The following is a 51,589-nucleotide window of genomic DNA, read 5'->3' as shown; positions in this document are numbered from 1 at the left end:
GGAGTGGCGGCTCCGGGCCGGGCGCCGGCCCCTGTCCCGTCTGGACCGTCCCCGATACATTCGACCGGTGGACGCCGGTGAGATGTGGCTCTACCGCGAAAAGATCGATCCGGCCGTGCTCACCGCCGTGACGATCGGCCCCGACACGCCGCCCGCCGCGATCCGGCATCTCGCCGCGCTGGTCCGCGACGGCCGCCTGGCCCTGAGCCACCTGACCGTCGGCGACGAGCGGGCCAGCCAGAGCCGGGAGTGGCGCTACCTGCCCAACCTCGTGCGCCATCTGGACGACATCCTCGCCGGCTCGCCGGGCCTGGTGGAGCTGACCGTCGCGAAGTGTCCCCTCGGCCAGGTCCCGCCGGCGGTGTCCGGTCTGCGGCGGCTCCAGCGGCTCACGCTCAGCTGGGCGCACCTCGACCGCGTGCCCCCGTGGGTCTTCGAGCTGCCGGCGCTGACCCGGCTCGGCCTCGGGCACAACAACCTCACCGACCTGCCGTCGACGGTCCCGGCCGCGGCCCGCCTCACCGAGCTCGATCTCGGCTTCAACCGGTTCGTCGAGGTGCCCGCCGGCGTCTGGCAGCTCGGCCGCCTCGAGACGCTGAGCCTCCAGGGCTGCCCGTTGCAGCACATCCCGGCCGACATCCTCCGGCTGACGTCGCTCAACTGGCTCGTCCTGGGCCGGCGGGGACGGGCCGCCATCACGGTGCCGCCGCCCGAGGTGGTCGCCCGCGGCCTCGCGGCGATCAAGAGCTACTGGGCCCAGGAGCAGGCGTCCGGCCTCGACTTCCTGGCCGAGGCCAAGCTGCTCATCGTCGGCGAGCCGGGCGCCGGCAAGACCACGCTGGCCAAGAAGATCCTCGACGCCCGCTACCAGCTCGACCCCGACGAGGGATCGACCCAGGGCATCGGCGTCTTCGCCTGGCAGTTCCCCTCCGGCATCCGCGCGGCGGGCCACCTGCTCGAGCGCGACTTCCGGGTCAACATCTGGGACTTCGGCGGCCAGGAGATCTACCACGCCACCCACCAGTTCTTCCTCACCAAGCGCTCGGTCTACGTGCTGCTGTCCGACGAGCGCAAGGAGGACACCGACTTCCGCTACTGGCTCGACGTCATCGACCTGCTCAGCGGCGGCAGTCCGCTGATCATCGTGCAGAACCGCAAGCAGGGCCGGGGCCGCCCGCTCGACCTCGGCACCCTGCGCCAGGACTACCCCAACCTGGTCGCCACGCTCGCCGTCGACCTGTCCACCAACGCGGGGCTCGACGAGCTGCTCGACCGGGTGCGCCGCGAGCTCGAGCTGCTGCCGCACATCGGCACGGCGCTGCCGAGGACGTGGCAGGACGTCCGGCTCGCCCTGGAGGCCGACGAGCGCAGCTACATCCCGGCCGAGGAGTTCTTCGCGATCTGCGCCGCGCACGGCTTCACCCGCGAGGAGGACATGCGGCAGCTCGGCGGCTACCTGCACGATCTCGGCGTCTGCCTGTACTTCCAGGACGATCCGCTGCTCGGCAAGACCGTCATCCTCAAGCCCGAGTGGGGCACCACCGCCGTCTACCGGGTGCTCGACGACCGCGAGATCATCGACAGCCTGGGCGTCTTCGACCCGGCCGACCTGCGCCGCATCTGGCACGAGCCCGCCTACCAGAGGATGCGCGCCGAGCTGCTGCGGCTGATGGAGCGCTTCTCGCTCTGCTTCACCGTGCCCGGCACCACGACGTACGTCGCGCCGCAGCTGCTCTCCGGCGTGCGTCCCTCGTACCGCTGGGACGAGCCCGGCGATCTGACGCTGCGCTACGACTACGACGTCATGCCCAAGGGCATCGTCCGGCGGCTCATCGTGGCGCTGCACGACCTGATCGAGGGCGCCTCGGTGTGGCGCAACGGCGTGGTGCTGCGGTACGACACCGGCCGCGCCGAGGTGATCGAGGACTACCACCGCCGCCGGCTGCGGATCCGGCTCGCCGGGCGCGACCCGCGGGTGATGCTGGCGGTCATCGACCGGGCGCTCACCACGATCCACCGCTCCTTCCCCGACATCCGCTTCGAGCGGCTGCGGCAGTGCGACTGCGCGGTCTGCGCCGACTCGGCCGAGCCGACCATGTTCCCCGTACGAGAGCTGGAGGACTTCGCCGCCACCGGCGACCTCATCCAGTGCCGGGCGAGCCGCCGGCTGATGGACGCGGCGGTGCTCCTCAGCGACCTGTGGAAACCCGCCGACCCGGAGGCCGAGACGGGCCGGGCGGCGGGCCCGGCCGAGGTGTACGTGTCGCACGAGCGGTCGGAGGCCGCGGAGGAGCTGGTCGGCACGATCGAGAAGCGGCTCGACGCGCGCGGGCTGCTCGTCCGGCGCGACCGCGACGAGCTGCGCTACCGCGACGCCATCCAGCGGTTCATGCGCTGGCTCGGCCCCAGCAAGATCGTCGTGGTGGTGCTCGACGACGCGTACCTGCGCAGCCGCTCCTGCATGTTCGAGCTGACCGAGATCGCCGAGCGGCCGGACTTCGCCCGGTACGTCTTCCCGGTCGTGCTGCCCGGCGCCGACATCTTCGAGCCGGTCGGCCGGCTGCGCTACGCCCGGTACTGGGCGGACAAGCGCGACGAGCTGCTGCGCGAGACCGAGGGCCTGGGCCCGGAGCTGCGGCGCGCGGTCCGCGACGACCTCGACCTGTACGAGAGGATCCGCGACACGGTCGCCGGCATCACCGACCTGCTCGCCGGCATGCGGACCGTGACGCCCGGCGCGGACCACGAGCAGCTCTACCGCGCGATCGACGCGGCGCTCACCCCGCGAGGCGTCAGCGATCTGTAGACAATCCCGTCCCGCCGCACGCGTCGCACATCGTCGCCGGCGCGTGCCGGTCCTCGAAGCCGCTGCCGTCGAAGTCGAGCGTCCGCTGCGGACCGCCGCCGACCCAGCCCGTGCCGTGGCACCGCACGCAGCGCCGCCGGGTCGCCGGCCCGGTCGCCTCCCCGGCGCGCTTGAGCAGCAGCCGGGCGACGACCGCGGCGGCGATCAGCAGGACCAGAAGGAGCAGGAGCCACTTCATGGGTACATAGTGCTCCTGTCTGGTTGACTGCTCTGACCGACCCACATCCGCGGAAGGTGCGATGACGAACGACGATCCGCTGCCCCGGCTGGCCACCGAGGGTGAACGTCTCGGGTGGATCTTCACCGACCGGAACCTGTACCGGCGCCGCTTCACCGAGCCTCCGCCGCAGCCCCAGCCCGTCCCGCCCGAGCTGCGCGATCGCCTGGCACGCGCCGAGCGGGCCACGACCAAGCGGATCCTGGTCTCGATCGGCGTGGGCGTCGCGCTGGCCGTCCTGATCGGCTGCTGCGGCGGCGTGGCGGCCCGCGGCGACGACGAGAGCACCGCCCGCACCGTGGTGTTCCTCTTCGCCGGTCTCGCCTTCGTCGCCGGCATCGCGGGCGCCGTGATCGCCGCGCTCCTGCCCGGCTGGGCGCGCAAGGCCGTCGAGAACGCCCAACGGCAGGCCCAGGACGAGTACGCCCGGGAGCACGCCGCCTGGGACAGCCGCCGCCAATGGCACGACCAGCAGCAACAGCAGGCGGTCGACGCCCGTCCGGAGTGGTCGGCGGCGAGCCCGTCGCCCGGCACCCGCCGCGTCGACATCATCGGCGGCACGATGTACGGCTGGGAGGCCGTGCTCAGCGTCTTCGGCGGCTCGCTGCTCGCCACGCGCGGCCGGATGGTGCTGGCCGACTTCACCGGCGAGGCGCTCAGCGGCGAGCTGATCCGGCTCGCCGAGACCACCGGCCGCTCGGTGCGCGAGCTGCTGCTGCCCGAGCAGCTCGCCGAGTTCGACCTGGTCGCCGGCCTGCAACCGGCGGAGTTGGTGGACGGCCTGGTCGAGGCCATGTACGGCGACGCGCCCGAGGGCAACCGGGCCGAGCGCTCGCAGGACGCCCTGCTGCTGACCGAGGTGAGCACGATCCTGGCGCCGCGGTTGACCATGGCCCGGCTGCTGGCCGCGCTGCGCGTGCTCGCCGGCCGGCCCGCCTCCGCCCAGCTGACGCCCGCCGAGCGGGAGCAACTGCTCATCCTCCAGCCGGACGCGGCCCGGCTGCGCCGGATCGAGGCCTTCCTGCACCCGCTCGAGGAGATGGGCTCCGCGCCGTCCACGGCGGAGGTCGCCGACCTCACCTGCCTGGTGGCCGGCGGCGCCGGCGGCCAGGCGCAAAACGAGCTGCTCAAGGACCTGACGGTGCAGTGGCTGGGCCGGCAGGTGCGGCGCGAGGAGCCGCCGATCGGCTCGCTCGTGCTGCTCGGCGCCGACGAGATCCACCATCGGGCGCTCGAACGGCTCAGCACCCTCTGCGAGCGGCGCGGCATCCGCCTGGTGCTCTTCTTCGCCCACCTGCGGGCCGACTCGCTGCGCACGATCGGCGGCGGCGAGGTCGCCCTGATGCGGCTCGGCAACCACCACGAGGCACAGCAGGCGGCGGACTTCGTCGGTCGCGGGCACAAGTTCGTGCTGAGCCGGCTCACCCGCTCGCTCGGCGGCGACGAGACCCACACGCTGGCCGACACGTACGGCGAGACCGAGACCAAGGGTGGCGAGCGGGGCTCCCGGATGAGCGGGCGCCACCTGCGCCGCTTCTCCAGCACCAACTGGAGCAAGAGCCGTAACTGGAGCCAGACCGAGTCGACCGCCCGGGGCACGAACTGGAGCGACGCCGCCACCGCCGACCGCGTCTACGAGTACGTGGTCGAGCCGCGGGTGCTCCAGGACCTGCCCGAATACGCGATGGTGCTGGTCAGGAACGAGGGGCAGGGCTCGGTGGTGCAGGCCGTCGAGGTGGACCCGGCGATCGTCACGCTGCCCCGCGTCTCGATGAAGCCGATCGCCGCCGAGCCGTTGCCCGACCCGGCCGAGGCGGTCATCCCGGCCCTGCGGCCCCTGGAGGCGCCGCCGGCGGTCGGCTGGGGCGCGATCAGCGATCCGCCGCGGCAGCAGGAACCGGGCCGGTCGAGTCACGAACGATGAGCTCGGTGGCGAGCTCGACGTGCAGCGCGTCGAGCCGGTGCCGGTCGAGCAGCCGCACCAGCAGGCCGACCGCGATGCGGCCCATCTCGGCCAGCGGCTGCCGCACGGTTGTGAGCATCGGGCTGGTGGCCTGGGCGAGGTCGATGTCGTCGAAACCGGCGATCGACAGGTCCTCCGGCACGCGCAGGCCCCGGTCGGCCGCGGCGTGCAGCGCGCCCGAGGCGGCCTTGTCGTTGAAGCCGAGCAGCGCGGTGGGCCGCTCGGGCAGGTCGAGCAGGTGCTGCGCGGCCTCGTAGCCGAACCGGACGGTCGGCTCGCCGGGCAGCACCAGCGCGGGGTCGGGCAGCACCCCGGCGTCGGCCAGCGCCGAGACGTGCCCCGCGCGGCGGGCGCTGCTGGCCAGCCAGTTGTCCGGCCCGGCGAGCAGGCCGATCCGCCGGTGGCCGAGGCCGGCGAGGTGCTCGGTGAGGGCGCGGGCGCCGGCGAAGTGGGCCGCTGAGACGGCGGCGATGTCGCGGGGGACGGTCTCGCGCGGGTCGACGACGACGAACGGGAAGCCGGCGGCCTGGAGGGCGACCAGTTCCTCGCCCGGCTCCGGCGGCAGCACCACGATCGCGCCGCCGATGCCGGGCCGCCCGGCGAGCGACGGCAGCACCTCGCTGTGCTGGGCGGCTTCGCCGGCGTTGAGCACCAGCTGCCGCCCGTGCAGGTCGAGCGTCTCGGCGATGGACGAGACGATGAGTCCGAAGTAGTCGGTGAGCAGGTAGGGGCAGCGCACGTAGACGGCGCCCGCGCGGGCCGGCCGTCGCCGCGGTCCCCGGCCGCCCAGCTGCTCGACGGCGCGATGCACCAGGTCGCGGGTCTCCGGCGCGACATGCTCCTGGTCGTTGAGCACCCGGGAGACGGTCGCTATCGAGACACCCGCATGGGCGGCGATGTCCCGCACGGTCGGACCGGCTCTCATACCGGAAGCATAGACATTGACAGCCATCACCGTGACAGGCTTCACTGGCGTGTAACAGAAACGTTCCGTAGTTGTTTCAGTTTGTTACATGGGAGAGACCCGTGGCTCACTTCGGAACCGCCCTTGTGGCGCTCGCTCTGACCGCCCCGACCGCGGCGGCCTTCACCTCGCCCGCCGCTTTTTCGCCCGCCGCCGTCCCGGCCGCTTTTTCGCCGGACGCCGCGCCCGCTGTGGCTCGCGTCTGGGTCACCACGCCCGACGGCGCGCTCCGCCTGGCCGACCGCGGGACGGTGGCCTTCGGGCGGGCCGGCGCCGACGTGCCCACCGTCGTCGTCGATCCGGGCCGCCGCTTCCAGACGATCGAGGGCTTCGGCGCCTCGATCACCGACTCGTCGGCCGCCGTCCTCTATCGGCTCACGCCCGCGGCGCGCGACGCGGTCATGGTGTCGCTGTTCCGCGACGACAAACTGAGCTACCTGCGCCAGCCGATCGGCGCGTCCGATTTCACCGACGAGCCTGCCTACACGTACGACGACGTGCCGGCCGGGCAGACCGACTACGCGCTGCGGCACTTCAGCATCGCGCACGACCGGGCGCAGATCCTGCCGCTGTTGCGCCGGGCGCGCGAGCTCAACCCGTACCTCAAGATCATGGCCACGCCCTGGAGCCCGCCGGCCTGGATGAAGACCAACGGCTCGCTCGTCGGCGGGCGCCTGATCGACTCGCCGCGCGTCTATCAGGCGTACGCGGCCTATCTCGTGAAGTTCGTGCGGGCGTATCGCGCCGAAGGGGTCGCGGTCGACGCGCTCACGATCCAGAACGAGCCGCAGAACCGCACGCCGTCCGGCTATCCCGGCATGGATCTGCCCTCGTGGCAGGCCGCCGAGGTGATCGAGCGGCTCGGGCCGATGCTGCGCGCCGCCGGCCTGTCCACCAAGATCCTCGGGTACGACCACAACTGGTCCGAGCACCCGAACGACGCCGCGAACACGCCGGCCGACTCGGTCGCCGACATCGACCACTATCCGCAGGAGCTGCTCGCCACGCCGGCCGCGCGATGGATCTCGGGTACGGCGTACCACTGCTACTACGGCGACCCGAGCGCGATGACCGCGCTGCACGACGAGTTCCCGCGCAAGGACATCTACTTCACCGAATGCTCGGGCAGCCGGTCGAGCGACCCGGCGCACACGTTCTCCGACACGCTCAAGTGGCACGCCCGCAATTTGATCATCGGCAGCACCCGGAACTGGGCCAAGACGGTGATCAACTGGAATCTCGCGCTCGACGAGACGAACGGCCCGCACACCGGCGGCTGCGGCACCTGCACCGGCGTGGTGACAGTGGCCTCCGACGGCACGGTCACGCGCAACGCCGAGTACTACACGCTCGGGCACGTGGCCCGCTTCCTGCGGCCCGGCGCGGTGCGGGTGGCCGGCACGTCGTTCGGCACGACCGGCTGGAACGGGCAGATCCAGGACGTGGCGTTCGCCAACCCGGACGGCAGCACCGTGCTGGTCGCGCACAACCAGAACGACAACCCGCAGACGTTCGGCGTGCGGTTCGGGGACCGCTCGTTCACGTACACCCTGCCGGGCGGCGCCCTGGCCACGTTCGTCTGGAGTGGACGGTCGGGCGACCGGCCTCTCGACCCGGCCGGCTGGACGGCGACGGGCTCCGGCACCGACGCTGCCCTGGCCGTCGACGACGACGCCGCCACCCGCTTCACCACCGGCACGCCGCAACGGCCGGGCCAGTACCTGCAAGTGGATCTCGGTCGCGTGCAGCCGGTGGGCCGGATCGTCTTCGACACGGGTGCTTCTGTCGGCGACACCCCGCGCGGTTGGGCGATCAGCGTCTCCGCCGACGGCCGCCGATGGGCCGAGGTGGCGACCGGCTCGGGCGGCCAGTTCGCCAGTGCAACGCTCAGTCGCGGGCAATTCCGACATGTGCGCCTGACCCTGACGGCCGCGGATCCGGCGGCCTGGTGGTCGGTCGCCGACGTCCGGGCGTACCGCCGTGCGCATCGGTGAACTGGCCCGACGGGCCCACGTCAGCGTCCGCGCGCTGCGCTACTACGAGGAGCAGGGCCTGCTCGCCTCCCGCCGCAGCCCCAGCGGCCAACGCCACTACGCCGAGCCGGCCGTGGACCGGGTCCAGCTGATCCGCCACCTGTACGCCGCCGGCCTGACCAGCCGCACCATCGCCGGCCTGCTCCCCTGTGTCGACGCCCGGGTCAGCACCCCGGAGTCCCGCGCCCGCCTCGCCGCCGAACGAGACCGCATCGACGCCCAGATAGCCGGCCTCACCCAGGCCCGCAACCGGCTCGACGCCCTCGCCGCCGTCCCGGAGAGCTGACGCAAGCCGGGAGCTAAGCGACGTACAGCTTGCGCAGCGGCGCCGTGACTTCCCAGACCGTTGCGGTGCCGGCGGTGAGCCGCACCAGATCTCCCGCCTTGATGGCGATGGGCGCGGCCCCCTCGACCGAGATCGTCGCCGCGCCCTCCAGAACCACGAAGACCTCGTCCACCTCGACGTCGCGGACCGCGCCGGTGGTCATCTCCCAGAGGCCCACCTCGACACCGGTGTCGCCCAGGGTGGTGATCGGGGCGGTGCCGAGCGTCGGCTTCCCGGCCACCACGTCCGCCGGCGCGGGCCGCGAGTGCGGCACGGCGACCTGAGCCAGCGGGAACACCTCGACATCAGCCATGATCCGCAGCGTAATAGCACAGTCGGCCGGTCCCGGGCGGCGGTTCGGAGAAAGCTCCGCAGAACGCGCTGTTGCCGCTGAAAAGCGCTCTTTGCCCGTTTCCCTGGCTCTAGCGTGATCCGCGATGACGGAGACGAGAACCGGCGTGAGCCACCCGGCGGCCCCCGCGGCCGCCGGGTCGACGCCCGGGTTCCGGCCGGACATCGAGGGGCTGCGTGCCGTCGCGGTCGCCCTGGTGGTGCTCTTCCACGCCGGGGTGCCGGGTGTCGGGGGTGGCTACGTCGGCGTGGACGTCTTCTTCGTCATCTCCGGCTTCCTGATCACGTCGTTGATGCTTCGCGAGGTCGCCGCCACCGGGCGGATCTCGCTGCTCGGCTTCACCGCGCGCCGCTGCCGGCGCATCCTGCCCGCCGCCGGGGCCGTGTTGATCGCCGTCGTCCTCGCGAGCTATCACTGGCTCGGCTTCCTGCGCGGCGACGAGATCGCCGAGGACGCGAGCTGGGCCGCCCTCTTCGCGTCCAACTTCCGGTTCGCGAGCCAGGGCGTCGACTACCTCGCGTCGCAGGCCGCGCCGTCGCCGGTGCAACATTTCTGGTCGCTCGCCGTCGAGGAGCAGTTCTATCTCTTCTGGCCGGCGGCGCTGGTGCTGCTGCTCTGGCTGGGCTTCCGGTGGGCGCTGCCCTACTGGCTGGCCGGCGCCGTCGCGCTGTCGTTCGCGTACTCGGTCTGGCAGAGCGGCACGTGGGCCTACTTCTCGCCGGCCACCCGCGCCTGGGAGCTGGGCGCCGGCTGCCTGCTCGCGCTGGTGGCGGCGCGGCTGCACCTCGTCCCGTACCGGATCGCCGGCGCGATGGCGGCTTCCGGTCTCGCGCTCGTCGTCGTCGCGGCGCTGACCTTCGACGAGACGACACCCTTTCCCGGGTACGCGGCAGCGCTCCCGGTCGTCGGCACGGTGCTCGTGCTGGCGGGCCGTGGTGACGCGCTGCTCGCCCGCCGGCCGTTGATGTGGCTCGGCCGCTTGTCGTTCTCGCTCTACCTGTGGCACTGGCCGGTGCTGATCATCGCCGAGCAGGCCGAGGGTGGTCCGCTGGGCGCGCGGCAGCGGGCGCTGCTCGTGCTGCTGAGCCTGGGGCTGGCCGTCATGACGTACGTCTGCGTCGAAGACCCGATCAGGCGCAGCGGGCGCCTCCGGCGCTCCCACCTGCTCAGCCTGGCCCTCGCCCTATTGCTGATTGCCGCGCCGCTCGCCGTGGCGCGGTGGAAGACGTCGACCTCGCCGGCCGCCGACGTGGGCCGGGGCGAGTATCAACCTCGGCTAGGAGCGCCGGTCACGCATGCTCAGGACTGACCGACTGCCGATCTTCGCCTTGGCGTTCGTCCTGCTTACCGGGTGTACGGGCGCGCCACCACCGCGGCCGCGGCAGGCCGGCGAGCCAGCGCCCCGGGTGGCGTTGCCCAGCGTGCTCGCCGCCGTCCGCAAGGCCCCGGCCCTGCGCGCGCTGCCGCCCGACCTGACGCCGTCGCTGGTCACCACCGCCGACGACGTGGGCTTCGACAACGACACGTGCGAGGCCGGGCCGAAGGCGGACCGGATCGAGCCGTGCGTCTTCGGTGACCGGGCGAGCGCCACGGACGTCGTGCTCTACGGCGACTCGCACGCCGGGATGTGGCTGCCGGCGATGAAGGAGATCGCGGAGCGGCGGCACTGGCGGCTCCAGTTCTTCGGCAAGCCGGCCTGCCCCACGCCGAAGATCACCTTCTGGAATCAGCAGGAGAGCCGCGTCTTCACCGAGTGCGATCGCTTCCGGTCGTACGTCGCGGCGCACGTCGCCTCGGCACGCCCGGAACTGGTCGTGGTCACCAACGCGAGCTTCTCCCACAAGCGCGGCAGGGGCGTGCCGATCACGCCCGAACAGTGGCGGGCGGGCCTGGCGGAGACGCTGCGGACGCTGCGCCAGGCGGCCGATCACGTGGTGGTGCTCGGCGACATCCCGGTGCTGGACCAGAGCGGGCCCGAGTGCCTCAGCGCGCACGTCGCGGACATCTCGGCCTGCTTCACCTCCCGCACGGCGGCGACAGCGCGCGTCTGGAACGCGGCCGAGTCCGCCGCGGCCCGGGCCACGGGCGCCGGATATGTGTCGGTGCTGCCCTGGCTGTGCACCACCGTCTGCACGCCGGTGATCGGCAACGTCGGTGTCTACCGCAACCGGTTCCACCTGACCGCGACGTACGCCCGCATGATGAACGGCGTCCTGGAGGAGGCCCTCGTGAAGCACTTCCCCCAGGACGCCGTCCCTTAGCCGTTACCTGCGGCGGCGGGCTCGCATGATCGTTCCCGCCGCCGCCGCGATCGCCAGGGCCACCCCGGCGATCACCGCACGGGGGATCGGCCGGCTGCCCTCCTCGCGGGTGAGGAGCCGGTCCTTGGTCTCGGCGGCGGCCTCGGCGACACGGGCCGCGGTCTCCGCCGTGGTCTGTTTGACGTGTGCGACGCCGGTAGGAGCGGCGTGCTTGGGGTGCTCGTCCTCCCCGGCGTCGCCACTCTTGATCTGCTGCGTCTTCTCCAGCGCGGCGGTCTTGGCCTGGTCCGTTTTGTCCTGGACCGTCTGCTTGACCTGCTGCGCCTTCTCGGCGGTCGCCTGCTTGACCTGCTGCGCCTTCTCAGCGGTCGCCTGCTTGACCTGCTGAGTCTTGCCGGAGACCGCCTGCTTGGCCTGCTCGGTCTTCTCCGCGGCCACCCGCTTCGCCTGCGCCTTGACGTCCGCCTTGGCGGCCAGCGCCGCCGCGGTCTCGGCCAACTCGGCGCGCGTCTCCTCGATCTCCTGCTTCACCTCGTCGCGTGACCTGGTGTCGCTCATGCGTGCCGTCCCTCCCGGATAGCGCCCTTGACCGCCTCGACGTCGCGCTTGCCGCTCTCCATGGCCGCCTGCGGCTCGGGCGGAAGCGCCTGCTTGACCTGGTTCTTGCCGATCAGCGCGGCCACACCCGCTGTCGCGAAGAGCACCACGGTCACGATCAGCGCCGCCGCCCAGACGGGCAGGACCAGCGCCAGCAGCGCGCCGATGGTGACGAGCAGGGCGCCGACCCCGTAGAGCGCGATCACCCCGGCGCCGCCGAGCAGTCCCGCGCCCGTGCCGGCCCGCTTGCCCTTCTCCACCATCTCCATCCGAGCGAGCGTCAACTCGTCCCGGACGAGCGTCGACACCTGTTCGCTCAGCTGGCTGACCAGCTGTGCTGTGGGCTGTTGCTCGGTGTGCGTCGTCATCAGTGAGCTCCCTCCTGTCTCGGAGCCCACTTACCCGCAGGGTCACCGGGTAACCACCAAATGCCCTGCTAGGAACCGATTTCGCTCACCTCGGCGAAGGGCCGGTCGTCCCACCAGGTCGCGTGGATGATGAAGCTGTGGTTGGTCTCGTTGAAGTAGACCGCCAGGTTGTCCGGTGAGTCCTGCACCTTCTGGACGGCCCATCCGTCGGCCGGGGTGGCCGTCACGAGCGAGACGACGGCCGTCGAGGTCATCCTGATGACGGCCTGACCGCCCTCGACGCGGAACGAGCGGACGTAGGTGCGCACACCGTCGGCGCCGGTCGTGACCGTCCAGCCGTCCTCGGTCGTGGTCGGCGGGGTGGTGGCGGCCGTCTTCGGGGGCGTGGTCGCCGGTTTGGCCGGTGGCGTCGTCGTCGGCGGCGCCGTGGTGGTCTTCGCGGGGCGGGGCCGCGTCGTCGTCGCGGCCGGCGCCGACGAGCGGGAGGCCGTGGGCGTGGTCACGCTCGGCAGCGGCGCGGGGAAGCTGCTGGAGTCGGCCGCGGGCAGCGCGGAGAGCGCGCCGTCCTCGGGGCTGCCGGTCCGCAGGACCGGGGTGAGGGCCACCGAGGCCAGCACGATGCTCGTCGCGGTGGCGGCCAGCCACCCGACGATCGGCGTCCACCGGGAAGATCGCACGAGGCCCATGGTCTCATCTGCCCCTATGGTGTACGCCATGGCGATGATCCTGCTGGTCGAGGACGACCGCATCATCACGGCCGCGCTGTCTCGGGCCCTGACCGATGCGGGGCATGTCGTGCGACCGGTCGGCCGGGCCGCCGAGGCGTTGAAGATCGTCACCGACGAGCGGCCCGACCTGGTCATTCTCGATCTGGGGCTGCCCGACATCGACGGCACCGACGCGCTGCGGATGATGCGCTCGGTCTCCGACGTGCCGGTGATCGTGGCGACCGCCCGGCGCTCCGAGGCGGACATCATCCAGCTGCTGAGCGCGGGCGCCGACGACTACGTGACCAAGCCGTTCTCGGGCGGCCACATCCTGGCGCGGATCGCCGCGGTGCTGCGCCGGGCGCGCACCCAGGCCGAGGAGAAGCCGCGCGCGATCACCGTGGGCGAGCTGGTGATCAACCCGCGGCAGCGCCGAGCCGAGCTGCGCGGGCAGCCGTTGCAGCTGACCCGGCGCGAGTTCGACGTGCTGGCCTACCTGGCCGAGCGCGTCGGTCAGGTGATCAGCCGGCGGGAGCTGATGAACGAGGTCTGGAACCAGGCCCGGATCGGCGAGGAGCAGACCATCGACGTCCACATCTCCTGGCTGCGCCGCAAGCTGGGCGAGACCGCCGCGCAGCCGCGCTTCCTGCACACCGTGCGCGGGGTGGGCGTGATGATGGTCGATCCTCGATGAGGTGGGCGCTCAACCGGCTCGCCCTGGCGATCACGTCGATGGTCGCGCTCGCCTTCCTGGTGCCGCTCGCCGTCGCGACGCGGCAGATCGCCCACGACCGGGCGGTCAGTGACGCGCGCCAGCAGGCGACGTCGCTGGTCACCGTGCTGGGGGTGGACGCCGATCCCACGCTCCTGACGAACGCGGTGGCCAGCACCACGGCCGGCAGCGAGGGCCGGATGGCCGTGCACCTGCCCGACGTCGACCCGATCGGGTTGTCCCACCTGTCCGACGCGCAGATCTCCATCGCCGCCCAGGACCGCAAGTCGGTGCTGGCGCCCGCCCCGGACGGCGTCGCCTACCTTCAGCCGACAGTGCTGACCGACGGCCGTACAGTCGTGGTCGAGGTCTACGTGCCCGAGTCGGAGATGCGCCGCGGCGTGTGGCCGGCCTGGTTCGTGCTCGGCGGCCTGGCGATCGTGCTGGTCGCGGGCTCGACACTGTTCGCCGACCGGATGGGCAGCCGGCTGGTGCGCGCCACCCGCGAGCTCGCCGGCTCGGCCCGCAAGCTCGGCGCCGGCGAGCTGGGCACCCGGGTGCGTCCGGACGGGCCGCCCGAGCTGCGCGAGGCCGCGAACGCGTTCAACGCGATGGCCGACGACCTGCGCGGCCTCATGGACAAGGAGCGCGAGCTGGCCGCGGACCTCTCCCACCGCTTGCGTACGCCGTTGACGGCGCTGCGCCTCGACGCGGAGGCCATGCCGCCCGGCCCGATCGGCGAGCGGATGCGCCAGGCGTGCGACCTGCTCGACGAGGAGCTCGAGGCGATCATCAAGGGCGCCCGGCTCGGCGTGAAGGCCCGCGGACGGGAGGAGACCGACCTGGTCGAGGTGCTCGCCGACCGGCTGGCGTTCTGGTCGGTGCTCGCCGAGGACCAGGAGCGGCCGTGGGAGGTGGTCGGCGGCGACGAGCCGGTCATGGTGACGATCCCGCGCAGTGAGCTGATCGGCGTGGTCGACGCGATCCTCGGCAACGTCTTCTCGCACACCCCGGACGGAACGGCCTTCCGGGTCAGCGTCTCGCGCGCCGGGCTGCTCGTCGACGACGCCGGCCCGGGCATCGCGAACCCGGCGCGGTCGGTGCAGCGCGGGGTGAGCGGCGCCGGTTCGACCGGCCTCGGCCTGGACATCGTGCGCCGGGCGGCCGACGAGGTCGGCGGGGAGCTGGTCGTGGCGCGCAGCCCGCTCGGCGGCGCCCGGGTCGGCATCCACCTCACCGCGCCGGATCGCGGCCGCCGCCTTGTTTCATGATCCTTTCTGGGTCCTTTAAGGCTCCGTTATGGCAGCCGCTCCTAACGTCTGCGCCGTAATCGCCGGGACGACAGACAACGGAGTGAGCTGACATGCGTAGGAAGATCGCCTATCCCCTGCTGGCCTTCGGTGTGACAGCGGGGACGACCTTGGCGGTCGCCTCGCCCGCCCTGGCTCATGGATATGTGTCCTCGCCGCCCAGCCGTCAGGCGCTGTGCGCGTCGGGGGCCGTGTCGGACTGCGGGCAGATCCAGTTCGAGCCCCAGTCCGTCGAGGGACCGAAGGGCCTTAAGTCGTGCGATGGCGGTATCTCCCAGTTCTCGGTGCTCTCCGACGAGTCGAGGAACTGGCCGGCCAAGGCCGTCGGCTCCTCGGTGACCTTCAGCTGGGTGCTGACCGCGCGGCACAAGACCTCGACCTGGGAATACTTCGTCGGCGGTACGAAGGTCGCCACGTTCGACGACGGCGGCGCGCAGCCCGCGGCGGTCGTCAACCACACCGTCGACCTCTCGAAGTTCCCCGGCCGGCAGAAGGTGCTCGCCGTCTGGAACATCGCCGACACCGCGAACGCCTTCTACAACTGCGTCGACCTGAACATCGGCGGGTCGTCCTCATCGACGCCCACGACGGCACCGGCGACCAGCGCCCCGACGACTGCGCCTACTGCCGCGACGCCGCCCACCAAGGCCCCGACGACCGCGCCCACGACCGCGCCGGCCACGACCGCGCCGACCTCGACGGCGACGACCGCTCCGCCGGCGGCCGGCGGCACCGAGTGGGCCCCCGGCGTGTCCTACAAGACGGGTGACGTCGTGACCTACAACGGCGCGCGCTACCAGACCCGGCAGGCGCACACGTCGATCGTCAGCTGGGAGCCGTCGATCTACACCCTCGCGCTCTGGCTGCCGCTGTGAAGGCCCGCCTGATCGCTTTCGCGCTGGTCGCGCCGATCGTCCTCGGCGCCTGCGGCACCGCCAAGGAGCCCACCGCGGCGCCGACCACGGGCAAGACCGTGGCCGCCGAGGCGGTCGCCGAGATCAAGGCCGGCGAGGACCGCAACGACACCGACGTGATGTTCCTCCAGATGCTGGCGTACCACCAGAAGCAGGGCCTGGAGATGACCGCGACCGCCGTGAAGCGGGCGCAGAGTCCCGAGCTGCGCACGCTGGCCGGTGCCATCCAGGCGACCGAGAAGGACGAGCTCGAGATGATCCAGTCCTGGCTCACCGGCTGGGGCGAGGACACGGTGGCCGGCACGGCGGCGAGCCTGCACGCCGATCACGGCGGCCTGCCGGGCACGGGCGAGGCGGAGATCAAGGCGCTGAGCACGGTGAAGGCGTCCGAGTTCGACACCGCGTTCCTCAACCTCTTCCTGGCCCACCAGCACCAGGCGATCGAGATGTCCGGCATCGAGCGCACCGGCGGCAAGAACGCCGAGGCCAAGAAGTTCGCCGAGCGCGTGCGCCAGTCCCGCCAGGGCGAGATCCAGCAGATGCTCAAGCTGATGAACGGGTAGTAGCGTGACTCCGGAAGGCGGCCTGGCGGGGCCGCCTTTTCGGCGTTCGCGTCCCTGATGGGCGTTTTTTGCGTACGTTGTGTACGTGTTTAGTGCCCTTTGTACCGTACTGGTCCTGGCGCTGGCCCCGGGCGGCTGGGATCACGCCGGCTTCGACGCCGAGGACAGCTACTACAACCCGGACGAGTCCCAGATCAACGCCGGCACCATCGGAGACCTCACTCAGCGGTGGTCGGTCGCGCTGCGCGAAAAGGGGGGCGCATGCGGCGGCCCGTCGGCACCGCTGATCAGCGGCGGCGCCGGCGGCTCGGTCATCGCCACGGACGAGCGGGGCATCTCGTCCTACCGGGCGATGACCGGGCGGCTCGCCTGGCAGTTCGACTGGGACGACCCGGACGACTCCAGCACGCCGTCGATGGCCGTCTCCGGCGACGTGCTGGTGGCGGCGAACAGCGACTGCAACTCGATGAGCGACCCGGACGGGCGGATCGTGGCCCTCGACCTCGCGACCGGACGGGTGCGCTGGCGGATCGCGTCGCCGTTCCCGGTGGCCTCGTTCGTCGTCGACAAGGGCGTGGTGGTCGTCTCCGGCACCTCGCCGTCGGACGAGCAGATGACCGTCGCCTATCGCGCCGCCGACGGCCGCGAGCTGTGGCGCAAGCCCCGCCACGAGGCGTCCGGCGTGTCCGCGAACGGCCGGATCCTGCTGGTCAAGGGCCGATCCACCACCGCCGTCGCGATCGGCACCGGTGTCCCGCTCTGGGCCCACAAGCGCATCTGGTACGCCGAGAGCGCCACCCCGGCGGCCGACCGGTTCCTGGTGTCCGACGGGACGGCGCTGACTGCCCTACGGGCCTCCGACGGCGCCATGCTGTGGACCGCCGAGGGCAAGCAGAGCGCGCTCCTCGCCACGGACGGCCGCCGTGTCTACCGCGCCGCGGAGCGGACGGTCGAGGCCCTCGACGTGCACACCGGCCGGCGGTTGTGGTGGCGGCAGCTCCCGGTGATCGCCGGTCAGCCCGTGCGCGCGGGCGGGCTCGTCTACACGGGCGGGCCGGTCCTGAACGCGGCCACCGGGTCGGTGGTGGCGACCGTCGAGGGCAGCCAGGTGGCCGCCGGCGGGCGGTTGTTCACGGTGTCGCGGCAGCGGCTCACGGTTCTGGAGTGACGAACCGGCCGGAAGCCGGTGAGGAGCCTTCGTTGCACCCCGCCGGTCGCTGCGGCGGGTTCTACCAAATTTCGGCGGGACCTGGGAACCCGTATCTCCAAAGGTCTTGGCTTTACACCTTCAGCGGTTGCTATCCGGTAGTGCGGCTCGATTAGGCCGAAGCGGTTCGGGGGTGCTTCCCGAAGAGGCTGGGGACGCCGAGGGACGGCGTCACTTTCCTCAGGGGGTGCCGCCGTTTTGGCTCCGATGTTCGCGCTGCTGCGAGTGCGCAATTACCGGCTCTGGGCCGCCGCCGACCTGGTGTCGGTGGGCGGAACGTGGATGCAGGTGCTGGGGCTGAACTGGCTCATCCTCACCGCGACCGGCTCGGCCGCCACCATGGGCCTGGTCGTCATGCTCCAGGCCCTGCCGGTGCTGCTGCTCGGCAGCTGGGGCGGCGCGCTGGCCGACCGCCTGCCGGCCCGCCCGTTCCTGATCGGCTTTCAGCTGCTACGCGCCCTGCTGGCCCTGGCCCTGCTCTTCTCCTTCGACAACTGGATCATCTACGCGGTCGCTCTCCTGTCCGGCGTGATCAGCTCCTTCGAGGGCCCGATGCTGGGCCGCTTCGGCTCGTCGATGGTCCCCGGCGAGCAGCTCGGCTCGGCGCTGGCGCTCGGCTCGGTGCTCAGCTCGGCCGGCCGCATCGGCGGCATGGCGCTCGGCGGCGTCCTGGTCGGCATCACGGGCCCGTCGTCCCTGTTCGCCATCAACGCCGCCTCCTACCTGGCGGTCGTCGTGGCCCTGGCCATGATGCGCACGGGCGAGCTCCGTGACCTGCCGGTGGCCCCCGCCTCGTCCCGCGGCGTCGTGGCCGGCTTCCGCTACGTGCTGTCCCAGCCCGCCGTGCTGATCGTGCTGGCGCTGTCGTTCGTCCTGGGCTCCCTGGGCCGCAACTACCAGGTCTCGATGGCCGCGATGGTCGCCGGCCCGCTGGCCGGCTCGTCCGGCGCCTACGGCCTGCTGTCGACGGTCTTCGCCGTGGGCGCCGTGGCCGGCGGCCTCCTGCTGGCCGGCAGCGGCCGCTCCACCCTGCGAGTCCTGCTGGCGACCGGCTTCACGATCAGCGTCCTGCAGTTCTGCAGCGGCCTGATGCCGAACGTCCTCGGCTTCGCCGCCCTGATCCTCCCGATCGCGGCCGGCGCCGTCATCTTCGACACGGTCGTCTCGACCCGCATCCAGCTCGACACCCGCGAGGACATGCGCGGCCGCGTCCTGGCCACGCTGGGCCTGGTGTCCTCCCTCTCGGGCATGGTCGGCGCCCCCGCGGTCGGCTGGCTCTGCGACACGCTGGGTGCGCGGGAGGCCCTGCTGCTGGCCGGCACGGTCACGACCATCGCCGCGGTTGCGGGTGCGGTCGCCCTGGCCCGCGTCAAGGGACGCAGCCTCACCCCGTCGTTCGTCTTCCTCCGCCGCGCGGCGGAGCAGCCCGCCTGACAATTTCCCACGCCGCCCGGTCAGCCTCGCTGACCGGGCGGCTCTGCGTTTGCGGTCAGGCGACCGCCGCCGCGAAGGCGGCGAAGAGGTCGCCGGAGAGCGGAATGTGCAACCTCCAGGTGACGGCCATCGGGCGCTCGCCTTCGTGGCTGACATACGTTGCCGGCCCGAGGAACCAGAACGCCCGCTCGTCGGTGTTTTCTCGGGCGAAGAGCAAGATGTGCCGGTCCATGGACGCGTGCTTCTGATACCGGCGACCGGTCGGACTGTCCGCCGAGGTCATCGACTGGCTCTCCCAGTGGATCAACTCTGGGCTGATGGCGTAGTCGCGGTAGCGCGTCGTGGGAGAGAAATCGCCGCTGGTCTTGTCGAGCGTGAACGCCAACAGATCGGCGCCGACCATCGAAGCGTCATAGACGCCTTCGCGCCACTCCGGCGTCTTGGCCGTCTCGTCGTCGCGCACTGCCGCCAACATCTCAATGCGCGTGTAGCGACTGTGCACCTGGAGTGGGACCTCCGGCAGGGCGGAATGTGGCAAGTGAGCGGGCGCGTCGTGCAGCGTCGTCAACAACTCGCGTGCCTCTGCGAGCACCTGAGGATGCTCCCACAGGAGGTCGACGGCGCTCTGCATCGATTGCTGCTTGTGCAGCACCTGGTCGCCGAGGTTAGCGACGAGCATGCGCAGCAGGCGCCGCTCGGTCCTGCTCATCGTGCTGACGTCCGGTCGATCCGTCAGGAACGGCAGGTAGCCGTCCAGTCGTTTGCGGTCGTCCACGTGCAGCATCCGACCGATGGCTCGACGCAGCGACTTCTCATGCGGCCCCGGCGGCGCGACGGGAAGCCCCGCCGTTTCCAGCATTTCGGACCACGTGCGGTTGTTGGCGTAGATGTCGGGCAGCTCGAGGCCGGTCTCGTGCAAGTAGTCGGCGAGGGTGACGGTGCCTCGCGCCTGCTGGAGGGCGCGGAGTTCCTGCACCTTCGCCGGCCATTTCGACGGCACCGCCTCGCGGACATTGCGTAGCACGATGTCCTTCGCGACCTGGTCGAGCTCCATGTGGCAGCCCGGCGGCAGAAACGGAAAGCCCTCTTCGATGGCGTGTTCCAGATCGCGACGTGTGCCGCCGAGCAGGGCACGGTAACGCCGGTCGAACCGGAACTCACGGCGATGCTGACCGACGAAGTCGAGGACCGTGCAGAACGTCTTGCCCGGGGCAAGACGCAGGCCGCGCCCGAGCTGCTGCAGGAAGAGAGTGGCGCTGTCGGTCGGTCGCAGCATGAGCAAGGTGTCGACCGCCGGGAGATCAACACCCTCGTTGAAGAGATCCACGGAAAAGACGACTTGGATCTTGCCGGCCTCCAGGTCGGCGAGAGCCTTCGCTCGTTCGTCGGCGGGTGTGGTGCCCGAGATTGCGACGGCCCGAAGACCGACCTCCTGGAACTGGGCGGCCATGTGGTGTGCGTGCGTGACGCTGACACAGAAGCCCAGGCAACGGATCGTGGCGACGTCGTCAACGTGATCCCTGAGCTGGTGAAAGACCAGTCGAGCCCAGGATCCGTCGGTGAGGTACTTCGCCGCGAGCGCCTCGGTGTCGTAGCCCGTACCGCGGCGCCACGGCACTTCGGTGAGGTCGATTCCGTCGTGGATGCCGTAATACACGAACGGGGCGAGCCGGTGCTGCTCGATGGCGTCCCAGAGGCGCAGCTCGGCGGCGATGCGATCGCCGAACCACTGCAGGATGGGCAGGCCGTCGGCCGCTCCGGAGTGGCGGTCAGCCCGAGCAACTCCCGAGGCTTCAACTTCTGAAGCAGGGCTTCGTACGAGGGTGCTGCTGCGTGGTGGAACTCGTCGATGATGACCACATCGAAGTGGTCCTCGGCCCACGAGTCGAGATCGCGTTCGGCGAGGCTTTGCACCGAGGCGAAGACGTGATCGAACGCGCTCGGGCGGTCGCCGCCGACCCACAACTCGCCGAACGCATGATCGCGTAGGGCATGCCGGAACGTGGCCCGGCTCTTGGCCAGGATTTCCTTACGGTGCGCCACGAAGAGCAGGCGGGCCCGCGGCAACCGCTGACGGAGCCGGGCGTAGTCGATCGCCGCCATGACGGTCTTGAAACTGCTCCCTGGCGTAAGGGATGAAGTCGACGCTTGCCCAGTAACTCTCGAAGACCGCTCTGATCTTGTCGATGACGTCGACGTTGCGGGCCGCCGAGACGCGGACGTTCCATTCCATCCCGGCGGTCTGAGCCGAGTGCGTCAGGTTGGACGAGCCGACATAGGCGGTGCTAAAGCTGCTGTTGCGGTGAAACAGCCACGCCTTCGCATGCAAGCGCGTATTCGTCGTGTCGTAGGAGACCCGGATCTCCGCGCCGAGATCGGCGAGCTCTTCCAGCGCAGTGGCTTCGGTCGAACCCGTGTAGGTGGTGGTCAGGACCCGGAGCGGACGACCGCGTTCAGTGTGTCGCCGCAATGCCGGCAGCAATGGCCTGATACCGCTCCTGCGAACGAAGGCCATGACCACGTCGATCGCATCGGCCGACTCGATCTCGCGTAAGACCTGGCTGCCCACGGTCGGCTCGCCGCGTGAATTGGTCAGCAGGGTGGTGTCGAGCAGTGGGATCAGCGGAGATGCCGGCACGCGCTGCGAGCCGTCCAGCTGCTGGCTGGCGATCGCGGTGAGCACCTGGCCCGCAGCGGTAGGGCGATCGGCGCTGACACCCGCCCTGGGCAGTCGCTCGTTGAGCGCGTCAGTCAGCAGTTGGGCCACCTCGATGCCGACGGCGACTCGGTCGTCCTGCCCCACGGTGTCGAGCGCTCGGAGCACCTGCCGTGCGATGAGCAGGGCGATGCGATCGGAGGCGTCGGCCGCGCGAAGGCTCGTCGTCTTGACCAGGTCCGCGTCGAATCCGTCAAGCGCTGTTTGCAGCGCATCCGTAACTACCGTCTCGTACAGTCCCGCGGGGAGCTTGTCTGGCACCGCGACAGTCTGCCGGATCATGCGCGAGGTCCCGAGTCGGCATTTCGGTCGTTGGCGGGTCGGATAGCGTGAGCGGGGCACACCGATTGGCTAAGGGGAGCACGTGGAGCTGTTGCACTCGGGAAAGGTCCGTGACGTCTACGCCGACGGCGAGGACATCCTGCTGGTCGCGTCGGATCGGGTCTCGATCTATGACGTCGTGCTTCCCACGGCGATCCCCGACAAGGGCAAGATCCTCACCCAGCTGTCGCTGTGGTGGTTCGAGCAGCTGGCCGATGTCGTGCCCAACCATGTGGTGTCGAGCACCGATGTGCCCGCCGAGTGGGCGGGGCGGGCCGTGCGGTGCGAGCGGCTCGACATGGTGATGGTGGAGTGCATCGCCCGGGGCTATCTGGCCGGGTCGGGGCTCAAGGAGTACGAGCGGGACGGCGCCGTTTCCGGGGTGGGGCTGCCGGCGGGGCTGATCGAGGGGTCGCAGCTTCCCGAGCCGATCTACACGCCGACCACCAAGGTGCCGCCGGGGCAGGGGCATGACGAGTTCATGACGTACGCGGAGGTCGAGGCCGAGGTGGGCGCCGACGTGGCCGCGGAGCTCAAGCGGATCACGCTGGAGGTGTATCGGCGGGGGCAGCAGGTGGCCGCGTCCAAGGGCATCATCATCGCGGACACCAAGATCGAGCTGGGGTTCGCGAAGGACGGGACCTTGAAGCTCGGCGACGAGCTGCTCACGCCGGACTCGTCGCGGTTCTGGTCGGCGGACGAGTGGAAGCCCGGTGGCACCCAGCGCTATCTCGACAAGCAGTTCCTGCGCGACTGGTCGACCTCGTTGACCGACTGGGACCGCACGGCGCCGGGGCCGGAGATTCCGGACGAGGTGGTCGAGGCGACCCGAAACAGGTACGTCGAGGTGTACGAGCGGCTTACTGGGGCCAACTGGGCCTGAAAGGTTGGGCCGTCCACCAGGCCGGCGCCGGCGCGTTGCCGTTGCGCTTGGCGAAGAGGTAGGAGCCGTAGCCGACGGCCAGGACCGACAGCAGCAGGCCGGTCCATCCGCCGTAGACGACGCACAGCGGTGCGACCGTCCACAACAGAATCGCCAGGGCCGTGCGCAGCCGGCGCTTGGGCCGGCTCATGCGGTCCAGGTGCCGGCAGAAGCGTGGGTCGTTCTCGCGCAGGTGGGTCACCAGGCCGTCGAAGGCGGCCTTGTCAGTCGGATCGAGCACGGTAGACCACCTCCGCTGGGTGCTGGACGCGCGGCATAGATACCCGCCACCGTGTGGCCAAAAACGTACGCTGCGTCACGCGGCGCACCTACGATCAAGGCGTGGATTACGGTCACCCGCTCGAGTTCGGCACGTTCGTCACCCCGGTCAACGATCCGCCCCGGGCCGCGGTGGCCCGTGCCCAGCTCAGCGAGCAGTTGGGCTTCGACCTCGTCACGTTCCAGGACCACCCGTACCAGCCGGCTTTCCTCGACACCTGGACGCTGCTGAGCTGGGTCGCGGCGCAGACCGAGACGATCCGGCTGGCCGGCAACGTGCTCAACGTGCCGATGCGCCCGGCGCCGGTGCTGGCCCGGGCCGCCGCCAGCCTCGACCTGCTCTCCGGCGGGCGGCTGGCGCTCGGGTTGGGCGCGGGCGCGTTCTGGGACGCGATGGTCGCGATGGGCTTCCCGCGGCGTACCCCTGGGGAGTCGGTGGAGCAGCTCGGCGAGGCCATCGACGTCATCCGTGAGCTGTGGAACGAGGCGGAGCGGGCCCAGCTGCGTCACGAGGGCACCTACTACCACCTGGCGGGGGCCAAGCGTGGCCCGGCGCCGGAGCACGAGGTGCCGATCTGGGTGGGCGGGTACAAGCCGCGGATGCTCCGGCTGGTCGGGACGAAGGCGGACGGCTGGCTGCCGTCGCTGTCGTACCTGAAGCCCGGTGATCTGGCCCGGGGCAACGAGCTGATCGACGAGGCGGCGCGCGCCGCCGGCCGGGACGTGCGGGAGGTCCGCCGGCTGCTCAACGTGGGCGGGGCGGGCAGGTCGCCGTCGGAGTGGATCGACGAGCTCGTGCCGCTGGCCGTCGAGGACGGCGTCGCCACCTTCATCCTCGGCACCGACGATCCGCAGGAGATGCAGCGGTTCGCCGCCGAGGTGATCCCGGCGGTGCGCGAGGCGGTCGCCCGGGAGCGCGCCCGCGCGGGCGTGACGACCGGCCCGGTGCGCAGCGCCGCCGTGCTGGCGCAGCGGCGGGACGACATCGACTACGACGGGCTTCCGCCGTCGCTCACCGCCATCGAGCCGGGCGATTACGGGTACGCGAAGGTGCGCTCGACGTACATGCGCGGTGGCTCGCCGGGCCTCGTGATCCAGCCGCGGGACGCGGGCCAGGTGGCCGAGGCGATCGCGTTCGCCCGGGACCAGGCCGTGCCCCTGGCCGTGCGCAGCGGCGGGCACGGCATCAGCGGACGGTCCACGAACGACGGCGGCATCGTGATCGACCTGTCCGCGATGCGCGAGATCACCGTGGTGTCGGCCGAGCACCGGCTCGTCCGGGTCGAGGCCGGCGCCCGCTGGAAGGACGTGGCCGCGGTGCTGGCGCCGCACGGCTGGGCACTCAGCAGCGGCGACTACGGCGGCGTGGGTGTGGGCGGGCTGGCGACCGCGGGCGGCATCGGCTGGCTGGCCCGCGAGCACGGGCTGACCATCGACCATGTACGGGCGGCCGAGATGGTGCTCGCCGACGGCAGCCGGGTGCGCGTCAGCGACGACGAGAACCCGGAGCTGTTCTGGGCCGTGCGGGGCGCCGGCGCGAACTTCGGCATCGTGACGGCGTTCGAGTTCGAGGTGGACGAGATCGGCGACGTCGGCTTCGGCCAGTTCGTCTACGACGCGTCCGACGCGGCCGGGCTGCTGCGGGCGTGGGGAGCCGCCATGGAGGCCGCGCCGCGGGACGTCACCACCAATCTGATCATGGGCCCGCCGCGCCGGGGGCAATCCCTGGCACAGGTGTACGGGGTGGTCGACGCGGTCTCGCCGGAGACGATCATCGAGCGGTTCACGCCGATCGCCCGGATCGCGCCGCTGCTCGACCAGCAGGTGCAGCTGGTGCCGTACGCGGGCGTGATGAACGTGCCGGACGCGACCCACGAGGGCCAGGGCGAGCCGGTGGCCCGCTCCGGGCTGATCGACCATCTGACGCCGGAGTTCTGCGAGGCGGTGGCGGATCTGCTCGCCTCGGGCACCGTGTACTTCTTCCAGGTGCGCTCGGTCGGCGGAGCGGTCGCCGATGTGCCGGAGGAGGCCACGGCGTATTCGCACCGATCGGCCAACTTCTCAGTCGTGGCTTTCGGCTCGTCCAAGGACAAATTGGACGAAAAGTGGGCCGCCATGGGGTCCCACTTTCGAGGGCTCTATCTCTCGTTCGAGACCGACCGGAGCCCCGAACGGGTGCACGAAGCGTGGCCCGAGAAGACCCTAGGGCGGCTGCGGGCGCTGAAGCGGCAGTACGACCCGGACAACGTCTTCCGGGACAACTTCAACATCGACCCGGTGGGCTGACACGCGAAAGAGCACTCGCCCTCGGGGCGAGTGCTCGGCGTGAGAGGTGCCTAGGCGGCGTGCGACGAGCCGCAGGCGGGGCAGTGGTGGTGGTTGGTCTGGCGGAGGCGCCAGCCGAGCCAGACGCCCGACAGAAGGCTCAGCAGGCCGGCGACGGCGGCCACCGTGACCGCGCCTGTCATGCCGCCGAGTTTCGCACTGGGAGCCCGGACGAGGTGTAGAAGGCGCCGCGGCCCGGGTGGTGGCGGCGGTCGACGGCCGGGTCCTCCGAGGAGCGAGCCGTCACGTAGGGAGCCGTGAACGTGTCGACGCCGGTGCCGAGGTGGGCGCCGGGGCGGTACGTCACGGTCACGGCGCGCGGCGAGGCTGCCTCGATCACGCCGGCGCGCCAGCCGTCGCGATAGACCCACACCCGGTCGGACGGGTGGTAGCTGTCGGCGGGCGCGACGTCTGCCGGGTCGCGCTGGGGTGGGGCGACGGTGGGGGTAGCGGTCGGTGCCGTGGACATCGAGTTGACCCTCCCAGATCTCGCCAGATGGGGACGTCAGGGCGGTAATCACCACCGCCAGGACCTCCGCATCGGCCGAGAAGCCGAACTTTCAGCACGCTCTGTCAGCAATCGGTGCGTGTCTGTCAGCTATCATCCTCGCCGACAGGTGCGTTCGCAAGGCCGGATGCACGTGCATCCGCAGGGGGCGAACGTCTCGGGCGTTAGGCTCGGGCTGTTTCGTTGTGGACGATCTCCCCCTTAGGATGCTTGGGGACTGCGGCCGGCAGCCCACACACGGCTATGACGAGGAGTCAGGTGAGCGCGGGTACGCAGCAGGAGGAGGCGCCGAGCGGCGGTCCTACCGTCCTGCGCATCCTGCTCGGCACGCAGCTGCGCAAGCTCCGCGAGGCCAAGGGGATCACCCGTGAGGACGCCGGGTGGGAGATCCGGGCCTCGGGCTCGAAGATCAGCCGCATGGAGCTCGGCCGGGTCAGCTTCAAGGAACGCGACGTCAACGACCTCCTGACCCTGTACGGGGTCAAGGACGCGAACGAGCGCGAGTCGCTGCTCGTGCTGGCGCGCCAGGCAAATAACCCGGGCTGGTGGCAGCAGTTCAGCGACGTCATGCCGGGCTGGTTCCAGTCCTACCTGGGCCTCGAGGCGGCGGCCACGCTGATCCGCACGTACGAGATCCAGTTCGTGCCGGGCCTGCTCCAGACCGCCGACTACGCCCGCGCGGTGATCATGCTGGGCCACGCCGGTGTCACGCCCGAGGAGATGGACCGGCGGGTCGACCTGCGCCGGCAGCGCCAGGCGATCCTCGACCGGCCCAACGACGCGCCGCAGCTCTGGGCGGTGATCGACGAGGCGGTCCTGCGCCGGCCGATCGGCGGCGTCGAGGTGATGCGTGCCCAGATCGAGGCCCTGATCGAGGCGGCCAAGAAGCCGAACGTGCGGCTCCAGATCATTCCGTTCCACGCCGGTGGCCACGCGGCCGCGGGCGGCCCCTTCGCGATCCTGCGCTTCCCCGAGCCGGAGCTGCCCGACGTCGTCTACGTCGAGCAGCTGACCAGCGCGATCTACCTGGACAAGCGCGAGGACGTCGACCAGTACGCGATGGCGATGGAGCGCGTCTGCATCGACGCCGAGCCGCCCAACCACACGCCCGAGATCCTCGGCAAGCTCCTGCACGAGATCGGCCGACCGGCCTGACGGCTTTTTTCGAGATTCACACTAGAGGCGTACGAGCTGCAGTCTCGTACGCCTCTAGTTTTTACGTCTTACGCTGACCGCGCTCAGGCGAGCAGGTTGTCGAAGTCGCCGTCGCGAACTCCGCCCAGGAACGCCTCGATCTCGGCCGGGGTGTAGATCAGGGCCGGGCCCTCGGGGAACCGAGAGTTGCGCACGGCCACGTCGCCGTTCGGCAGAACGGCGGCCTCGACGCAGTTGCCGCTGGGGTTGCTGCGCCGGCTCTTCTGCCAGGTGACACCTTCCAACTGGCCGGCGGGAATGCCGTTAACCGCGTGCGTCATGTGAAGCTCCCTTGGTTTGCTCCGGTCGGGGATCGTCCGGAGGCAGATGGTCTCCGATGAGCAATCAGTGCCTCACACCTTGTGCAAATGCACGTGCATTTGGCCTTGCGTACTCACGGGATTGTGAGCATGATAACGCACGTACGCACACTCTTGGGGGTCACTAACGGTGACATCTTTGAGTGACTGATCGGTCGCGGAAACGGCGTCTGCGGCCTCGGCGCGAGGCTCCTTGGCGGGGGCGTCCGAGCGAGAGGTACCACAATGTCCGTTCCCAACATCGGCCCGGAGCACTTCGAGCTGGGCGACAACGAGGCGGCCGAGGAGTCGCGCCGGGGCAACCCGGCACCGCTCTATCGAGACGAGACAGTGACCGACGACGTGACCGCGGCGAGCACTCGTGCCAGCGCTGTCACTCACCGTTTTGGTGGGGTTAGGTACGCCCTGACCCGCCCCGAAGCCCCGGCGGCCGACCTTCGGCCGTCGACTGAGGAGGGTGGTTCCGATAGGCGCGAGTGAGTCCGCCGGCGGCCCTCCCGAGGGCTGTCGCGCCCGGCTGTCCATGGGGGAGAGTGCAGGATCTCGGGTGCCGCGGCGGAGCGGCTACGCAAGGTTCGCGGCTGCTCGCCTCAGGCACTGCTTGATTACGCCCCGTGTGCACCGCTCGGTCGCCGGGGGTCGCTCGCCGAGGCTGGTAACGGCGACCACCACCCCGCCGGCGGAGGCGACCGACAGAATTTTTCTGCAAGCTGCTCGACTGTTACCCGTTATTGGCGGGTCGTAAACAACTGAATCGGCGGGCGTGACGCCGTAACGCCCGCCCCAGCGCCCGCTGAGGGCGCCGCCAGGCTCCGGCCGGGCGGTCCGGTTCCCCCGTGCCGGATCGCTCGGCCGGTTGGCTTTCCGGCCTCGCCGAGGCACGGCACGGCCGCCACCCGATCCCGCGCCGGGCCGGTGTCATCCACCTGGCCGTCTGGACCCGGTCGAGGTGGTGTGACCACACGATCCGACCAAGTGAACGCCAGGACGTCTCCTGGCGCACCGCGAAACGCTGGGCCGATCGTTATCGCGAACTCGGCGCCGCCGGCATGCAGGACCGCTCGTCACGGCCGCACCACAGCTCGGCCCGCACCTGCGCTGGAAACGACGACTCGGCCCCTCCAGATCAGCGGCCGCCTACCACCGATCACCCGGCTGGCCAGCGTCCCCGGACCGCACACCGAGGCACCGCCGAGCCGATCCGCCGTTACGAGCACGGCGGGCGCGGCGACCTGATTGCGCCTTCCTGCACACCGACGATCGCCGCCGCCGGCCTGTCCCTAGGAACGCCTATGGCTTGCGGGCGACGCCCGCCCAGTAGTAGGCGGCCTTCGGGTCGTCGACCGGCTCGTCGGGGCGCCAGCTCGAGACCGGGACCAGGCCGGGCTCGAGCAGCTCCCAGTCGCCGAAGAGGCGTTCGACGGCCTCTCGGGTGCGCGCCACCAGGGTCATGCCGGCGCCCGTCGCCGCGGCCACCGCCTCGGCCACCTCGCCGGGGGCGAAGTCGGCCGTGGGGTGGGTGATGGCCAGGCAGCTGCCCGACGGCATGGCGTCGCGCAGGGCTGCCACGCTGGACCACGGGTCGTCGGCGTCGGCGATCAGCATCAGGATGGCGATCAGCGTCAGCCCGATCGGCTCGGAGAAGTCGAGCGTGTCCCGCAGCGTCTTGTCCTGCAGGATCGACTCGGGGTCGCGGATGTCGCCGGAGATGTACTCGCTGCGGCCCTGCTCCGTGCTGATCATGAGGGCCCGGGCGTGCACCAGGACGATGGGGTCGTTGTCCACATAGACCACGCGGGCGGCGGGGACTATGCGCTGGGCGATCTCGTGCAGGTTGGGCCGGGTCGGTATGCCCGTGCCGATGTCGAGGAACTGGCGGATGCCTTCCACCTCGACCAGGTTGCGGGCCGCGCGGTGGACGAACTTGCGATTTTCGCCCGCCATGTAGCGCATGCCGGGGATCGCCTTGATCATGGCGTCGCCGACGGCCCGGTCGACGGCGAAGTTGTCCTTGCCGCCCAGCCAGTAGTCGTAGATGCGGGCGGAGTGCGGCACATTGATGTTCACACCGGGGGGTGCGACCTCGTTCTCCACGACCGCCTCCTAGAGCCTGACCCGCACCCGGGCCGGCTGTCCGTCAGTGCGCTACAGCGTAGCGGTCGTAATTGATCAAGTTGAGTCCCAGCTCAGGCCGCCGCCGCGTGGGTGCCGCGGTGCACGACCTGGTCACGGCCGGCGTGCTTCGCCGCGTACAGGTTGCGATCGGCCAGAGAGAGAAGATTGTCACTCTCGGTCTCGGCGAGGCCGGACAGTCCGACGCTGATCGTCACCGGCAGGCCGCGGGTGAGCGTGGCCCAGTCGTAGCGGCGCACCGCCCGGCGGATGGTGTCGAGCTCCTCGGCCGCCTGGCTCAGCGGGCGGCCGGGCAGCACCATCACGAACTCCTCGCCGCCCAGCCGGGCCACGAAGGCCTCCTTGGAGATCGCCGCCAGCTCGGTCTCGAGCAGCTTGGCCACCTGCACCAGCACCTGGTCGCCGACGTCGTGCGAGAGCTGGTCGTTGATCCGCTTGAAGTGGTCGAGGTCGACGATCGCGACGACGAGGCCGGGGTCGGTGTCGATCAGGCCGGGCAGCTGCTCGTCGAGGTAGCGGCGGTTGCGCAGACCGGTCAGCGGGTCGCGGCGGGCCTGCTCGCGGAACCGCTCGGCCTCCTGCCGCGCCTCGGCCGTCTCGAAGAGCGCCTGCCGGGTGCGGGCCTGCGCCTCGCGCTGCCTCGAGTGCAGGCTCGTGAAGGCCGCGAAGAAGATCTTGTGGACCTCGTACGCCCGGTCGAACTCGCCGCGAGCCGCGTGCAGCTCGGCCTGCTCCTGGTGGACGCGGACCAGCACGTCGCCGAGCTCGCGCGCGAGGCACAGGTCGCGGGAGGCGTCGAGGCTGGCCTGGGCCCTGTCGTACGCTCGCAGGCCGCGCTGGGCTTGCGCGAGGGTCAGCAGGTATTCGGGCAGGGCGTCGGCGTCGTCCTCGCGGCCGGTCCGGTGACGCTCGATGCAGACCTCGAGCGTGTGCACGGCCTCGGCGAACCGGCCGCGCCCGATCTCGATGAGCCCGATCGTGTCGAGCAGCGACGCGTCGAGCTCGAAGCCGTGCTCGGCGGCGTGCTGCTGGAGCCGCTGCGCGACGCGCTCGGCCATCTCGTGGTTGCCGGCGGTGTATTCCGCGTAGGCGAAGTTGTTGAGCACCGCGAGCCGCAGATCGGGCCGGCCGTGCTCGATCGCGAGGCGCTCGGCCTGCTCGAAGCGGTGGCGCGCGGCGTCGATGGAGTGGCTGAACGCCAGCGCGTCGGCGAGCTTGACGCGGTGCCAGATGCGCATGTGGTCGGTGGCGGTCTCGTCGAGCAGCTCGACGCTGAGGACGGCGTGCTCGAGGCACTGCGCCGGGTCGCCGAGGTGGCGGTGAATGTTGGACCAGACCAGATGGGTGCGGGCGGTGAGCTGCCGGGCGCCGTGGTCGACCGCCCACTGGTGCACCTTCCAGATGCGCTGGGCGGCGCCGGCCACGTCACCGGCGCGCATGCGCAGGTTGGCCTGGCTGAGTCGCGCGCGGGCCGCGAGCAGCTCGTCGCCGAGCAGGTGGGCCTGGCGTTCGAGCCGGACGGCGCGGTCGAGCATGGCGGCCGCGTCCCAGTTGATCTCGTCTTCGAGCTCGAGCAGGGCGGCGGAGAGACTCTCGGCGTCCAACCTGCCACCTCCCTTTCGCTCCGGCTCCATCAATCGGCAGCGCGCGCCCGGGGATGAGGATGATCAGCGCTCCGCTTCCGAAGGTTAGCTCTGTGTTAGCCCTGAGTTCCATGTTCACCGGCGTGACGATTGTCGCCACGGCTGTAACGAGACGGATACACAAAGATGCGGCACCCTGCGGGGTGCCGCATCTTCAGGTGCGTGGGCTCAGCGGGCGAGAGCCTCTTCCTTTTTCGCCTCGGTCGCGGGGGCGTCCACGTCGACCGTGGTGCGCAGCGCGATCGGCTTGAGGAAGGCCGCGGCCAGCACGCCGATCACCGCGACCGCCGCGGAGATCAGGAAGATGTGGCCCGTGGCGTCGCCGTAGGCGGCCCGGACGATGTGCTGGATCGCCTCCGGCAGGGCCGACAGGTTGAGCGTGCTGACGCTGCCGCCCGAACTGCCGCCGCCCGACGCGCCGGCGTTCGCCAGGTCCGAGGTGATCTGCTCGGTGACCCGGCGGGCCAGGACGGCGCCGAGGACCGAGACGCCGATCGTGCCGCCGAGCGAGCGGAAGAACGCCACCGTCGAGCTGGCCGCGCCGATGTCCTTGAGCGCCACCGTGTTCTGCACGGTCAGCACCAGGTTCTGCATGCTCATGCCGACGCCCGCGCCGACCAGGAACATCGAGGCGCCGACGTACCAGAGCGGGGTGTCGTGGTCGAGGAAGGAGAGCCCGGCGAAGCCCACGACCAGCACGATGGTGCCGGCCACGATGTACGGCTTGATCTTGCCGTACTTGGTGATGAGGCGGCCGGAGATGGTCGACGAGATCAGGATGCCGCCCATCATCGGGATGGTCAGCAGGCCCGCCTCGGTGGGGCTGTAGCCGCGGCCGATCTGGAAGTACTGGCCGAGGAAGACCGCGCCGCCGAACATCGCCATGCCGACCGCGAGGCTGGCCAGGATCGCCAGGGCGGTGTTGCGCTTGGCGACGATGTCGAGCGGGACGACGGGCTCGGCGACCCGCTTCTCGGTCCAGACCGCGGCGGCGAGCAGGACGAGGGCGCCACCCACCATCGCGTAGGTCTGCCACGACAGCCACGCGAACGAGCCGTCCACGAAGGAGACCCAGATCAGCAGGACGCTGACGCCGGCGGCGATCAGGGCCGCGCCGAGGTAGTCGATCTTCACGTTGGCGCGGCGGATGACCTCGAGGTTGAGGGTCTTCTGGAGGACGACGAGGGCGACCACGGCGATCGGCGCGCCGATGAAGAAGCACCAGCGCCATCCGAGGTCGCTGTCGACGATCAGGCCGCCGATCAGCGGGCCGCCGACCGTGGCCAGCGCCATGACGCCACCGAGGTAGCCGTTGTAGCGGCCGCGCTCCCGCGGCGGGATCATCGCGGCGATCGCGACCTGGACCAGCGCCTGGACGCCGCCCATGCCGAGGCCCTGGAACGCGCGGGCGGCGATCAGCTGGCCGGCCGTCTGCGAGAAGCCGGCCACGATCGAGCCGAGCACGAACACCACGATGGAGATCTGCACAAGCAACTTCTTGCTGTACAGGTCGGCGAGCTTGCCCCAGATCGGGGTGGACGCGGTGGCGGTCAGCAGGGTGGCGGTGACCACCCAGGTGTACTGGGTCTGTGACCCGTCGAGCGCGCCGATGATCGTCGGCAGCGCTGTCGACACGATGGTCGAGCTGGCCATCGCGACGAAGAGCACCAGCAGGAGGCCGGAGAGGGCCTCCATGATCTGGCGGTGTGACATGGCGCCCGGCCGGATGCCGGTGGTGCTAGGGGCGCTCATCGCGCAGCCTCCATCAGATCGTCGGTGAAGCGCTGAAGCATCGTCGAGAGGGCGCGTCGCTCCTCGGGTGTCCAGTCGCGCAGGGCATCGGCAAGCTGCCGATGGTGGTAGGTCATGACCTCGTCGAGGACCTGTCCGCCTCGCTCGGTGACGGCGAGCACCGCTGCCCGCCCGTCCGCGGGATCCGCGGCCCGTTCGACGAGACCGGCCTTGACGAGCGCGGCGACCGAGCGGCTGACCGTCGAGGGGTCGAGGGCACACTCGGCGGCCAGCGACTTCACGTGAGTGCCGCGGCCGGTGGCGATCATCGCGAGGGTGCCGAGCGTGCCGGCAGGCACGGCCGCGGTGTGCGGGGCCAGCCGGTTCTTGAACACGCGGATGGCCCGGAGCAATTCCTGCATCTGCGCCGGCAGCACGTCATCGTTCACGGCGGACTCCTCGGATTTGATTGCCACATACAACTATCCGCTGAACATGCCCAATGCGCAAGTTTTCTCATTGAGAAGCGAGTCACACGCCGGTACCCTCAAGTCATGAGCACCACGGCCGAGCCCGGACTGCGCGAACGCAAGAAGGCCGCGACCCGCCAAGCCCTCCACGACGCCGCCATGCGTCTCGCGATCGAGCACGGTGCCGACCGGATCACGGTCGAGGCGATCGCCGACGAGGCCGGCGTGTCCCGCCGGACCTTCTCCAACTACTTTAGCAGCAAGGAAGAAGCCTTGCTGTACGGCGACTACCAGCGCATCCACTCGATGATCGCGCTGGTGCGGGCGCGCCCGGCCACCGAGCCGGCGTGGGCGGCGCTCACCGCGGCGGCCGAGCGGTTCTATCAGGAGCTGGGCGACGTCGACCCGCAGTGGGTCGCGCGGAGCCGGCTCGTCCGCACCCAGGCGTCGCTCGTCGCGGCCCAGGTGCAGACGTTCGCGGCGCTCGAGCGCGAGCTGTCGGCCGAGATCGCGGCCCGGTCCGGCGACGACCCCACGAGCGTGCGGGTCAAGATGACGTCCGCGGCGTTCCTGGCAGCGCTGCGCGTGGCGCTGCACATCTGGCTCGACCGGCCGCCGGGCACGAGCCTGTGGGAACTGGTGTCCGAGGCGCTGGCCGAGGCCGGCCGCGGCTTCGCCTGAAAAAAGCGTGACTCCGGGTGGGGGCCCGGAGTCACGCTTTCCTGGGGATGGGAAGTGAGCTCTCAGCCGGTGAAGCCGGCGAAGATCTTGCTGAAGTCGAACGGCGACTGCGCGACGTTGGTGCACTGGAAGAGGGCGCCGTTGCAGGCGTTCTTGTCGCGGTTGGCCTCCCACATCGAGACGAAGCCGATGTGGTTGGTGTTGGCGAAGGCGACGAGGTCGCGGGCGTCGCCGAGGCCGAAGACGCCGTTGTCGTCGTTCACGCCGATCATCGGGGTGACGCCGACCATCTTGAAGGCGGCGGCGTCACTGTTGCCGTAGATCGACTTGATCTGGTCCTTGGTGGAGCGCACCGCCTGGATCGCGAGATCGCCGTAGTCCTGGCCCGCGCGGCCGTAGTCCATCGCCATGATGTTGACGAGGTCGAGGTCGACGCCGGCGTTCTTGGCCGAGCGCACCACGTTGAGACCGTCGGCGGTCAGGCCCTCGGGCAGCACCGGCAGGGTCAGCGAGATCTTCAGGCCGGGGTTGGCCTTCTGGAGCGCGGCGAGCGCGGTGGAGCGGCGGGCGATCGTGGTCGGGTCGGCCACCGCGGCGCCCTCGATGTCCAGGTCGATGTACTTCAGGTTGTACGCGCTGACGACCGCCTGATATTCGGCCTGGAGCGCGGTGACGCTGGTGCACGCCTGGGCGAGCTCGATGCCGGTGGCGCCGCCGAAGGAGACCTTGACGTCGCCGCCGGCCGCGCGGACCGCGGAGATCTGGTCGGCGAACTGCTTGGCGCGCGGGTCGAAGGCGTTGAACCAGCTGGCCTTGCAGCCGGCGCTGGTGACGAAGGCCAGGCTGAACGACTTGGCGTTGCCGCTGGTGCCCAGCTGCGCGAGGGTCGTCGTGCCGTTGGAGAGCAGGCCCATGTCCACGTAGGGAGCGAACCGGACATTTCCATTATTTCCGGCCGGAGGGGCGGTCGGGGCAGTGGTGGTCGGCGCGGTCGTCGGGGTGGCCGGCGGCTTCGTGGGCGCTGTCGTGGGCGCCGTGGTGGGCGTGGTCGTGGGGGCGGTTGTCGGCTTTGTCGGTGGCGTGCTCGTGGGTGCCGTGGTCGCCGTGCCGCCGCCGCAGGCCGCTCCGTTGACGGTGCAGCTCGTCGGGGCGCCGCTGCCGTTCACGACGAAGCCGAACTGCGCGGTCGCCCCGGCCGGGATGGTGGGGGCGTAGCCCGGGTTCTTCGCCGTCGACACGCCGTTCGCGGTGGTGACCGTGGCGTCCCAGAAGCTGCCCAGCCTGGCGCTCGCCGGCAGCCCGAAGACCAGCTGCCACCCGGTCACCGCAGCGCTCGTGCCGTTCTTGATCGTGTAGCGGCCCTGGTAGCCGGTGCCCCAGTCGCTGTCCTTGCTGAACGTGGCGGTGAGCCCGCCCGTCGCGGCGGTGGTGCCGGCCGGGGTGGTGGCCGCGACTGCCGCGCCGACGCCGCCGGCCACGGCGAGGACTGCCGCCGAGGCATAGATGGCCAGGCGCAGACGGCTGCGTTGCATGGGTTGACTCCGATCGCAGGGGGTGACGACGGAAGTCGAGTCTGGCCCGCTGCGCGTTAAATGACCTTGCGGGCAGCCTTAAAGATCCTTAAATGACAGTCCGTCCACGACCAGTGACAGGTGCCGCTTCCACACCGACGGGTCCTTCGAGCTGCGCAGCACCCCGGCGTTGGCCCGCATGAGCAGGCTGATGTCCTGCCGCGTGAAGTCGGCGCGCAGCCGGCCCGTCTCCTGGGCCCGGCGGATCACCTCGGCCGCGCCGCGCTGCGCGGTGCTCTTCAGGGCCGACAGCCGCTCGTCGTCGTCGAAGCTGCTGGTCACCAGGATCTCGGAGAGCCCGCGGTCGGTCGCCTGGATCTCGAAGAGGCTGCGCAGGTAGCCGACGAAGCCCTGCCACGGGTCGGGATCGGCCAGCGCCCTGTCCGCCAGCTCGACATAGCCGGTCATCTGGCCGGCGAAGACCTCGGCGATCAGGTCGCGCCGGGTGGGGAAACGGCGGTACAGGGTGGCGTTGCCGACGCCCGCGCGGCGGGCGATCTCGTCGAGCGAGGCGTCCAGGCCCTGTTCGCCGAAGACCTCGCGGGCGGCGGCAAGCAGGGCGGCACGGTTACGCTGCGCGTCGGCCCGCAGTCGATCTGCCATGGGGGACAGGGTAACGACGGGCTATTGCTCGTAGAGACCGGGGAAGAAACGATCGGTCGCGGTGACGTCGTAGACCTGCCGGACCTCGGTGACGCGGTTGTCCTCGATGCCGAGGAACTCGACCATGCGGACCGTGCCGAACGGCGCCACCAGGTCGTAGAGCAGCGCGGCGCCGTCGTCGGCACGGGCCTGCTCGACAACGGTCACCGTGTCGGCGAAGACCGCGATCCGGTGCAGCGTCTGCACCAGCTCCTCCTCGTCGACCGGGGCGTCGAGGTTCCACTCGATCTCGGCGTCCGGCGCGAGCAGCTGTCGCACGGCGACCCGGTCGTCGCTCGTCCACGACTTCGTCCAGAAGCTCACGACGTCCATCGCACTCTCCGTCATCGCGCCACTCCCGCCACCGGCCGGGCGGGCATCGGGTCGGGGAACTGTCCATGGCCGAGCAGGGCGGCGGTCGCCTGCGCCACGCGGTGCGCCGCACGCCCGTCGCCGTACGGGTTGCCGCCGGCCGCCATCGCGTCGCGGCGCACCCGGCTGTCGAGCAGCTCCGCCACCGCGCTGGTGATCGCCGCGGGGTCGGGGGCGACGAGCCGGACGCTGCCGGCGTGCACCGCCTCGGCGTGCTCGGCGCCGGTGGCGATCGCCAGGACGGGCGTCCCGAAGGCCAACGCCTCCTCGAGCAGGTCGCCGTCGTCGGTCACCACGACGTACGCCTCGGCGAGCGTCCTGGCCTGCTCCGGCGCGATGATCTCGAGGTCGGGGTGGCGCGCGGCGAGATAGCGCAGGGCGGGGCCGATCGCGGCGGCCCGCTCCGGGGGCACGCCCAGCACGACGCGCCGCTGATGCGGGCTGCGCCGGTGCAGCCGCGCCGCGGCGTCCGCGGCCGTGCCGCCGGTCAGCAGCAGGTCGCCGGCGACCACGCGCTCGTCGAGCAGGTTCATGGCGGCCAGCGGGGTGGCCGCCAGGTGCACGGTGGTGACCTGGGCGAGCAGCCGGCGCTGGGTCTCCCGCGCCGACGCCGTGACCAGGTCGCCGTCGCGGCGCCCGGCGTCGATCTGCAGGACCGGGATGCGCCGCCAGAACGCCGCCAGCGCCGGGGCGAGGCCGTCGCGCACGACGACGGCCTCCGGGGTGCGAGCGGCCCACAGCTCGTCGAACCGGCGGATCGTCTCGGTCTGCTCGGCGGCGGCCGGCAGGGTGATCCGCGGGACGAGCCGGAAGCGCGCCAGTGTCGCGTCGACCGCCTCCGGGTCGGTGCCGGTGACCAGCAGCACCGGCGTGAGCCGGCCCTGCTCGCGCATGGCGAGGGCGACCGGTGCGAGCCGGAACGCCTCGGCCGGGGTACCGGCGACCAGGTGAACTTCGGGCAGCGACGACATCGAACTCTCTCCGGGGACGGCTGAGGGAGGGCCGCGTCGAACGCTATGTAGTTACGCAGCGTGATTCAAGGCCGTCGGGCCGGGTGCCGTGGCAATGTGGCCGAACGGCCCAACCCAGACATGTCAGACGCCGCCGAAAGCTCTCAAACAGGGCGCTGACACCACGCTCCTGGCCGCGATGGCGACATTACGAAGCGTAGTTATTGCTCCAGGAGGGTGGGGTCGTCGCGCAGCATCGCCGCGAGCCGCCGGGCGGCCATCTCGGTCTCCTCCGGCCGCTCCACCTGGAGCGGCACCGGCTTGGGCAGCGGCGTCGGGTTGATCCGCCGGGTGGTCTCCTGCGCCTGCTCCGGCACGCGCGGGGGCGGCGTCGCCGCGAACGGATGCGGCGGATATTGCGGCTCGGGTGGCGCCGGGGAGACCGGCGAGTCGGAGCGCGACGAGGACGCCATGCCGAGGTCGCGCAGGCGGGCGCCGAGATCGCGGGAGGACTCGCCGACGTCGTGCGCCGGGAAGCGCGGGTCGGGCACCGGCGGCTGGTCGAAGTCGCCGTACTGCCGCTCGGCCGTGTCGGACTCGTCGTAGTAGGGCTGCTGCGGCGGTGAGTAGCCGAACCGCTCCTGGTCGTCGTAGCTCGCCGGGGGCGCGGAGGGCGGCGTGGGCGCGGCGGACCACGGCCGGTCGACCGGCTCGCCCACCTCGACGTCGATGTCCGCGGCGCGCGGCGCGCCCGGAGCGGCCGGCTGGAGGGCGGCGGCATTTTCGGCGGTGACCTGCACCTGGCCGTCGGCGACGTAGAAATGCAGCAGCAGCGGCTCGCCGGAGCCCTCGACGCCGACGCTCACGCCCAGCTCGGGGTGGCGCCCCACGACACCGGCGACCGCCTCGACCAGCTCCGTCACGGCCGGCGGGGTGCCCGTGGCCTCCCCGGCGGCCCGCCGGCGCAACTCATCACGGCGCGCCAGCTTGTCGAGCGCGTCGTCCAGTCCGCCTCGCACCTGATCGTCCTTCCGTAGCGGGTCGCCTTCCACTGTGCCCGCTGTGAGGCCGATTTGGGAACCTCGATCTGAGCGACCCGCCGCACACCCTACGTCGCCTTTTGACGTATCGCCTTGTCGAGGGCCTGATCGAGGACGACGAGGAGGGCGTCGCGCACGGAGGCCCGGAAACGAGCGTCGTAGGCGAGGACCGGCACGTCCTCGCGCACGGCCAGGGCCCAGCGCACTTCGTCCAGGCTGTACTGCATTTGCCCGTTGAACGTGTTGACGCCGACGACGAACGGAAGCCCGGCGCGCTCGAAGTAGTCCACCGCGGGATAACAGTCGTCGATCCGGTTGGTATCGACCACCACGAGCGCGCCCAGCGCACCCTTGATCAGGTCGTCCCACATGAAGGCGAAGCGCGACTGCCCCGGCGTGCCGAAGATGTAGAGCTTCAGCGTCTGGTCGATGGTGAGCACGCCGAAGTCCATCGCGATGGTCGTCGTGGTCTTCATCGACGCCTGGCCGGGGTTGTCGATGCCCACCGACGCCGAGGTCATCTCGGCCTCCGTCGTCAGCGGGGAGATCTCCGAGATGGCGCCGACCGTCGTCGTCTTGCCCACGCCGAAGCCACCGGCAACGATGATCTTTACCGGGACCGGCGCCTTCTTCTGCCGGCCGCCGCTGCCCACGGCAGCGCCGCCGTAGGCGCGGTTAGGTGATTGCTCGTAGTCCACGGATCACTCGCATGATGGTCTCAGGGTCGGGGGTCTCGTTGTCCAGCACGTGGACATCCAGTTGGCCGGCGGCGCGCAGGTCGCCGACGAGGATGCGGGTGACGCCGAGGTGCAGGCGCAGGCGTGCCGAGATCTCCGCCACGGAGACGGGCTCGACACACAGTCCCACGATCGCGCGCATCTCGGGTGAGAGACGCACGGGAGTCGCGGCGGGGTTGACGGTCACCTGGGTCTCCATCCCGATGTCGGGATCGGCGCCGTCGGTGCGCCCGGACGTGATGACGAACGGGCGGAGCGTCGCGGTCGGATCGGTGGCCGGCGGCTGCTCATCCCGCGGGGCGGGTCGGTAGCCACCGGCCGACTGCGGACCGGACTGCAGGAAGGGCCGGACACTCGGCCGAGCCGGGTATGCCGGGTCGTCGGGGTCCGGATAGGTCATTGCTGGACGGCGTTCTTCAACTCGGCGATCAGGCGCGGGCTCAGCGCGCCGCCCGCCCTCGTCGCGAAGAGCGTCATCTCGTACGCCAGGGTCCCGAGGTTGGCGGACCGGTCGGCGATCACGCCGAGCACCGAGCCGGCGCTGATCGCGGTCACCAGCAGGTAGCCCTCGGCCATGTCGATGATGACCCGGTTGAGCGAGCCCAGCCTGTACCAGCTCGCGGCGCCGCCGGCGAGGCTGGTGAGGCCCGAGACCACCGCGGCGAGCCGCTCGGCGTTCGGCCGGTCCTTGATCGCGGACATCGCCATCAGCAGACCGTCGGACGACACCGCGATCGCCTCGATCACGCCGGCGGTCCCGGAGGTGAACGAGTCCAGCAGCCAGTTGAAGGTCTTGGCCTCCGCGCTCAGCTGGGGCTGGGCATAGCCGTGGCCGGTTTCGGTCGAGTAGGGGGAAGTCATCGCGGTTGTCCCTCGGGTTGTGGCTGAGTTTCGTTCAGTGCGAGTGCGACGCCGTACTCGAACTGTTCCATCAGGGCCCGGGCCTGATCCGGATCCAGCGGCAGGCTCGGACTTGCCGGCGGCGGGTAGTTGGGTTCGTCCCGCGGCAGGGTGGCACCCGGTACGCGCCGGGCGAGCGGTGCATGGCCGGCCGACGGCGGCGCGGTCATCTGGGTCTCGGCCACGTCGAACTGAGCGCGGCTGACCCCCGCCTCGAAGTCGTCGAACGCCGAGCGGGCGGCGATCGCGTCGTCCTGAGACGGCACCCGGGAGGGCAGCGTGGGGGCGGCGGCCTCCTCGGGAAGCTGGCTGCCCGGGACCCGGCGGCGCAGCGGCGTTCCGTTGCCACCCGCGGGCGGCTGCTGCTGCGGTGCTTCGTACGCGGTGGGGCTGTTGTAGCGGTGGTCCTCCTGCGGAGCCCGCTGAGCCGGAATGACCGGAGCCTGGGCCGGGACGACCGGCGCGGGGATCGCGGGCATCGCGGGCGGTGCCTCCACGGCGGGCGGGGTGCTCCAGGTGGGCTGCGGCGCCGGGGTGGGCTGGTGCCACGCCGACGGGCCGGCGGCCGGGAGCTCCGGCATCGCGGCCGGCACGCGGCCGGCGACCGGGGCGTTCAGCTCGTACGCCGGGTCGACGACCGGCTGCACGATCGGCTGCTGGTACGCCGGGCCGGGCGAGTAGACCGGCTCCGCCTCGTACACCGGCTCCTCGGCGGCGGGCGCCACCCGGGCCGGCGAGAACGCGTTCCACGACTGCCCGGTCTCGAGGGTGCGGGTGGCCCGCTCGAGCACGTTCGCGTCGAACGGCTGCTGGCTGCCGGGCACCGACGCCCGCGCCGCCGACCCGGCGATGACCTGGGCGAACTCGGCGGTGTGGTAGCCCTGCGGCGCGGCCGGGCCGGTCGGCGCTGCCGGGGGCGCGACCGACGGGAACGGCGCCATCTCCGCCACCGTGCTGGGCACCCGCGCGATCAGGTGGGACGGGTTGAGGTCGACCCACGCGGTGACACCGCCGCCGGGCGTCTCGGTGAGGGTCACCTCGATGCCGTGCCGGCGGGCGAGCCGGCCGACCACGAACAGGCCCAGCACCTCGGAGGGCGCCAGGTCGAGCCGCTCGCGGCGGGTGAGCCGGGCGTTCTCCTCGGCCATCCGCTCGGGCGGCATGCCGAGGCCGTGGTCGACGATCGCGAGGCGGGCGCCGCCGCGCAGCTCGGTCGCGCTGACCACGACGCGGGTGTGCGGCGGGGAGAACGCGGTGGCGTTCTCCATCAGCTCGGCGAGCAGCAGCGTGAGGTCGGCCAGGACGGCCGGCACGACCACGATCTCCTCGGGGACGTCCACGTCCACACGGGTGTAGTCCTCGATCTCACCGAGGGCGAGACGGACGACGTCGGAGAGCGGCAGCGGGGCCATGTGCTCGTTCGCGCCGGCGCCGCCGGAGAGCACGACGAGGCTGGACGCGTTGCGGCGCAGTCGGCTGGACATGTGGTCCAGGCGGTACAGCTCGCCGAGGCGCTCGCTGTCGGTCTCGCGGCGCTCCAGGTTGTCGATCAGGGCGAGCTGGCGGCCGACCAGGTTCTGGGTGCGGCGGCCGACGTGCGCGAACATCTGCGCCACGTTGCGGCGGCCGAGGACCTGGCGCTCCACCAGCCGGACGGCGGTGGTCTGCACCCGGTCGAACGCGCGGGCCAGGTCGCCGATCTCGTCCTGGGACTCGACGTCGACCGGGTCGAGCCGGATCGGGCGTACGGACTCGGACTCGTCGTCGGCCACCCTCTCGAGCTCGGCCTCGGCGGCGCGGGCGATCCGGTCGGCCGACACCGTGAGGCGGCGCAGCGGCCGGGCCACCGCGCGGGCCATGAACAGGCTCAGCGCGACCACCACGAGCAGCAGCACGAGCGAGCCGCCACCGATGAGGAAGGCGTCCCGGATGGCCGTGTCGCGGTTGTTCGTCACGATCGCCTGCACGTCGGCGGCGACCCGCTTCTCCACGAAGCCACCGAGGACGAGCACCGAGCGCAGCGACGGGAACAGCGTGGCGATGTTCAGCAGCTGGACGGCGCTGGCCGGGTCGGTCGCCGCCTGCTCGAAGAAGTCGGTGCCGACGCGCGAGGTGAAGGCGTCCTGCGCACCCAGGTAGAGCTTGTACTGGGTGTCGGTGAAGAACGCCTCCGAGTTGGCGATGACCTGCTGGATCTGGATCAGCGTCGAGGAGAACAGGCTGATGAAGCCGGCGTTCTTGGTGATCGTCGCGGCCGTCAGGTAGCCGGACGCCTGGCTGATCAGGTCGTCGGTGCGCAGCGCCTGCTCGAGGGCGAACAGCTGCCGGCCCACGCCGGTCTTCAGGTCGGCGGCCGACGAGAGCGCCACGCCGTTGATGATCGGGGTGATCCAGGTGGTGAACTCGGTGACCACCACGTCGGGGGTGATCGCGCCGGGGTTCAGCACGTTCTGCCGGGTGTTGTCGAGCTTGGACGCGTTCCGCAGGGCCCGGGCGAGCTCCTTCGGAACGGTGACGCCGTCGTCGACGCGCGCCACGGCATCCTTGGCGCGGGCGGTCTGCACGGACAAGGTGGGCTTGTCGACCAGGTTGAACACGTAGCCGACGGAGAGCAGGCGCTCGGTCTGGAGCTCCTGCACGGCCGTGCCGACGCGACCGGCGAGCTCGACCGTGTCCGACGTGGACTGGGCCTCCGTCGCCGCGTCGACACGGTTGATGATGATCGGCACGCTGAGCGCCACGACCCCGAGGAGGGGCACGAGCACCAGCAGGGCGAGTTTGCCCAGGATGCGAAGTTTACCGAAGAGCACCGGACCGCTCCCGCTGTGTCGGGTCGACCTCGCCGTAGGCCGGGATCTGGCCGTACGGGTTGCTTGCGTAACCGGGCACCGGCCCCGGCGAGTTGAGCGCGATGTCCCGGACGGGCTCGCCGGTCGGTGGCACGGCGGCGGCCGGCTCGCCCTGGTCGCGGCGGCGGCTGATCGCCGGCCAGGCGATCGCGCCGAGGACCAGCAGAATCGCGAGCAGGCCCATGATCACGGCTTCGGTGCGCCGGTAGTTCAGCGAGTCGAGCCGGTCGTCGAGCAGGCGGTCCATCTCCTTGAGCGTGATGCCGGAGAGGGTGCTCAACGCGGTCTGCAGGGTGCTCTGCGCGGTGGACATGGTCGCGACGTTGACGTTGGTGAGCGAGGCGCCACGGGTCATCGACTCGACGCCGCGGCGGAACGAGTCGAGCGAGCTGACCAGGCTGCCGCTCAGCGTCGGGCTGCTGGTGTTGTCGACAGCGGCCTGGAGGTTGTTGGTGAGCTTGTTGACCGACTCCTGAACGGCGAGGACCTCCTGGCCGAACTGGATCCGCAGGTTGGTGGCGGCGGCGCCCTTGGCGGCCTGGAGCAGGTTGGCCTGGTCGCCCATGCGGTTGACCCGCACGACCGTGGTCGGCATGTCGACCGCGGTGGCCTCCTGGAGGTTCGAGATGTCGCTGTCCGGGTCGCGGTTGAGCTCGGCGTTGCGGCGCACGGTGACGTACAGCTCGAGGATGAGGTCGGTGACCTCGACGTGGGCCGCGTAGATGGTGGTCGCGCCCTTGAGGGTGGCGAGCTTGCCGATCTTCTGCTGGAGGTCGGCCCAGCGCTCCCTGGTCTTCAGGTCGTCGCCCAGGCGGTTGTCCACGTCGGTGACCTTGGCGACCGCGGCCTTGAGCGAGTCCGGCGGGTCGGTGACGCCCTGGATGCCGGTTGACTCCGACTCGGCGAGCGAGCTGACCAGCGGAGAGAGGGCGGTGAGGAACTCCACGCCCTTCTTCTCGAGCTCGGCCTGCTCGCGCTGGTCGGCGTTGTCGGTCCAGACCCGGCCGAAGAGGACCGCAGTCGGCACAAGCACCAAAACAGTCAAAATCACCGCGAGTGCGGAGCCTAAACGGGTTCGCCGGCTGTTCATTGCTTTTCGTCCTCCGCCATGCACACGCGATGAGCCGTTATGACGGCTACTTTCCGTAGCCGGTTGGGCGCACGGATCCGGGCCAATCTATCCGAGAAAGCCTCAAGAAACGCCTTTCCAAGGGACACATCTCGCTCGGCTGATCGGGGGATACAGGGTGCGGCCGTCGTGGTTGTAACGAGCGTTCAGTTTCCGTTACCGAGGTCATGAAGCCCCAGCCCACACCGGTTCCGGAAGGAAGGAAAGTTACCGCGGCGATGGTAACGGCAGACCGGCGGTACGAAAAGTCACAAGATCCATAATGTATACCCGATAAGACTCGCGTCTATTAAACGCAGAGTAGTGGATCAAGTGCGCAGTGCCAAAAAGTAGCGCTGTGTCGCGGTGCGCATACGGCAGAACGGGCTTTTCCCCGGTCATCCGCCGAGGAAAAGCCCGTTCTAGGTCAAAGCCGGGCAAGAGCCTTGCGCAGGGGGTCCAGACCCAGCGAACCCAGGTTCAAGGCGTCACGGTGGAATGTCTTCAAATCGAAATCCGCGCCCTTGCGCCGCTTGGTCTCCTCGCGCGCCTGGAGCCAGATCCGCTCGCCGATCTTGTACGAGGGCGCCTGTCCCGGCCAGCCGAGGTAGCGCTTCCACTCGAAGCGCAGCGTCTTCTCCTCCATGCGCGTGTGCGCCCGCAGGAAGTCCCAGCCCAGCTCGGGCGTCCACCGCTCGCCGGGGTGGAAGCCGAACGGGTTGTCCCGCGGGATCTCCAGCTCGAGGTGCATGCCGATGTCGACGATCACCCGGGTCGCCCGCAGCGCCTGCGCGTCGAGCATGCCCAGCCGGTCACCCGGGTCGGCGAGGTAGCCGAGGTCGTCCATGAGGCGCTCGGCGTACAGGGCCCAGCCCTCGCCGTGCCCGGAGCACCAGCAGAGCAGCCGCTGCCAGCGGTTGAGCGAGTCGGCCCGCAGCAGCGTCTGGCTCACCTGGAGGTGATGGCCGGGCACGCCCTCGTGGTAGACGGTCGTCACCTCGCGCCAGGTGGAGAACTCGGTGACGCCCTCGGGCACCGCCCACCACATCCGGCCCGGGCGGGAGAAGTCCTCGCTCGGGCCGGTGTAGTAGATGCCGCCGTCGCTGGTCGGGGTCAGGCAGCACTCGATGCGGCGGGCCTGCGGCTCGATGTCGAAGTGGGTGCCGTTCAGCTCGGCGATCGCCTTGTCGGCGAGCGTCTGCATCCAGTCGCGGAACGCCTCCTTGCCGGCGATGTTGCGGGCCGGGTCGGCGTCGAGCGCGGCGACCGCCTCGTCGATCGAGGCGCCCGGTCCCACGATGGCGGCGGCGGTCGCCCGCATCTCCTCCTCGAGGCGGAACAGCTCGGCGAAGCCCCACTCGTACGTCTCCTGGAGATCGACCTTGGCGCCCAGGAAGTACTGCGAGGCCAGCTCGTACCGCTCCAGGCCGGCGGCCTCCTTGTCCCGGCCCCGCGGCGCCAGGTCGCGGCGCAGGAACTCGGCGAAGTCGGCGGTGGCCGCGGTGGCGGCGTCGGCGCCTCGCGCCAGCTCGGCGGCGAGCGCACCGTCGGCCTCCAGCCGGCCGGCCAGGCCGTGATAGAAGTCGTCGCGGTCCGGGTCGGTCCACGCGTCGCACTGCTCGGCGACGGCGAGCATCTGCGCCCGCGGGCTCACGTTGCCCTTGCCGGCCTCCTCGAGCAGCGTGCGCTTGTACTGCTCCAGGGCCTTGGGCAGGTCGTTGAGGCGGGTCGCGATGTTGGCGATCGCCTGCTCGCCCTCGGTCGGCATCACGTCGAAGACGCCGCGCAGCGCGTGGATACCGCTCGAGATGACGCTGACCGCGCTCGCCGTCTGGCCGGCGTCCGCCTGGGCCAGCTCGAGACCGAGCCGCTCCATCATCGCGTCCTTCGCGACCTGCTCGGACTCGTGCTCCGGCTCGATCACATCAAGATCATTGAGGGTGCGCCGTACGAGCTCGGTCTGTGCCTCGAAGCCCTCGGGCGAGAAGTCGTCGGTCTTGTCGTCGTGTCCGGCGATGCCGGTGTAGGTGGCGCCGATCGGGGTGAGCTCGGCCCACTCGTCGACATAGCGGTCGGCCAGGTCATCAATTCGTCCCACGGGGCGACCCTACGGGACATCAGGCGTGGCTCGCGGTCCACTCCAGGAGCCGGTCCACCTCCCAGGTGTTCACCACCCGTTCCACCGGTACGCCGCAGAGCGCGGCCCGCTCGCAGCCGAAACGCAGCCAGTCGAGCTGGCCCGGAGCGTGCGCGTCGGTGTCGATGCTGAACAGGCAGCCGGCCTCGACCGCGACGGTCAGCATCCGCTTCGGCGGGTCCAGCCGGTCGGGTCTCGAATTGATCTCAATCGCTTTCCCGTGCTCGACGCAGGCCGCGATGACCTTGTCGAGGTCGAAGGTGCTCGGCGGCCGGGTCTGCCCGGCGCGGTGCCCCCGGTCGCCGCCGCCCTTGACACCGCTGCCGTGCGCGGGCACCTTGCGCCCGGTCATGTGGCCCAGGATGTCGAGGTGCGGGTTGGCGATCGCGTTGACCATCCGCTTGGTCATCCGCGGCGACTCGTCGCGCAGCTTGCTGTGCACCGAGCCGACCACCACGTCTAGCCGGGCCAGCAGCGCGTCCTCCTGGTCGAGCGAGCCGTCGTCGAGGATGTCCACCTCGATGCCGGTGAGGATGCGGAAGCCCTCCGGCAGCGCGTCGTTGAGCCTCGCCACATGGTCGAGCTGGCGGCGCAGCCGCGCCGGTGGCAGTCCCCGGGCCACGGTGAGCCGCGGCGAGTGGTCGGTGAGCACCAGATATTCGTGGCCCAGCTCGACGGCGGCGAGGGCCATCTCCTCGATCGGCGAGCCGCCGTCCGACCAGTCCGAGTGCGAGTGACAGTCGCCCCGCAGGGCCTCGCGCAGCGTGCGGGCGGCGCCGGCCAGATCCGTACCCTCGGTGGTCTGAAGGCGGCGCAGATAGACCGGCTCCTCGCCGGCCAGAGACTCGGTGATGCAGCGGGCGGTGACGTCACCGACGCCGGGCAGCTTCGCGAGCGTGCCGGCCGCGACCCGTTCGGCCAGCTCCTCGGCGGGCAGGGCAGCCACGGTCGCGGCGGCCGAACGGAACGCCTTCACCCGGTAGGTGGCCTCGTTCGCCCGCTCCAGCAGAAAGGCGATGCGCCGCAGGTCCGCAACCGGATCACGAGATGGCATGCCGCCCAGCGTAGGGCTTGCGGCCTCTTCCCGGCTCGCCGTCGACCGCCCCCGCCGCCCCTCACACCCGGCCTCACCACCCCACCGGCCTCGCAACTCTCGCGTCTTTCCCGGCCTCGGCCCGCCCCGCCGGCGTCACCACGCCACCGGCCTCGCAACTCCCGCCTCTCTCCCCGCCTTGGCCCGCCCCGCCGGCCTTACTGCGCCACCCGCCTCGCAACTCCCACCTCCCCGGCCTTGGCCGTCCCACCCCACCCGCCTCCGCCCGCGCGATCGGCGGGGCGGGGTCGGGGCGCAGGCTGGTTAGCATCGCGGCATGCGGACGATCGACTGGGTGGACGGGGCCGTCGAGATCATCGATCAGACGGCGTTGCCGGGTGAGCTGCGGATTTTGCGCCTGCACACCGTGGGTGAGCTGGTCGCGGCGATCCAGTCGCTGGCCGTGCGCGGTGCTCCCGCGCTCGGTGTGGCCGGGGCGTTCGGGGTGGCGCTGGCCGCGCGGGTGCACGGGGACGACCCGGCCGCGCTGGCCCTCGCCGTCGAGCGTGTGGAGACCGCCCGGCCCACCGCGGTGAACCTGGCCCGCGGCGCCCGGCGAGCCGCCCGGCTGCTGCCCGCCGGCCCGGAGGCGGTGCTGGCCGAGGCGTGCGCCGTGCGCGACGAGGAGATCGCGGCGTCGGCGGCGATGGCGGCCCGCGGCGCCGACCTGCTCGCCGAGCTCTGCGCCGGCCGGCCGCGGCTGCTGACCCACTGCAACACCGGCGGGCTCGCGGCGGTGACCCTGGGCACGGCGCTCGGCGTGGTGCACGAGCTGCACCGGCGTGGCAACCTCGCCGGGTTGATCGCGAGCGAGACGCGCCCGCTGCTCCAGGGCGCCCGCCTCACGTCGTGGGAGCTGACCCAGTGGGGCATCGAGCACCGGGTCGCCGTCGACTCGGCCGGCCCCTACCTGATGGCCCGCGGCGAGGTGGACGCGGTGATCGTCGGCGCCGACCGGATCTGCGCCAACGGCGACGTGATCAACAAGGTGGGCACGTACGCGCACGCGCTCGGCGCTCGCCGCGCGGGCGTGCCCTTCGTGGTGGTGGCGCCGGAGTCCACGGTCGACCCGGACACGCCGACCGGCGCCGACGTGCCGATCGAGGACCGGGGGCCGGCGGAGGTCACGCCGTGGGCCGAGGCGGTGAACCCGGCGTTCGACGTGACCCCGTACGACCTCGTCACCGCGATCGTGACCGACCGGCGCGTGATCAGGCAGGCTTCCACGGCTTGAGCCAGTCGGTCTCGGGCCATCCCTCGGCGGCGGCCATCAGGGGGTACGCGGTGGCGCCGTCGAGGGACTCGCGGACGATGTCGGCGTGGCCGGTGTGGCGGGCCGTCTCCTGGATGAGGTGCAGCAGGACCCAGCGCAGCGTCCAGTGGGTCATGTCCTTGCTGTTCCACGGCACCGAGTGGTCGACCGGGATCGGGTGCTCCAGGTTGTCGAGGTCCGTCACGGTCTTCTCGGTGCGCTCGGCGATCCGGTCGTAGCGGGCCAGCACCTCGTCGATCGTCTCACCGTCGGCGAGGCGGAAGTTGTCCGCGTACGCCTGATCGTCGAGGGTTTTCGGCTCGCCGCGGACGTCGCTCATCCAGCCGTCCTCGACCGAGGCGCAGTGCTTGATGAGGCCGCCGACGCTCAGCGCGCTCGCGGACGGGGTGGCGCGCAACTGCTCGTCGGTGAGGCCGTACCCGGTCAGCCGCAGCACGTACCGCATCTGGGCGAGATAGGTGAGAAGGCCGTGTTGCTCGTTCTCGATGGCGCCGACCTGACCTGGCATGGGAGTCCTCTCGATCGTTCGTTCTTCGCTCACCGGAACGCTAGGGAGAATTGCGGTCAGTTTCCGGCCGGATTGCTTCGACGGTCTTGTCCTTGACGGCGGCCACCCATCCGCCGGCGCGGCCGAGGTCGAGCAGCACCTCCACCTCGGCGGGAAGGCCGGCCACCGGGCCGGGCTCGGACGGCCAGGCGCGGCGCAGCTCGACGGCGGGCCGCAGCACGGGAAGAAGAGCCTCGACCGGGTCCGGGGCGTCGAGCAGCTTGCGCACCTCGTGCAGCTCGGCGAGCAGCCGGTCGAGCTCGGCCCCGACGGCCGCCGCGTTGCCTCCGCACATGGCGGCGATCAGCTCGGCCCGGGTGGCGGCCACCCGCGTGCCGTCCCGGAACGAGCCCGCCGCCAGGGCACCCGCCAGCGGATTGCCCGCCAGCTGCCCGGCGAGCGCGGCCGCGAAGAGATGCGGAACGTGGCTGACCTGGGCGACCGCACGGTCATGCTCGGCGGCGGTGACGGGCACGACGCGGGCACCGAGATCGGTGTAGACCTCGGCGAGGGTGAGCCAGTCGGTGAGGTCGGTCTCGCCCGGTTCGAGGCAGAGCACCCACGAGCAGTTGGTGAAGAGGGTGGCCTCGGAGGAGGCGAAGCCGGAGCTCTCCTTGCCGGCCATGGGATGGCCGCCGACGAAGCGGCGGAGGTCCTTGGCCAGCTCACGCACCGGCCCCTTGACCGAGGTGACGTCGGTGACCAGCCCTTCGAAGCCCGCAAGCTCCTCGACGACAGGGGGCAGGGCCGGCAGCGGTACGGCGAGAACGACGACATCGGCGCCGCGCGCGGCCCCGGCGATCGTGTCCGCCGTGTCGAACCCCTCGCCCTCCGCGGCCTCCCGCGTCGCGCCGTCGGCATCGAAGCCGACCACCTGATGCCCGAACGCGTCCAGGGCGCGCAGCAGGGAGCCGCCGATCAGCCCGAGCCCGATCACAGTCACGTTCACGCCCGAACTGTTCCATGCCCACCGCGGCGACGACACCCTCTTTCATGATCATCCGTTCGGCCAGGCCGGCATCACCCGTCCCTGTTGGCAGTTTCGTCCGTTTCGCGCCTGGTTCCTCCTGGATCTCCGCCATTACGGTGATCCTGTGACTTACCGGGGTAAAACGCTCGCGACGGTCTTCATGGCCGTTCTGCTCTTCGTCGCCGCGCCCGCCTTCGCGCAGGGCTCGGACGCCATGCCCAGCTTCAACGGCACGGTCCTGACCGTCGCCTACTCCGGCAACATCGTGTACGTCGGCGGTGACTTCACCGCCGCCATCGTCAACGGCAAACCCGTCGCCCGCGCCCGCCTCGCCGCGGTCGACGCCCGCAACGGCACCCTGCTGCCGTGGTCACCGACCGCCGACGGCCGCGTCAAGGCGCTGGTGGTGAGCGGAAAGTCGATCTACGTGGCCGGCGACTTCGCCTCGATCGGCGGCGTGAAGCGCGACAGCCTCGCCCGCCTGGACGCCGCGACGGGCGCCCCGCACAGCACGTTCAAGCACGCGATCAGTGGCCGTCCGATGGCCGCGTACGCCGCGCACGGCCGCCTCTACCTGGGCGGTTCGATCACCGCGGTCGACGGTCAGGCGCGCACCCGGCTGGCCGCCTTCAACCTGACCACCGGCGCGCTCGACACCCGCTGGCGCCCCGCCGCCGACGACCAGGTCGAGACGATCGCCGCGGGCGGCGGCCGGGTGTACGTGGGCGGCAAGTTCCACCGCGTCAACGGTCTCGCCGGCTACAACCGCCTGGCCGCCCTCGACCCGGCGACCGCCGCAGTGGTTCCGACGTTCAAGCCCAAACCCCCGGTCATCACGTACGCCCTGACGGTCACCGCCGACAGCGTCTACTCCGCGCACGGCGGCCAGGGCGGCCGGGTCAGCGCGTACACCCACGCTGGCGCCCTCCGCTGGTCGGCGACCTTCGACGGCGACGCGCAGGCGGTGACCGTGCTGGCCGACACCGTCTACGCCGGCGGCCACTTCGACCGGGCGTGCAGCACGGCCCGAACCGGCGCCCAGGGCACCTGCGTGGACGGCGCCGACAACCGCATCAAGCTGGCCGCCCTCTCCGCCGCCGACGGCCACCTCCTGGACTGGACGGCAGACGCCAACGGCATCGAAGGGGTCCTCGCGTTGGCCAGCAGCCCGCGCCTGAACGCCATCGCCATGGGCGGCGCCTTCACCACCGTCGAAGGCCGCCAGCAGAAACGCTTCGCCCAGTTCAGCTGACAACCGCCGCCGCATCGAACCTTTCTCCCGGCCGCACGGGGCCGCACCTATCGGGCGAGGTGCGGCCCCGTGTCTGCTTCCTCGGCCGGGTGGTGCACGGCGGTTGTCTCCT

The 51,589-nt window shown here is 71.0% G+C and carries 50 protein-coding genes and 2 pseudogenes; 21 read left to right on the top strand and 31 right to left on the bottom strand.

Features of this window, described 5'->3' with window-relative positions; genetic code table 11:
* Nucleotides 1-67: 67 nt before the first annotated feature.
* Nucleotides 68-2,806, top strand: a complete 2,739-nt coding sequence (locus tag Ade02nite_RS19905) for a COR domain-containing protein (protein WP_203765498.1) — start codon at nt 68-70, stop codon at nt 2,804-2,806.
* Here Ade02nite_RS19905 and Ade02nite_RS19900 read toward each other — a convergent pair.
* Nucleotides 2,793-3,044, bottom strand: coding sequence for a hypothetical protein (locus Ade02nite_RS19900; RefSeq protein ID WP_203765497.1), 252 nt, complete (start codon nt 3,042-3,044; stop codon nt 2,793-2,795). The genes Ade02nite_RS19905 and Ade02nite_RS19900 overlap by 14 nt on opposite strands.
* Nucleotides 3,045-3,105: 61 nt before the next feature.
* Between Ade02nite_RS19900 and Ade02nite_RS19895 the strand changes: the two genes are divergently transcribed.
* Nucleotides 3,106-5,007, top strand: coding sequence for a hypothetical protein (locus Ade02nite_RS19895; RefSeq protein WP_203765496.1), 1,902 nt, complete (start codon nt 3,106-3,108; stop codon nt 5,005-5,007).
* On the opposite strand, the gene Ade02nite_RS19890 is transcribed toward Ade02nite_RS19895, so the two are convergent.
* Nucleotides 4,955-5,971, bottom strand: a complete 1,017-nt coding sequence (locus tag Ade02nite_RS19890; protein WP_203765495.1) for a LacI family DNA-binding transcriptional regulator — start codon at nt 5,969-5,971, stop codon at nt 4,955-4,957. The two genes, Ade02nite_RS19895 and Ade02nite_RS19890, sit on opposite strands and share 53 nt — an antisense overlap.
* A 101-nt stretch (nt 5,972-6,072) precedes the next feature.
* Here Ade02nite_RS19890 and Ade02nite_RS19885 point away from each other — a divergent pair, with 101 nt between their 5' ends.
* Together Ade02nite_RS19885 and Ade02nite_RS19880 are read left to right on the top strand one after the other, a co-directional pair.
* On the top strand, nt 6,073-8,004 hold the full coding sequence (locus Ade02nite_RS19885; RefSeq protein ID WP_203765493.1) for a glycoside hydrolase family 30 beta sandwich domain-containing protein: 1,932 nt from the start codon (nt 6,073-6,075) through the stop codon (nt 8,002-8,004).
* A complete protein-coding gene (locus tag Ade02nite_RS19880; protein WP_203765492.1) occupies nt 7,991-8,329 on the top strand; it encodes a MerR family transcriptional regulator in 339 nt (112 codons plus the stop codon). The genes Ade02nite_RS19885 and Ade02nite_RS19880 overlap by 14 nt, the downstream gene beginning before the upstream one ends.
* A gap of 13 nt (nt 8,330-8,342) precedes the next feature.
* On the opposite strand, the gene Ade02nite_RS19875 is transcribed toward Ade02nite_RS19880, so the two are convergent.
* Nucleotides 8,343-8,681, bottom strand: coding sequence for a cupin domain-containing protein (locus tag Ade02nite_RS19875; protein WP_203765491.1), 339 nt, complete (start codon nt 8,679-8,681; stop codon nt 8,343-8,345).
* 124 nt (nt 8,682-8,805) lie between these two features.
* Between Ade02nite_RS19875 and Ade02nite_RS19870 the strand changes: the two genes are divergently transcribed.
* Nucleotides 8,806-10,029, top strand: coding sequence for an acyltransferase family protein (locus tag Ade02nite_RS19870; protein WP_203765489.1), 1,224 nt, complete (start codon nt 8,806-8,808; stop codon nt 10,027-10,029).
* Nucleotides 10,016-10,981 (top strand): SGNH hydrolase domain-containing protein, encoded by a 966-nt coding sequence (locus Ade02nite_RS19865; RefSeq protein WP_203765488.1) that lies wholly within the window; start codon nt 10,016-10,018, stop codon nt 10,979-10,981. The genes Ade02nite_RS19870 and Ade02nite_RS19865 overlap by 14 nt, the downstream gene beginning before the upstream one ends.
* Nucleotides 10,982-10,984: 3 nt before the next feature.
* Here the strand turns inward: Ade02nite_RS19865 and Ade02nite_RS19860 are convergent, their stop codons facing one another.
* The 3 genes from Ade02nite_RS19860 to Ade02nite_RS19850 all read right to left on the bottom strand — a co-directional run bounded on the left by Ade02nite_RS19860 (nt 10,985) and on the right by Ade02nite_RS19850 (nt 12,632).
* Complete coding sequence (locus Ade02nite_RS19860) at nt 10,985-11,539, bottom strand: DUF3618 domain-containing protein (RefSeq protein WP_203765487.1); 555 nt, start codon at nt 11,537-11,539, stop codon at nt 10,985-10,987.
* On the bottom strand, nt 11,536-11,946 hold the full coding sequence (locus Ade02nite_RS19855; RefSeq protein ID WP_203765486.1) for a phage holin family protein: 411 nt from the start codon (nt 11,944-11,946) through the stop codon (nt 11,536-11,538). Before Ade02nite_RS19855 ends, Ade02nite_RS19860 begins: the two co-directional genes overlap by 4 nt.
* A gap of 68 nt (nt 11,947-12,014) precedes the next feature.
* The gene (locus Ade02nite_RS19850) at nt 12,015-12,632 is read right to left on the bottom strand and encodes a DNA mismatch repair protein MutL (protein WP_203765512.1); all 618 of its coding nucleotides are present in this window, start codon (nt 12,630-12,632) and stop codon (nt 12,015-12,017) included.
* Nucleotides 12,633-12,660: 28 nt separating this feature from the next.
* Here Ade02nite_RS19850 and Ade02nite_RS19845 point away from each other — a divergent pair, with 28 nt between their 5' ends.
* The 6 genes from Ade02nite_RS19845 (at nt 12,661) to Ade02nite_RS19820 (ending at nt 18,793) form a co-directional block, all read left to right on the top strand.
* A complete protein-coding gene (locus Ade02nite_RS19845; RefSeq protein WP_203765485.1) occupies nt 12,661-13,347 on the top strand; it encodes a response regulator transcription factor in 687 nt (228 codons plus the stop codon).
* Nucleotides 13,344-14,636, top strand: coding sequence for an ATP-binding protein (locus Ade02nite_RS19840; protein WP_203765484.1), 1,293 nt, complete (start codon nt 13,344-13,346; stop codon nt 14,634-14,636). The genes Ade02nite_RS19845 and Ade02nite_RS19840 overlap by 4 nt, the downstream gene beginning before the upstream one ends.
* 92 nt (nt 14,637-14,728) lie before the next feature.
* Nucleotides 14,729-15,550 carry a lytic polysaccharide monooxygenase gene (locus tag Ade02nite_RS19835; protein ID WP_203765481.1) on the top strand — a complete coding sequence of 274 codons (822 nt, stop codon included), beginning with the start codon at nt 14,729-14,731 and terminating at the stop codon, nt 15,548-15,550.
* Nucleotides 15,547-16,152, top strand: coding sequence for a DUF305 domain-containing protein (locus Ade02nite_RS19830; protein WP_239168893.1), 606 nt, complete (start codon nt 15,547-15,549; stop codon nt 16,150-16,152). Before Ade02nite_RS19835 ends, Ade02nite_RS19830 begins: the two co-directional genes overlap by 4 nt.
* A gap of 85 nt (nt 16,153-16,237) precedes the next feature.
* Nucleotides 16,238-17,320 (top strand): outer membrane protein assembly factor BamB family protein, encoded by a 1,083-nt coding sequence (locus Ade02nite_RS19825; RefSeq protein WP_203765478.1) that lies wholly within the window; start codon nt 16,238-16,240, stop codon nt 17,318-17,320.
* Nucleotides 17,321-17,566: 246 nt separating this feature from the next.
* Complete coding sequence (locus Ade02nite_RS19820; protein WP_203765508.1) at nt 17,567-18,793, top strand: MFS transporter; 1,227 nt, start codon at nt 17,567-17,569, stop codon at nt 18,791-18,793.
* A 55-nt stretch (nt 18,794-18,848) separates the two neighbouring features.
* On the opposite strand, the gene Ade02nite_RS19815 is transcribed toward Ade02nite_RS19820, so the two are convergent.
* Entirely contained in the window at nt 18,849-20,450 is a 1,602-nt protein-coding gene (locus tag Ade02nite_RS19815) for a DUF3427 domain-containing protein (RefSeq protein WP_203765476.1), read from the bottom strand.
* Nucleotides 20,451-20,465: 15 nt separating this feature from the next.
* Between Ade02nite_RS19815 and Ade02nite_RS50305 the strand changes: the two genes are divergently transcribed.
* Nucleotides 20,466-20,597, top strand: a complete 132-nt coding sequence (locus Ade02nite_RS50305; protein ID WP_275409929.1) for a hypothetical protein — start codon at nt 20,466-20,468, stop codon at nt 20,595-20,597.
* 8 nt (nt 20,598-20,605) lie between these two features.
* Here Ade02nite_RS50305 and Ade02nite_RS50735 read toward each other — a convergent pair.
* Together Ade02nite_RS50735 and Ade02nite_RS19805 are read right to left on the bottom strand one after the other, a co-directional pair.
* Nucleotides 20,606-20,896 (bottom strand): annotated as a pseudogene (locus Ade02nite_RS50735) (DEAD/DEAH box helicase family protein); the annotation flags it as partial.
* Complete coding sequence (locus tag Ade02nite_RS19805) at nt 20,823-21,770, bottom strand: phospholipase D-like domain-containing protein (protein WP_203765474.1); 948 nt, start codon at nt 21,768-21,770, stop codon at nt 20,823-20,825. The pseudogene Ade02nite_RS50735 and the gene Ade02nite_RS19805, both read right to left, overlap by 74 nt.
* A 103-nt stretch (nt 21,771-21,873) precedes the next feature.
* On the opposite strand from Ade02nite_RS19805, the gene Ade02nite_RS19800 reads away from it, so the two are divergent.
* Nucleotides 21,874-22,713 carry a phosphoribosylaminoimidazolesuccinocarboxamide synthase gene (locus tag Ade02nite_RS19800; RefSeq protein ID WP_203765472.1) on the top strand — a complete coding sequence of 280 codons (840 nt, stop codon included), beginning with the start codon at nt 21,874-21,876 and terminating at the stop codon, nt 22,711-22,713.
* Here Ade02nite_RS19800 and Ade02nite_RS19795 read toward each other — a convergent pair.
* On the bottom strand, nt 22,691-22,993 hold the full coding sequence (locus Ade02nite_RS19795) for a DUF3040 domain-containing protein (protein WP_203765470.1): 303 nt from the start codon (nt 22,991-22,993) through the stop codon (nt 22,691-22,693). The genes Ade02nite_RS19800 and Ade02nite_RS19795 overlap by 23 nt on opposite strands.
* A gap of 101 nt (nt 22,994-23,094) precedes the next feature.
* Between Ade02nite_RS19795 and Ade02nite_RS19790 the strand changes: the two genes are divergently transcribed.
* Nucleotides 23,095-25,317 carry an LLM class flavin-dependent oxidoreductase gene (locus Ade02nite_RS19790; RefSeq protein WP_203765469.1) on the top strand — a complete coding sequence of 741 codons (2,223 nt, stop codon included), beginning with the start codon at nt 23,095-23,097 and terminating at the stop codon, nt 25,315-25,317.
* A 50-nt stretch (nt 25,318-25,367) separates the two neighbouring features.
* On the opposite strand, the gene Ade02nite_RS50300 is transcribed toward Ade02nite_RS19790, so the two are convergent.
* Both Ade02nite_RS50300 and Ade02nite_RS19785 read right to left on the bottom strand, forming a co-directional pair.
* Nucleotides 25,368-25,499, bottom strand: coding sequence for a hypothetical protein (locus Ade02nite_RS50300; RefSeq protein ID WP_275409928.1), 132 nt, complete (start codon nt 25,497-25,499; stop codon nt 25,368-25,370).
* On the bottom strand, nt 25,496-25,825 hold the full coding sequence (locus Ade02nite_RS19785) for a hypothetical protein (protein ID WP_239168891.1): 330 nt from the start codon (nt 25,823-25,825) through the stop codon (nt 25,496-25,498). Before Ade02nite_RS19785 ends, Ade02nite_RS50300 begins: the two co-directional genes overlap by 4 nt.
* 297 nt (nt 25,826-26,122) lie before the next feature.
* On the opposite strand from Ade02nite_RS19785, the gene Ade02nite_RS19780 reads away from it, so the two are divergent.
* Nucleotides 26,123-27,019, top strand: coding sequence for a Sco1979 family transcriptional regulator (locus Ade02nite_RS19780; protein WP_239168890.1), 897 nt, complete (start codon nt 26,123-26,125; stop codon nt 27,017-27,019).
* A gap of 83 nt (nt 27,020-27,102) precedes the next feature.
* On the opposite strand, the gene Ade02nite_RS19775 is transcribed toward Ade02nite_RS19780, so the two are convergent.
* Nucleotides 27,103-27,339: a DUF397 domain-containing protein gene (locus Ade02nite_RS19775; protein ID WP_203765465.1), complete on the bottom strand. Its 237-nt coding sequence runs from the start codon at nt 27,337-27,339 to the stop codon at nt 27,103-27,105.
* A 264-nt stretch (nt 27,340-27,603) separates the two neighbouring features.
* On the opposite strand from Ade02nite_RS19775, the gene Ade02nite_RS19770 reads away from it, so the two are divergent.
* Both Ade02nite_RS19770 and Ade02nite_RS19765 read left to right on the top strand, forming a co-directional pair.
* Nucleotides 27,604-27,858, top strand: coding sequence for a hypothetical protein (locus Ade02nite_RS19770; RefSeq protein ID WP_203765464.1), 255 nt, complete (start codon nt 27,604-27,606; stop codon nt 27,856-27,858).
* Between the two features lie 488 nt (nt 27,859-28,346).
* Nucleotides 28,347-28,473: pseudogene (locus Ade02nite_RS19765) on the top strand (leucine zipper domain-containing protein); the annotation flags it as partial.
* A gap of 195 nt (nt 28,474-28,668) precedes the next feature.
* Here Ade02nite_RS19765 and Ade02nite_RS19760 read toward each other — a convergent pair.
* From Ade02nite_RS19760 to Ade02nite_RS19745, 4 genes are all read right to left on the bottom strand, one after another.
* Nucleotides 28,669-29,472: an SAM-dependent methyltransferase gene (locus Ade02nite_RS19760; protein WP_203765462.1), complete on the bottom strand. Its 804-nt coding sequence runs from the start codon at nt 29,470-29,472 to the stop codon at nt 28,669-28,671.
* Nucleotides 29,473-29,564: 92 nt separating this feature from the next.
* On the bottom strand, nt 29,565-31,115 hold the full coding sequence (locus tag Ade02nite_RS19755; RefSeq protein ID WP_203765454.1) for a GGDEF domain-containing protein: 1,551 nt from the start codon (nt 31,113-31,115) through the stop codon (nt 29,565-29,567).
* Between the two features lie 207 nt (nt 31,116-31,322).
* A complete protein-coding gene (locus tag Ade02nite_RS19750; RefSeq protein WP_203765450.1) occupies nt 31,323-32,906 on the bottom strand; it encodes an MDR family MFS transporter in 1,584 nt (527 codons plus the stop codon).
* Complete coding sequence (locus Ade02nite_RS19745; RefSeq protein WP_239168889.1) at nt 32,903-33,334, bottom strand: MarR family winged helix-turn-helix transcriptional regulator; 432 nt, start codon at nt 33,332-33,334, stop codon at nt 32,903-32,905. The genes Ade02nite_RS19750 and Ade02nite_RS19745 overlap by 4 nt, the downstream gene beginning before the upstream one ends.
* A 105-nt stretch (nt 33,335-33,439) precedes the next feature.
* Here Ade02nite_RS19745 and Ade02nite_RS19740 point away from each other — a divergent pair, with 105 nt between their 5' ends.
* Nucleotides 33,440-34,036 carry a TetR/AcrR family transcriptional regulator gene (locus Ade02nite_RS19740; RefSeq protein ID WP_203765449.1) on the top strand — a complete coding sequence of 199 codons (597 nt, stop codon included), beginning with the start codon at nt 33,440-33,442 and terminating at the stop codon, nt 34,034-34,036.
* Between the two features lie 62 nt (nt 34,037-34,098).
* On the opposite strand, the gene Ade02nite_RS19735 is transcribed toward Ade02nite_RS19740, so the two are convergent.
* The 12 genes from Ade02nite_RS19735 to Ade02nite_RS19680 all read right to left on the bottom strand — a co-directional run bounded on the left by Ade02nite_RS19735 (nt 34,099) and on the right by Ade02nite_RS19680 (nt 47,396).
* Entirely contained in the window at nt 34,099-35,568 is a 1,470-nt protein-coding gene (locus Ade02nite_RS19735; RefSeq protein ID WP_203765447.1) for a cellulose binding domain-containing protein, read from the bottom strand.
* Between the two features lie 78 nt (nt 35,569-35,646).
* Nucleotides 35,647-36,210: a TetR/AcrR family transcriptional regulator gene (locus Ade02nite_RS19730; protein ID WP_203765440.1), complete on the bottom strand. Its 564-nt coding sequence runs from the start codon at nt 36,208-36,210 to the stop codon at nt 35,647-35,649.
* A 21-nt stretch (nt 36,211-36,231) separates the two neighbouring features.
* A complete protein-coding gene (locus Ade02nite_RS19725) occupies nt 36,232-36,582 on the bottom strand; it encodes a hypothetical protein (protein ID WP_203765439.1) in 351 nt (116 codons plus the stop codon).
* An 11-nt stretch (nt 36,583-36,593) separates the two neighbouring features.
* Nucleotides 36,594-37,592 carry a UDP-N-acetylglucosamine 2-epimerase gene (locus tag Ade02nite_RS19720; protein ID WP_203765438.1) on the bottom strand — a complete coding sequence of 333 codons (999 nt, stop codon included), beginning with the start codon at nt 37,590-37,592 and terminating at the stop codon, nt 36,594-36,596.
* A gap of 200 nt (nt 37,593-37,792) precedes the next feature.
* Complete coding sequence (locus Ade02nite_RS19715) at nt 37,793-38,590, bottom strand: hypothetical protein (RefSeq protein ID WP_203765433.1); 798 nt, start codon at nt 38,588-38,590, stop codon at nt 37,793-37,795.
* Between the two features lie 89 nt (nt 38,591-38,679).
* A complete protein-coding gene (locus Ade02nite_RS19710) occupies nt 38,680-39,309 on the bottom strand; it encodes a GTP-binding protein (protein ID WP_438870992.1) in 630 nt (209 codons plus the stop codon).
* Nucleotides 39,287-39,748, bottom strand: a complete 462-nt coding sequence (locus tag Ade02nite_RS19705; RefSeq protein WP_203765431.1) for a DUF742 domain-containing protein — start codon at nt 39,746-39,748, stop codon at nt 39,287-39,289. Before Ade02nite_RS19705 ends, Ade02nite_RS19710 begins: the two co-directional genes overlap by 23 nt.
* Nucleotides 39,745-40,209 (bottom strand): roadblock/LC7 domain-containing protein, encoded by a 465-nt coding sequence (locus Ade02nite_RS19700; RefSeq protein WP_097317486.1) that lies wholly within the window; start codon nt 40,207-40,209, stop codon nt 39,745-39,747. The genes Ade02nite_RS19705 and Ade02nite_RS19700 overlap by 4 nt, the downstream gene beginning before the upstream one ends.
* Nucleotides 40,206-43,058, bottom strand: coding sequence for a nitrate- and nitrite sensing domain-containing protein (locus tag Ade02nite_RS19695; RefSeq protein ID WP_203765429.1), 2,853 nt, complete (start codon nt 43,056-43,058; stop codon nt 40,206-40,208). The genes Ade02nite_RS19700 and Ade02nite_RS19695 overlap by 4 nt, the downstream gene beginning before the upstream one ends.
* Nucleotides 43,045-44,130 carry a hypothetical protein gene (locus Ade02nite_RS19690; protein WP_239168888.1) on the bottom strand — a complete coding sequence of 362 codons (1,086 nt, stop codon included), beginning with the start codon at nt 44,128-44,130 and terminating at the stop codon, nt 43,045-43,047. The genes Ade02nite_RS19695 and Ade02nite_RS19690 overlap by 14 nt, the downstream gene beginning before the upstream one ends.
* A gap of 502 nt (nt 44,131-44,632) precedes the next feature.
* Nucleotides 44,633-46,303 (bottom strand): DUF885 domain-containing protein, encoded by a 1,671-nt coding sequence (locus tag Ade02nite_RS19685; RefSeq protein ID WP_203765424.1) that lies wholly within the window; start codon nt 46,301-46,303, stop codon nt 44,633-44,635.
* A gap of 19 nt (nt 46,304-46,322) precedes the next feature.
* Entirely contained in the window at nt 46,323-47,396 is a 1,074-nt protein-coding gene (locus Ade02nite_RS19680; protein WP_203765423.1) for a PHP domain-containing protein, read from the bottom strand.
* Between the two features lie 316 nt (nt 47,397-47,712).
* Here Ade02nite_RS19680 and mtnA point away from each other — a divergent pair, with 316 nt between their 5' ends.
* Nucleotides 47,713-48,669, top strand: coding sequence for an S-methyl-5-thioribose-1-phosphate isomerase (gene mtnA / locus Ade02nite_RS19675; protein ID WP_203765422.1), 957 nt, complete (start codon nt 47,713-47,715; stop codon nt 48,667-48,669).
* On the opposite strand, the gene Ade02nite_RS19670 is transcribed toward mtnA, so the two are convergent.
* Complete coding sequence (locus Ade02nite_RS19670; RefSeq protein WP_203765416.1) at nt 48,647-49,216, bottom strand: DinB family protein; 570 nt, start codon at nt 49,214-49,216, stop codon at nt 48,647-48,649. The genes mtnA and Ade02nite_RS19670 overlap by 23 nt on opposite strands.
* 40 nt (nt 49,217-49,256) lie before the next feature.
* The gene (locus tag Ade02nite_RS19665) at nt 49,257-50,204 is read right to left on the bottom strand and encodes a prephenate dehydrogenase (protein WP_203765414.1); all 948 of its coding nucleotides are present in this window, start codon (nt 50,202-50,204) and stop codon (nt 49,257-49,259) included.
* A 145-nt stretch (nt 50,205-50,349) separates the two neighbouring features.
* Here Ade02nite_RS19665 and Ade02nite_RS19660 point away from each other — a divergent pair, with 145 nt between their 5' ends.
* A complete protein-coding gene (locus Ade02nite_RS19660; protein ID WP_239168887.1) occupies nt 50,350-51,477 on the top strand; it encodes a PQQ-binding-like beta-propeller repeat protein in 1,128 nt (375 codons plus the stop codon).
* The last annotated feature ends 112 nt before the right edge of the window (nt 51,478-51,589 follow it).

This window comes from Paractinoplanes deccanensis (genome assembly GCF_016862115.1).
In the GTDB taxonomy this organism is placed as follows: domain Bacteria; phylum Actinomycetota; class Actinomycetes; order Mycobacteriales; family Micromonosporaceae; genus Actinoplanes; species Actinoplanes deccanensis.
This window is presented reverse-complemented; position numbering and strand designations above follow the sequence as displayed.

What these genes read in the sequence shown, in the direction of transcription:
- Ade02nite_RS19900 (WP_203765497.1), bottom strand. Translation starts at nt 3,044, where the DNA reads ATGAAGTGGCTCCTGCTCCTTCTGGTCCTGCTGATCGCCGCCGCGGTC.
- Ade02nite_RS19895 (WP_203765496.1), top strand. Translation starts at nt 3,106, where the DNA reads ATGACGAACGACGATCCGCTGCCCCGGCTGGCCACCGAGGGTGAACGT.
- Ade02nite_RS19890 (WP_203765495.1), bottom strand. Translation starts at nt 5,971, where the DNA reads ATGAGAGCCGGTCCGACCGTGCGGGACATCGCCGCCCATGCGGGTGTC.
- Ade02nite_RS19875 (WP_203765491.1), bottom strand. Translation starts at nt 8,681, where the DNA reads ATGGCTGATGTCGAGGTGTTCCCGCTGGCTCAGGTCGCCGTGCCGCAC.
- Ade02nite_RS19870 (WP_203765489.1), top strand. Translation starts at nt 8,806, where the DNA reads ATGACGGAGACGAGAACCGGCGTGAGCCACCCGGCGGCCCCCGCGGCC.
- Ade02nite_RS19865 (WP_203765488.1), top strand. Translation starts at nt 10,016, where the DNA reads ATGCTCAGGACTGACCGACTGCCGATCTTCGCCTTGGCGTTCGTCCTG.
- Ade02nite_RS19860 (WP_203765487.1), bottom strand. Translation starts at nt 11,539, where the DNA reads ATGAGCGACACCAGGTCACGCGACGAGGTGAAGCAGGAGATCGAGGAG.
- Ade02nite_RS19855 (WP_203765486.1), bottom strand. Translation starts at nt 11,946, where the DNA reads ATGACGACGCACACCGAGCAACAGCCCACAGCACAGCTGGTCAGCCAG.
- Ade02nite_RS19850 (WP_203765512.1), bottom strand. Translation starts at nt 12,632, where the DNA reads ATGGGCCTCGTGCGATCTTCCCGGTGGACGCCGATCGTCGGGTGGCTG.
- Ade02nite_RS19845 (WP_203765485.1), top strand. Translation starts at nt 12,661, where the DNA reads ATGGCGATGATCCTGCTGGTCGAGGACGACCGCATCATCACGGCCGCG.
- Ade02nite_RS19840 (WP_203765484.1), top strand. Translation starts at nt 13,344, where the DNA reads ATGAGGTGGGCGCTCAACCGGCTCGCCCTGGCGATCACGTCGATGGTC.
- Ade02nite_RS19835 (WP_203765481.1), top strand. Translation starts at nt 14,729, where the DNA reads ATGCGTAGGAAGATCGCCTATCCCCTGCTGGCCTTCGGTGTGACAGCG.
- Ade02nite_RS19820 (WP_203765508.1), top strand. Translation starts at nt 17,567, where the DNA reads ATGTTCGCGCTGCTGCGAGTGCGCAATTACCGGCTCTGGGCCGCCGCC.
- Ade02nite_RS50300 (WP_275409928.1), bottom strand. Translation starts at nt 25,499, where the DNA reads ATGACAGGCGCGGTCACGGTGGCCGCCGTCGCCGGCCTGCTGAGCCTT.
- Ade02nite_RS19785 (WP_239168891.1), bottom strand. Translation starts at nt 25,825, where the DNA reads ATGTCCACGGCACCGACCGCTACCCCCACCGTCGCCCCACCCCAGCGC.
- Ade02nite_RS19775 (WP_203765465.1), bottom strand. Translation starts at nt 27,339, where the DNA reads ATGACGCACGCGGTTAACGGCATTCCCGCCGGCCAGTTGGAAGGTGTC.
- Ade02nite_RS19770 (WP_203765464.1), top strand. Translation starts at nt 27,604, where the DNA reads ATGTCCGTTCCCAACATCGGCCCGGAGCACTTCGAGCTGGGCGACAAC.
- Ade02nite_RS19750 (WP_203765450.1), bottom strand. Translation starts at nt 32,906, where the DNA reads ATGAGCGCCCCTAGCACCACCGGCATCCGGCCGGGCGCCATGTCACAC.
- Ade02nite_RS19740 (WP_203765449.1), top strand. Translation starts at nt 33,440, where the DNA reads ATGAGCACCACGGCCGAGCCCGGACTGCGCGAACGCAAGAAGGCCGCG.
- Ade02nite_RS19735 (WP_203765447.1), bottom strand. Translation starts at nt 35,568, where the DNA reads ATGCAACGCAGCCGTCTGCGCCTGGCCATCTATGCCTCGGCGGCAGTC.
- Ade02nite_RS19730 (WP_203765440.1), bottom strand. Translation starts at nt 36,210, where the DNA reads ATGGCAGATCGACTGCGGGCCGACGCGCAGCGTAACCGTGCCGCCCTG.
- Ade02nite_RS19725 (WP_203765439.1), bottom strand. Translation starts at nt 36,582, where the DNA reads ATGGACGTCGTGAGCTTCTGGACGAAGTCGTGGACGAGCGACGACCGG.
- Ade02nite_RS19720 (WP_203765438.1), bottom strand. Translation starts at nt 37,592, where the DNA reads ATGTCGTCGCTGCCCGAAGTTCACCTGGTCGCCGGTACCCCGGCCGAG.
- Ade02nite_RS19705 (WP_203765431.1), bottom strand. Translation starts at nt 39,748, where the DNA reads ATGACCTATCCGGACCCCGACGACCCGGCATACCCGGCTCGGCCGAGT.
- Ade02nite_RS19700 (WP_097317486.1), bottom strand. Translation starts at nt 40,209, where the DNA reads ATGACTTCCCCCTACTCGACCGAAACCGGCCACGGCTATGCCCAGCCC.
- Ade02nite_RS19680 (WP_203765423.1), bottom strand. Translation starts at nt 47,396, where the DNA reads ATGCCATCTCGTGATCCGGTTGCGGACCTGCGGCGCATCGCCTTTCTG.
- mtnA (WP_203765422.1), top strand. Translation starts at nt 47,713, where the DNA reads ATGCGGACGATCGACTGGGTGGACGGGGCCGTCGAGATCATCGATCAG.
- Ade02nite_RS19670 (WP_203765416.1), bottom strand. Translation starts at nt 49,216, where the DNA reads ATGCCAGGTCAGGTCGGCGCCATCGAGAACGAGCAACACGGCCTTCTC.